The sequence below is a fragment of the Enterobacter sp. fkY84-1 genome (assembly GCF_052974705.1).
The window spans coordinates 2678897-2736567 of sequence record NZ_CP169393.1; the positions used below are offsets into that span (position 1 = coordinate 2678897).

Annotated in this window: 51 protein-coding genes, 2 tRNA genes and 1 other RNA gene (2 of these 54 running past the window's edge); 20 read left to right on the plus strand and 34 right to left on the minus strand. The window is 56.1% G+C overall.

Annotation, left to right across the window (positions count from 1 at the left end):
• Positions 1-2512 carry the 3' portion of a bifunctional acetaldehyde-CoA/alcohol dehydrogenase gene (adhE, locus tag ACEPLT_RS12885; RefSeq protein ID WP_021240331.1) on the plus strand. It extends 167 nt beyond the left edge of the window, so only the last 2512 of its 2679 coding nucleotides appear in the window; the start codon falls outside the window, past its left edge; its stop codon occupies positions 2510-2512.
• Between the two features lie 68 nt (positions 2513-2580).
• Here the strand turns inward: adhE and tdk are convergent, their stop codons facing one another.
• A complete protein-coding gene (gene tdk / locus ACEPLT_RS12890) occupies positions 2581-3195 on the minus strand; it encodes a thymidine kinase (protein WP_008502782.1) in 615 nt (204 codons plus the stop codon).
• A 549-nt stretch (positions 3196-3744) separates the two neighbouring features.
• Between tdk and hns the strand changes: the two genes are divergently transcribed.
• Positions 3745-4158 (plus strand): histone-like nucleoid-structuring protein H-NS, encoded by a 414-nt coding sequence (hns, locus tag ACEPLT_RS12895; RefSeq protein ID WP_008502781.1) that lies wholly within the window; start codon positions 3745-3747, stop codon positions 4156-4158.
• A gap of 201 nt (positions 4159-4359) precedes the next feature.
• Here the strand turns inward: hns and galU are convergent, their stop codons facing one another.
• The 3 genes from galU to rssA form a co-directional block, all read right to left on the minus strand.
• Positions 4360-5268, minus strand: coding sequence for a UTP--glucose-1-phosphate uridylyltransferase GalU (gene galU / locus ACEPLT_RS12900; RefSeq protein WP_008502780.1), 909 nt, complete (start codon positions 5266-5268; stop codon positions 4360-4362).
• Between the two features lie 200 nt (positions 5269-5468).
• A complete protein-coding gene (rssB, locus tag ACEPLT_RS12905) occupies positions 5469-6482 on the minus strand; it encodes a two-component system response regulator RssB (protein WP_021240333.1) in 1014 nt (337 codons plus the stop codon).
• Positions 6483-6573: 91 nt separating this feature from the next.
• Positions 6574-7476, minus strand: coding sequence for a patatin-like phospholipase RssA (rssA, locus tag ACEPLT_RS12910; protein ID WP_032674974.1), 903 nt, complete (start codon positions 7474-7476; stop codon positions 6574-6576).
• 114 nt (positions 7477-7590) lie between these two features.
• On the opposite strand from rssA, the gene ACEPLT_RS12915 reads away from it, so the two are divergent.
• From ACEPLT_RS12915 to ACEPLT_RS12935, 5 genes are all read left to right on the plus strand, one after another.
• A complete protein-coding gene (locus ACEPLT_RS12915; RefSeq protein ID WP_032623056.1) occupies positions 7591-8049 on the plus strand; it encodes a YchJ family protein in 459 nt (152 codons plus the stop codon).
• Between the two features lie 46 nt (positions 8050-8095).
• Entirely contained in the window at positions 8096-8938 is an 843-nt protein-coding gene (gene purU, locus ACEPLT_RS12920) for a formyltetrahydrofolate deformylase (protein WP_021240336.1), read from the plus strand.
• Positions 8939-9096: 158 nt separating this feature from the next.
• A tRNA-Tyr gene (locus tag ACEPLT_RS12925) sits at positions 9097-9181 on the plus strand.
• A gap of 35 nt (positions 9182-9216) precedes the next feature.
• Positions 9217-9301: transfer RNA gene (locus tag ACEPLT_RS12930), tRNA-Tyr, on the plus strand.
• 45 nt (positions 9302-9346) lie between these two features.
• Positions 9347-9477, plus strand: a non-coding RNA gene (locus tag ACEPLT_RS12935) — RtT sRNA.
• Positions 9478-9554: 77 nt separating this feature from the next.
• On the opposite strand, the gene ACEPLT_RS12940 is transcribed toward ACEPLT_RS12935, so the two are convergent.
• A complete protein-coding gene (locus tag ACEPLT_RS12940) occupies positions 9555-9998 on the minus strand; it encodes an Lrp/AsnC family transcriptional regulator (protein ID WP_021240337.1) in 444 nt (147 codons plus the stop codon).
• Between the two features lie 107 nt (positions 9999-10105).
• Between ACEPLT_RS12940 and ACEPLT_RS12945 the strand changes: the two genes are divergently transcribed.
• Positions 10106-11002, plus strand: coding sequence for a DMT family transporter (locus ACEPLT_RS12945; protein ID WP_032674975.1), 897 nt, complete (start codon positions 10106-10108; stop codon positions 11000-11002).
• Here ACEPLT_RS12945 and narI read toward each other — a convergent pair.
• From narI to ACEPLT_RS12970, 5 genes are all read right to left on the minus strand, one after another.
• Positions 10999-11676 carry a respiratory nitrate reductase subunit gamma gene (gene narI, locus ACEPLT_RS12950; protein WP_021240339.1) on the minus strand — a complete coding sequence of 226 codons (678 nt, stop codon included), beginning with the start codon at positions 11674-11676 and terminating at the stop codon, positions 10999-11001. The two genes, ACEPLT_RS12945 and narI, sit on opposite strands and share 4 nt — an antisense overlap.
• Positions 11676-12386 (minus strand): nitrate reductase molybdenum cofactor assembly chaperone, encoded by a 711-nt coding sequence (gene narJ / locus ACEPLT_RS12955; protein ID WP_021240340.1) that lies wholly within the window; start codon positions 12384-12386, stop codon positions 11676-11678. The genes narI and narJ overlap by 1 nt, the downstream gene beginning before the upstream one ends.
• Positions 12383-13918 (minus strand): nitrate reductase subunit beta, encoded by a 1536-nt coding sequence (narH, locus tag ACEPLT_RS12960; RefSeq protein ID WP_021240341.1) that lies wholly within the window; start codon positions 13916-13918, stop codon positions 12383-12385. Before narH ends, narJ begins: the two co-directional genes overlap by 4 nt.
• On the minus strand, positions 13915-17658 hold the full coding sequence (locus ACEPLT_RS12965) for a nitrate reductase subunit alpha (protein WP_032663335.1): 3744 nt from the start codon (positions 17656-17658) through the stop codon (positions 13915-13917). The genes narH and ACEPLT_RS12965 overlap by 4 nt, the downstream gene beginning before the upstream one ends.
• A gap of 380 nt (positions 17659-18038) precedes the next feature.
• Positions 18039-19436 carry a NarK family nitrate/nitrite MFS transporter gene (locus ACEPLT_RS12970; RefSeq protein WP_021240343.1) on the minus strand — a complete coding sequence of 466 codons (1398 nt, stop codon included), beginning with the start codon at positions 19434-19436 and terminating at the stop codon, positions 18039-18041.
• A gap of 309 nt (positions 19437-19745) precedes the next feature.
• Here ACEPLT_RS12970 and narX point away from each other — a divergent pair, with 309 nt between their 5' ends.
• Positions 19746-21542 (plus strand): nitrate/nitrite two-component system sensor histidine kinase NarX, encoded by a 1797-nt coding sequence (narX, locus tag ACEPLT_RS12975; RefSeq protein WP_232927528.1) that lies wholly within the window; start codon positions 19746-19748, stop codon positions 21540-21542.
• The gene (gene narL, locus ACEPLT_RS12980; protein WP_008499531.1) at positions 21535-22185 is read left to right on the plus strand and encodes a two-component system response regulator NarL; all 651 of its coding nucleotides are present in this window, start codon (positions 21535-21537) and stop codon (positions 22183-22185) included. Before narX ends, narL begins: the two co-directional genes overlap by 8 nt.
• 3 nt (positions 22186-22188) lie before the next feature.
• On the opposite strand, the gene ACEPLT_RS12985 is transcribed toward narL, so the two are convergent.
• The 7 genes from ACEPLT_RS12985 to nasR all read right to left on the minus strand — a co-directional run bounded on the left by ACEPLT_RS12985 (position 22189) and on the right by nasR (position 34504).
• A complete protein-coding gene (locus ACEPLT_RS12985) occupies positions 22189-23595 on the minus strand; it encodes a YchO/YchP family invasin (protein ID WP_023292222.1) in 1407 nt (468 codons plus the stop codon).
• Between the two features lie 47 nt (positions 23596-23642).
• Positions 23643-26168, minus strand: coding sequence for a nitrate reductase (locus tag ACEPLT_RS12990; protein ID WP_248213906.1), 2526 nt, complete (start codon positions 26166-26168; stop codon positions 23643-23645).
• Positions 26165-30151: a nitrite reductase large subunit NirB gene (gene nirB, locus ACEPLT_RS12995; protein WP_084832587.1), complete on the minus strand. Its 3987-nt coding sequence runs from the start codon at positions 30149-30151 to the stop codon at positions 26165-26167. Before nirB ends, ACEPLT_RS12990 begins: the two co-directional genes overlap by 4 nt.
• 13 nt (positions 30152-30164) lie before the next feature.
• Entirely contained in the window at positions 30165-30953 is a 789-nt protein-coding gene (locus ACEPLT_RS13000) for an ABC transporter ATP-binding protein (protein WP_021240347.1), read from the minus strand.
• 9 nt (positions 30954-30962) lie between these two features.
• Positions 30963-31841 (minus strand): nitrate ABC transporter permease, encoded by an 879-nt coding sequence (gene ntrB / locus ACEPLT_RS13005; protein WP_032674979.1) that lies wholly within the window; start codon positions 31839-31841, stop codon positions 30963-30965.
• A gap of 2 nt (positions 31842-31843) precedes the next feature.
• Positions 31844-33091, minus strand: coding sequence for a CmpA/NrtA family ABC transporter substrate-binding protein (locus ACEPLT_RS13010; protein ID WP_032674980.1), 1248 nt, complete (start codon positions 33089-33091; stop codon positions 31844-31846).
• Positions 33092-33319: 228 nt separating this feature from the next.
• Positions 33320-34504 carry a nitrate regulatory protein NasR gene (gene nasR, locus ACEPLT_RS13015; protein ID WP_232927524.1) on the minus strand — a complete coding sequence of 395 codons (1185 nt, stop codon included), beginning with the start codon at positions 34502-34504 and terminating at the stop codon, positions 33320-33322.
• 72 nt (positions 34505-34576) lie between these two features.
• Here nasR and ACEPLT_RS13020 point away from each other — a divergent pair, with 72 nt between their 5' ends.
• The 3 genes from ACEPLT_RS13020 (at position 34577) to ACEPLT_RS13030 (ending at position 37272) form a co-directional block, all read left to right on the plus strand.
• On the plus strand, positions 34577-34930 hold the full coding sequence (locus ACEPLT_RS13020; protein WP_008499522.1) for a DsrE/DsrF/TusD sulfur relay family protein: 354 nt from the start codon (positions 34577-34579) through the stop codon (positions 34928-34930).
• A gap of 106 nt (positions 34931-35036) precedes the next feature.
• Positions 35037-36821 carry a methyl-accepting chemotaxis protein gene (locus ACEPLT_RS13025; protein WP_032674982.1) on the plus strand — a complete coding sequence of 595 codons (1785 nt, stop codon included), beginning with the start codon at positions 35037-35039 and terminating at the stop codon, positions 36819-36821.
• A gap of 211 nt (positions 36822-37032) precedes the next feature.
• A complete protein-coding gene (locus ACEPLT_RS13030; protein WP_008499520.1) occupies positions 37033-37272 on the plus strand; it encodes a DUF1883 domain-containing protein in 240 nt (79 codons plus the stop codon).
• A 29-nt stretch (positions 37273-37301) separates the two neighbouring features.
• Here the strand turns inward: ACEPLT_RS13030 and ACEPLT_RS13035 are convergent, their stop codons facing one another.
• On the minus strand, positions 37302-37997 hold the full coding sequence (locus ACEPLT_RS13035; RefSeq protein ID WP_032676027.1) for a gamma-glutamylcyclotransferase: 696 nt from the start codon (positions 37995-37997) through the stop codon (positions 37302-37304).
• A gap of 177 nt (positions 37998-38174) precedes the next feature.
• Positions 38175-38405 carry a putative cation transport regulator ChaB gene (chaB, locus tag ACEPLT_RS13040; RefSeq protein ID WP_008499518.1) on the minus strand — a complete coding sequence of 77 codons (231 nt, stop codon included), beginning with the start codon at positions 38403-38405 and terminating at the stop codon, positions 38175-38177.
• Between the two features lie 270 nt (positions 38406-38675).
• Here chaB and chaA point away from each other — a divergent pair, with 270 nt between their 5' ends.
• Complete coding sequence (gene chaA, locus ACEPLT_RS13045) at positions 38676-39776, plus strand: sodium-potassium/proton antiporter ChaA (protein WP_008499517.1); 1101 nt, start codon at positions 38676-38678, stop codon at positions 39774-39776.
• Positions 39777-39891: 115 nt separating this feature from the next.
• Here the strand turns inward: chaA and kdsA are convergent, their stop codons facing one another.
• The 5 genes from kdsA to hemA form a co-directional block, all read right to left on the minus strand.
• A complete protein-coding gene (gene kdsA, locus ACEPLT_RS13050) occupies positions 39892-40746 on the minus strand; it encodes a 3-deoxy-8-phosphooctulonate synthase (RefSeq protein ID WP_008499516.1) in 855 nt (284 codons plus the stop codon).
• A gap of 36 nt (positions 40747-40782) precedes the next feature.
• Positions 40783-41592, minus strand: a complete 810-nt coding sequence (gene sirB1, locus ACEPLT_RS13055; RefSeq protein WP_023292212.1) for an invasion regulator SirB1 — start codon at positions 41590-41592, stop codon at positions 40783-40785.
• A gap of 121 nt (positions 41593-41713) precedes the next feature.
• Complete coding sequence (prmC, locus tag ACEPLT_RS13060) at positions 41714-42544, minus strand: peptide chain release factor N(5)-glutamine methyltransferase (RefSeq protein WP_044596580.1); 831 nt, start codon at positions 42542-42544, stop codon at positions 41714-41716.
• Positions 42544-43626 (minus strand): peptide chain release factor 1, encoded by a 1083-nt coding sequence (gene prfA / locus ACEPLT_RS13065; RefSeq protein ID WP_021240360.1) that lies wholly within the window; start codon positions 43624-43626, stop codon positions 42544-42546. Before prfA ends, prmC begins: the two co-directional genes overlap by 1 nt.
• Before the next feature lie 41 nt (positions 43627-43667).
• Positions 43668-44924, minus strand: coding sequence for a glutamyl-tRNA reductase (gene hemA / locus ACEPLT_RS13070; RefSeq protein WP_232927523.1), 1257 nt, complete (start codon positions 44922-44924; stop codon positions 43668-43670).
• Positions 44925-45125: 201 nt separating this feature from the next.
• Here hemA and lolB point away from each other — a divergent pair, with 201 nt between their 5' ends.
• From lolB to dauA, 4 genes are all read left to right on the plus strand, one after another.
• Positions 45126-45737, plus strand: a complete 612-nt coding sequence (gene lolB, locus ACEPLT_RS13075) for a lipoprotein insertase outer membrane protein LolB (protein ID WP_232927522.1) — start codon at positions 45126-45128, stop codon at positions 45735-45737.
• Positions 45734-46603, plus strand: coding sequence for a 4-(cytidine 5'-diphospho)-2-C-methyl-D-erythritol kinase (ispE, locus tag ACEPLT_RS13080; RefSeq protein WP_063616069.1), 870 nt, complete (start codon positions 45734-45736; stop codon positions 46601-46603). The genes lolB and ispE overlap by 4 nt, the downstream gene beginning before the upstream one ends.
• A 125-nt stretch (positions 46604-46728) precedes the next feature.
• Positions 46729-47676: a ribose-phosphate diphosphokinase gene (gene prs / locus ACEPLT_RS13085; RefSeq protein WP_003856663.1), complete on the plus strand. Its 948-nt coding sequence runs from the start codon at positions 46729-46731 to the stop codon at positions 47674-47676.
• Positions 47677-47800: 124 nt separating this feature from the next.
• Positions 47801-49480, plus strand: coding sequence for a C4-dicarboxylic acid transporter DauA (gene dauA / locus ACEPLT_RS13090; RefSeq protein WP_024907064.1), 1680 nt, complete (start codon positions 47801-47803; stop codon positions 49478-49480).
• Here dauA and ACEPLT_RS13095 read toward each other — a convergent pair.
• Entirely contained in the window at positions 49466-50524 is a 1059-nt protein-coding gene (locus ACEPLT_RS13095) for a MerR family transcriptional regulator (RefSeq protein ID WP_232927521.1), read from the minus strand. The two genes, dauA and ACEPLT_RS13095, sit on opposite strands and share 15 nt — an antisense overlap.
• Before the next feature lie 120 nt (positions 50525-50644).
• Positions 50645-50920 (minus strand): stress-induced protein YchH, encoded by a 276-nt coding sequence (gene ychH / locus ACEPLT_RS13100; RefSeq protein WP_024907062.1) that lies wholly within the window; start codon positions 50918-50920, stop codon positions 50645-50647.
• Positions 50921-51194: 274 nt separating this feature from the next.
• On the opposite strand from ychH, the gene pth reads away from it, so the two are divergent.
• On the plus strand, positions 51195-51779 hold the full coding sequence (gene pth / locus ACEPLT_RS13105; RefSeq protein ID WP_023336005.1) for an aminoacyl-tRNA hydrolase: 585 nt from the start codon (positions 51195-51197) through the stop codon (positions 51777-51779).
• 126 nt (positions 51780-51905) lie between these two features.
• Positions 51906-53000: a redox-regulated ATPase YchF gene (ychF, locus tag ACEPLT_RS13110; protein ID WP_003856650.1), complete on the plus strand. Its 1095-nt coding sequence runs from the start codon at positions 51906-51908 to the stop codon at positions 52998-53000.
• A gap of 54 nt (positions 53001-53054) precedes the next feature.
• On the opposite strand, the gene ACEPLT_RS13115 is transcribed toward ychF, so the two are convergent.
• The 8 genes from ACEPLT_RS13115 to ACEPLT_RS13150 form a co-directional block, all read right to left on the minus strand.
• Positions 53055-53348, minus strand: coding sequence for a YciI family protein (locus ACEPLT_RS13115; RefSeq protein ID WP_032674984.1), 294 nt, complete (start codon positions 53346-53348; stop codon positions 53055-53057).
• 101 nt (positions 53349-53449) lie between these two features.
• Positions 53450-53815 (minus strand): hypothetical protein, encoded by a 366-nt coding sequence (locus tag ACEPLT_RS13120; RefSeq protein WP_032674986.1) that lies wholly within the window; start codon positions 53813-53815, stop codon positions 53450-53452.
• A 16-nt stretch (positions 53816-53831) separates the two neighbouring features.
• A complete protein-coding gene (locus ACEPLT_RS13125; RefSeq protein WP_032674988.1) occupies positions 53832-54212 on the minus strand; it encodes a hypothetical protein in 381 nt (126 codons plus the stop codon).
• A gap of 81 nt (positions 54213-54293) precedes the next feature.
• A complete protein-coding gene (locus tag ACEPLT_RS13130) occupies positions 54294-54770 on the minus strand; it encodes a hypothetical protein (RefSeq protein WP_032674989.1) in 477 nt (158 codons plus the stop codon).
• A 26-nt stretch (positions 54771-54796) separates the two neighbouring features.
• Positions 54797-55279 carry a hypothetical protein gene (locus ACEPLT_RS13135; protein WP_232927520.1) on the minus strand — a complete coding sequence of 161 codons (483 nt, stop codon included), beginning with the start codon at positions 55277-55279 and terminating at the stop codon, positions 54797-54799.
• A 146-nt stretch (positions 55280-55425) separates the two neighbouring features.
• On the minus strand, positions 55426-55581 hold the full coding sequence (locus ACEPLT_RS13140; protein ID WP_227157058.1) for a hypothetical protein: 156 nt from the start codon (positions 55579-55581) through the stop codon (positions 55426-55428).
• A 654-nt stretch (positions 55582-56235) separates the two neighbouring features.
• The gene (locus ACEPLT_RS13145) at positions 56236-56442 is read right to left on the minus strand and encodes a hypothetical protein (protein WP_032674991.1); all 207 of its coding nucleotides are present in this window, start codon (positions 56440-56442) and stop codon (positions 56236-56238) included.
• Between the two features lie 5 nt (positions 56443-56447).
• Positions 56448-57671 carry the end of an RHS repeat-associated core domain-containing protein gene (locus ACEPLT_RS13150; RefSeq protein WP_232927519.1) on the minus strand. Its footprint extends 3210 nt past the window's final position, so only the last 1224 of its 4434 coding nucleotides appear in the window; its start codon lies beyond the right edge, outside the window; it ends in the stop codon at positions 56448-56450.

Genomic DNA, 57671 nt, shown 5'->3' on the forward strand with positions numbered 1-57671 from the left:
ATCCGGCATGGGTATCGTTGAAGATAAAGTGATCAAAAACCACTTTGCTTCAGAGTATATCTACAACGCCTATAAAGATGAGAAAACCTGTGGCGTGCTGTCAGAAGACGACACCTTCGGTACTATCACCATCGCTGAACCTATCGGCATTATCTGCGGTATCGTTCCGACCACTAACCCAACGTCTACCGCTATCTTCAAATCACTGATTAGCCTGAAGACCCGTAACGCAATCATCTTCTCTCCACACCCACGTGCGAAAGACGCGACCAACAAAGCTGCAGATATCGTCCTGCAGGCCGCTATCGCTGCGGGTGCACCAAAAGACCTGATTGGCTGGATCGACCAACCTTCTGTTGAGCTGTCCAACGCGCTGATGCATCACCCGGACATTAACCTGATTCTGGCGACCGGTGGTCCTGGCATGGTTAAAGCTGCATACAGCTCCGGTAAACCGGCTATCGGTGTGGGCGCGGGTAACACCCCTGTTGTTATCGACGAAACTGCTGACATCAAACGTGCTGTCGCGTCTGTACTGATGTCTAAAACCTTCGATAACGGTGTAATCTGTGCATCTGAACAGTCTGTTGTAGTTGTGGATTCCGTATATGACGCGGTTCGCGAACGTTTCGCCAGCCACGGCGGCTACCTGCTGCAGGGCAAAGAGTTGAAAGCGGTTCAGGACATCATCCTGAAAAATGGCGCGCTGAACGCCGCTATCGTGGGTCAGCCAGCCTACAAAATTGCTGAACTCGCAGGCTTTACCGTTCCGGCAACAACCAAAATCCTGATCGGTGAAGTGAAAGTTGTTGACGAAAGCGAGCCGTTCGCACACGAAAAACTGTCTCCTACGCTTGCCATGTACCGTGCGAAAGATTTCGAAGAGGCGGTAGAGAAAGCGGAGAAGCTGGTTGCCATGGGCGGTATCGGTCACACCTCTTGTCTGTACACTGACCAGGATAACCAGCCAGAGCGTGTTGCTCACTTCGGTCAGATGATGAAAACCGCACGTATCCTGATCAACACCCCTGCTTCTCAGGGTGGTATCGGTGACCTGTACAACTTTAAACTCGCACCTTCCCTGACTCTGGGTTGTGGTTCCTGGGGTGGTAACTCCATCTCTGAAAACGTTGGTCCAAAACACCTGATCAACAAGAAAACCGTTGCTAAGCGAGCTGAAAACATGTTGTGGCACAAACTTCCGAAATCTATCTACTTCCGCCGTGGCTCTCTGCCAATCGCGCTGGATGAAGTGATTACTGATGGCCACAAACGTGCGCTCATCGTGACTGACCGTTTCCTGTTCAACAACGGCTACGCTGACCAGATCACCTCTGTGCTGAAAGCGGCTGGCGTCGAAACTGAAGTGTTCTTCGAAGTTGAAGCTGACCCAACCCTGAGCGTGGTACGTAAAGGTGCTGAACTGGCTAACTCCTTCAAACCAGATGTGATTATCGCACTGGGTGGTGGTTCCCCAATGGACGCCGCGAAAATCATGTGGGTGATGTACGAGCATCCAGAAACTCACTTCGAAGAACTGGCGCTGCGCTTTATGGATATCCGTAAACGTATCTACAAGTTCCCGAAAATGGGCGTAAAAGCGAAAATGATCGCGGTCACCACCACTTCCGGTACCGGTTCAGAAGTCACGCCATTCGCGGTAGTAACAGACGATGCAACCGGTCAGAAATACCCACTGGCTGACTACGCACTGACGCCAGACATGGCTATCGTTGATGCGAACCTGGTTATGGAGATGCCGAAGTCACTGTGTGCGTTCGGTGGTCTGGATGCGGTAACTCACGCCCTGGAAGCTTACGTTTCTGTACTGGCATCTGAGTTCTCTGACGGTCAGGCTCTGCAGGCTCTGAAACTGCTGAAAGAAAACCTGCCAGCGTCCTACAACGAAGGGTCTAAAAACCCTGTAGCACGTGAACGTGTCCACAGTGCCGCAACCATCGCCGGTATCGCGTTTGCCAACGCCTTCCTGGGTGTTTGCCACTCAATGGCGCACAAACTGGGCTCACAGTTCCACATTCCTCACGGTCTGGCGAACGCCCTGCTGATCAGCAACGTTATCCGTTATAACGCTAACGACAACCCAACCAAGCAGACTGCTTTCAGCCAGTACGACCGCCCACAAGCACGTCGTCGCTATGCTGAAATCGCTGACCACCTTGGTCTGAGCGCACCGGGCGACCGCACTGCTGCCAAGATTGAGAAACTGCTGGCATGGCTGGAAAGCCTGAAAGCTGAACTGGGTATTCCTAAGTCAATCCGTGAAGCGGGCGTACAGGAAGCTGACTTCCTTGCTCACGTAGATAAGCTGTCTGAAGATGCATTCGATGACCAGTGTACTGGTGCTAACCCGCGCTACCCACTGATCTCCGAGCTGAAACAGATTCTGCTGGATACCTACTACGGTCGTGAGTTCAAAGAAGGTGACGTTGCCGCTGTGAAAACAGAAGCACCTGTCATCAAAGCTGACAAGAAAGCGAAGAAAAGCGCTTAATTGACATCAGCAGATGAAAAACCCGCCTTTATGGCGGGTTTTTTTATGTGTGAATAATAAGCCAGACGTTATTTTCTGTTGTCGTGCTGAATCGCCGTCAGCGAGCCTACAGACAGCGCTTCTTTATAATGCTTACGGCAGACCGAAACATAGCGTTCATTACCGCCTATCACCACCTGCTCGCCATCTGCATAAGGTTTCCCAGCCTGGTCGAGACGAAGCACCATGCTCGCTTTACGACCGCAGAAGCAGATCGTTTTCAGTTCGACAAGTTTATCCGACCAGGCGAGCAAATACTGGCTCCCTTCAAAAAGCTCGCCGCGGAAATCCGTGCGCAGGCCATAACACAGCACGGGGATATCAAGCTCATCGACTACCTCTGACAGGGCATGGACCTGTTCACGCGTCAGAAACTGGCTTTCATCGACCAGGACACAATGAATGGGCTGCGCAGCATGTTCTGCACGAATGTCTTCAAACAGATCGGTTTTCGGGTTAAACAGCCTTGCAGGCGACGAGAGCCCTATTCTGGAGCTCACCTTCCCCGCGCCAAAGCGATCGTCAATTTCCGCCGTATAAACAACGGTACGCATCCCTCGCTCCTGATAATTGTACGAGGATTGCAGCAGCGCGGTGGATTTCCCGGCATTCATTGCCGAATAGTAGAAATAAAGTTGTGCCATTGGCCGTAAAACCCTAATCAATGTGTAATATTCCCGATGAGTCATTGTACCATATTTTGTCTGGTCATCAGCGATGCAGCGCACAGAGGATGCAGTTCAGTACGGCGTTCAGTACCGTCTGTTTAACAAAATAACCCGTTAAAACATGAAGTAACCGCATTCAGCCAGGCGACGAAGTTATAAGTTAAGCCAAACATAACACTTCTTTTTATAGTGGAATCCGTGTCCTTTAAGATTCACTATTTATTAACTATTTCAGGCTTAGCACCAGGGGTGAGAACTAATACAAAAGGCTGATATTTCTCCGCCGCAACTATAATTCCTGCGGGAAATGTCACAAAAAAAAGATGCAGGCGGCCTGTTTTAGCATGCTCAGCTGATAACAACCGAGACTGCTGGGTGGCGGAATTTAAGTTAGCGTAATTAATAATAGCGGCAATATTTAGTATTTTTTGAATTCCTTACATTCCTGGCTATTGCACAACTGAATTTATGGCTCTATTATTAGCTCAACAAACCACCCCCCATTATAAGTTTGAGATTACTACAATGAGCGAAGCACTTAAAATTCTGAACAACATCCGTACTCTTCGTGCGCAGGCAAGAGAATGCACCCTCGAAACGCTTGAAGAAATGCTGGAAAAATTAGAAGTTGTAGTTAATGAACGTCGCGAAGAAGAAAGCGCTGCTGCGGCTGAAATCGAAGAACGTACTCGTAAACTGCAGCAATATCGTGAAATGCTGATTGCTGATGGTATCGATCCAAATGAATTGCTGAACAGCATGGCTGCCGCTAAAACCGGTACTAAAGCAAAGCGTGCTGCCCGTCCTGCTAAATATAGCTACGTTGATGAGAACGGCGAAACTAAAACCTGGACTGGCCAGGGTCGTACTCCTGCTGTTATCAAGAAAGCGATGGATGAGCAAGGTAAACAGCTGGACGACTTCCTGATCAAGGATTAATCGAGCCTTATTCAGAAAAATCCCGCTTATTGCGGGATTTTTTTTAACCTAAATTTGTCGCAAACATCCTCTTACACTCTGTCATAAAGCATTATTTAGCAATTTCATCGACTGTACTTTAAGACAGGTTTTCGGGAGTGTTACGGGCATAAAAAAACCGGTGGGCAACGCCTCACCGGTTTGAACATTAGCAGCGGTGGCTTATTTCTTAATACCTACGCTCTCTTTGAGCCAGGTTTTAAATTCTTCGCCGAGGGTATTGTGGCGGATACCATATTCAACAAACGCCTGCATATAACCGAGCTTATTACCGCAGTCATGGCTCTTACCTTTCATATGGTAGGCCTCAACGGTCTCTTTCTCGATCAGCATATCGATGGCATCCGTCAGCTGGATCTCATCACCCGCTCCTGGAGGCGTTTTAGCCAGCAGAGGCCAGATTTCAGCACTCAGCACATAGCGACCTACAACGGCAAGGTTTGAAGGCGCTACGTCGGCTTTAGGCTTCTCTACGACGCCAACCATTGGCACACTCTCACCCGGCTCAAGGTTAACGCCTTTGCAGTCAACCACACCGTATGCCGTTACGTCTTCAACAGGCTCAACCATAATCTGGCTGCTGCCGGTTTCGTCGAAACGTTTGATCATTTCAGCCAGGTTATCCTGAGAAAGATCGGATTCGTATTCGTCCAGAATAACGTCAGGCAGAATTACCGCTACAGGCTCATCACCCACGACAGGGTGCGCGCACATAACAGCGTGGCCCAGACCTTTAGCCAGCCCCTGACGAACCTGCATAATGGTGACGTGTGGAGGGCAAATAGACTGAACTTCTTCTAACAGCTGGCGCTTAACACGCTTTTCCAGCATGGCTTCAAGTTCAAAGCTTGTATCGAAATGGTTTTCGATAGAGTTTTTAGATGAATGCGTAACCAGCACAATTTCAGTGATGCCGGCTGCGATACATTCATTCACGACATACTGGATTAATGGCTTATCAACCAGAGGCAGCATCTCTTTAGGAATCGCCTTGGTTGCTGGTAACATCCTGGTCCCCAATCCCGCTACCGGGATAACGGCCTTTCTGACTTTCGAATTTAGGGCAGCCATTCAAATTCTCCTGAGCTGTTCAAGTTTTGAACTTTTATGCAATAAATAACGCGTTGAGTATATCAGCCTCGCCCCGCAGTCCGGGTCTGAAAAGAACGCGTTGCCGATCAATTAGGATAAATACGCATGAAACCGGGCAGCGATAGTAGCACTCCCCGCAAAACACAGGTAAAGCAATCTTAAAATGACGATCCAATTGCTTATTCCGTGGACAACATTAAGCGTAGCCGCCCCCCGGCGCCCCAAATTTGGCACTGCCACGAGGAACAGCGGTGGCTAATTTGATTAAGATACGCCGTTCCCAACGTCCCAAGCGGTACACCGTTACTCACCTGAATATGGTGTTCACCGGTATTCAGTGATGCATTGAGACCGGCTGAAACGAGGATCAGATTTTTTAAACCGCTGTGGTAATAGCCGACCAATAGCGGAAACTGTCCAGGCAAATTGGCCTGACGAAAAAGCTGGTTTACCTGTTTGAGTAAACTGCCTAACTCCGGCAACCGTTGTCCCTGATGGGATAACTGTTCCTGCAACAAACCATTAAATAGCGCACGAAGAAGCAACGCCGCTAATACACCGTTATCCCCCGCCCGGGTGACATCCAGAGAATAAAACGCAAGGTCGGAATCTGACAGTGGCGCAATATCCAGCACCAGTCCAGGCTGGTCAGCGGCCACCAGCTGCCGATAATTTACGCGACAGTGGGAAATAGTTTGCTGGACGGGTGGCTGGAGTTCTTGCAACAGTTTCGCCGCAGCAGGCGGATTACTCACCAGAGCGTCCCAGTCCTGGAAAAGACGTTCCTCTTCCTCTACCCGGGAATTAAACATATTCGGATAAAGGCACGCTAAGACCGTTTCTCGCAGCCGGTTCAAATCTTTAACCGGCTTAAGCAGAATATCCTGTACCCCAAGACGTAATGCTTTTGCGATATCCGCCATGTTTTCGGTGGCAGAGATCACCAGAATCGGCGTCTGATTGCCTTCGTTACGCAGATGCTCAACCAGCTTCAGTCCATTCATGCGCGGCATCGCAATGTCGCAAATCATCAAATCGGGCGTAATGCTGATCATTTTTTCCAGGGCGTCGATGCCATCTTCAGCCAGTGACGTCATTGCGCCCAGCGAGGATAACCACGAATCCAGTAGCGATCGGAAAACGGGCTCGTCTTCAACAATCAAAATGTGTTTTCCGGCCAATGGCTGCGTCATGGTTCCTCCCCTGGCTGACAGTAACTAAATAGTGGCATGCGATCGGCACTATCGCCTGTCAGATTTTGCTGAAGTAGTCAAAAAAAGGTGCTTAACGTGCGGTTTGCACAAAAGGCAACAATTCGTCCATTTTCTTTTCGACGGCTAACGAGCCCGCTGCGATGGCGGCCTCAGCCCGATGGAAATCAAGAGTAGAGATTTGCGGACAGTACGGCTGAATAAGAATATCCGGAGGATCGCCTGCCATACGGTTACGTTTAAGGCGATTCTCGAGTACCTGAATTGACGTGGTCATGATTTCTATCGCCGTCGGCGCAGCAACCGAACGACGTGCGGTCATACGCCCGATTCTTCCGCGCAGGCGCGCGTGCCAGGCCAGTTTCTCGCCCTCAGCATCTTCGCTCTGGAGGTTGACCGGCATGAGATCCTGTTGCATCAGGTGGGCGTCGTGCTGCAGGTCGACGGCAATCACGATGTCAGCACCCATTGCACGCGTCAGAGAGATGGGAACCGGGTTAACGACGCCACCATCGACAAGCCAGTAACCGTTGTGTGGGACAGGCGCCATGAGTCCCGGCATACTGCAGGAGGCACGCACGGCAAGATGGATATCCCCTTCGGTTAGCCAGAGTTCGCGACCTGTACTGAGGTTCGTCGCGACGGCGCCGAAAGGCATCTGACAATCAGTGAAGTCTTCGAGGGGCATAACCTGGCGGAACTGGTTAAAGACGCGTTCGCCGCGCAGCAGTCCACCACGCTGCCAGGAGAGGTCCATCAGACGCAGCACGTCCCAGTAGCTGAAGGAGCGCACCCACGTCTCGAGCTCCGGTAGCTTTCCGCACGCGTAAGCGGAGCCGACAAGCGATCCGATTGAGCACCCTGCAACAATATCGACAGTAATGCCCATCTGATTTAAGGCATTAATCACGCCGATGTGTGACCATCCCCGGGCGGCACCTGAACCCAGCGCCAGCCCAATTTTAACCTTTCTCATTAGTCCTGTTTTACGTCCCCTGGATTCCTGACATGGCATCAACGCAACGCCTCAGTTAACATAGTGCTACCCGAAGCGTTTTACGCCTTTATTTTTTGTTCCAGGAAGAGAATCGTGTCTCAACTCTGCCCTTGTGGTAGCGCTCTGGAGTATAGCCTATGTTGCCAGCGATATCTTTCTGGCGATCAGGTTGCACCAGACCCGTCACACCTTATGCGTTCACGGTACACTGCTTTTGTGATCAAAGACGCAGACTACCTGATTAAAACCTGGCATCCATCCTGCCACGCAGCCGATTTCAAACAGGACATCGAAGCCGGGTTTGCGAACACGCAGTGGCTCGGCCTCACCGTCTATGAATCCTCTCCAGGCAGTCATGAAGATGAAGGTTACGTCAGCTTTGTTGCCCGTTTTACCGAGAACGCTAAGCCTGGCGCCATTATCGAGCGTTCCCGGTTCTTAAAGGAACGCGGGCAATGGTATTATATTGACGGAACGCGTCCACAGTTTGGTCGTAACGATCCCTGCCCGTGTGGTTCAGGTAAAAAATTTAAAAAGTGTTGCGGGCAGTAATGCCTGACAACCCAGACTTCGCAAATACAAACAGGATTTCCCGGCGATGCAATCATTACAACGTAAAGTTCTGCGCACCATCTGTCCCGATCAAAAAGGGCTGATCGCACGAATTACCAACATTTGCTACAAACATGAACTGAATATCGTGCAGAACAACGAGTTCGTTGACCACCGTACCGGCCGCTTCTTCATGCGTACCGAACTGGAAGGTATTTTCAACGACACCACGCTGCTGGCCGATCTGGACAGCGCGCTTCCGGAAGGTTCCGTGCGCGAGCTGACCCCTGCGGGCCGACGCCGCATCGTGATCCTGGTGACCAAAGAAGCACATTGTCTTGGCGACCTGCTGATGAAAGCCAACTACGGCGGTCTGGATGTCGAAATTGCGGCTGTTATTGGTAACCACGAGACGTTGCGCTCGCTGGTCGAGCGCTTTGATATTCCGTTCGAGCTGGTTAGCCATGAAGGCCATACGCGTGAAGAGCACGACGATCTGATGGCGCAGGCCATTGAAGCGCATAACCCGGACTACGTGGTGCTGGCGAAATACATGCGCGTGTTAACGCCGTCTTTCGTGGCGCGTTTCCCGAACAAGATCATCAACATCCACCACTCGTTCCTGCCAGCCTTTATTGGTGCGCGTCCATACCACCAGGCGTACGAGCGCGGCGTGAAGATCATCGGCGCGACAGCCCACTACGTGAATGACAATCTGGACGAAGGTCCCATCATCATGCAGGACGTGATTCATGTGGATCACACTTACACCGCTGAGGACATGATGCGTGCAGGGCGTGACGTTGAGAAGAATGTGTTAAGCCGCGCGCTGTATCAGGTACTGGCCCAGCGTGTCTTCGTTTACGGCAACAGAACCATCATTCTTTAATCTTTCGGAAAATGAATTGATTAGCTTTGCGCCTTTACGGATAAAAAGCAGGCAAACAACTTCATTTCCCTAAAGGAAAGCTTTACAGGGGCGTCTCATTTGATATGATGCGCCCCGCTTCCAGCAGGAAGCAGGCCAGTAAAAAAGCATTACCCCGTGGTGGGGTTCCCGAGCGGCCAAAGGGAGCAGACTGTAAATCTGCCGTCATCGACTTCGAAGGTTCGAATCCTTCCCCCACCACCATCTCTCAGCACGACCTCAAAATTTGAATTACCCCTGGTGAGGTTCCCGAGCGGCCAAAGGGAGCAGACTGTAAATCTGCCGTCATCGACTTCGAAGGTTCGAATCCTTCCCCCACCACCATCACTTTCAAATAACTCCAAATCTTCTGTTCGCACCGGGCATCATGCATTTCGGTAACGGGGAAGGAAGAGAAGCTTCGACTAAGGTTCGATTCGAGCGCAGCGAGAAAGCGTTGCCGAAGGCAACGACCCGAAGGGCGAGGCGCAATGCGCCGGGTCATCCTTCCCCCACCACCATCACTTCCCCAACATAAAAAAACCGAGTCCGCCCTTGTAGGCCGGGTAAGGCGCAGCCGCCACCCGGCGACAGAAACCTACATCGGAGGCAAGCGACGCCTGACCGGCGAACTCTTCACAATCGACGTATTACACTGAGCATGCTCTGCCAGACCGTCCAGCAGCGCATCCAGTTGCTCTATCGATCGCACCACCAGCCTAATCACAAAGCAATCTTCCCCGGTCACTTTGTCGCTCTCAATACACTCCGGCATCGCCTGAATATACTTATCCACCTTATGCAGCAGCCCTGGCAACGGCCGTACGCGCACCAGCGCCTGCAGCGTATACCCCAGCGCCGCCAGATTCACCCGTGCACCATAACCCTGAATCACACCGCGCTCTTCCAGCCGCTTCAGGCGCTCTGCCGTACTGGGGGACGTCAGACCGATGCGGCCGCTGAGCACCTTCAACGACATGCGCGCATCCTCAACCAGGCAGGCTAAAATTTGTCGGTCGATATCATCGATAAGGCATTCCATTCATTTCACCTAATTTTAAAAAGTCATTTACCTTTTCAACCTTATCTCACCCCTGTAAAACCCGACAGCGATTTTCGACAATAGCGTCATTAATCAGGAGGTGGATGATGCGTGATTTCCATAAAGGCGTCTGGCAAATGAGCCTGGCGATGTTAATTTCCGGCTCTATCGGCGCGTTTGTTTTGCTCTCCGGTCTGCCGGTGACGGAAGTGGTGTTCTGGCGCTGTCTTATCGGGGCTATGGCGCTTTTTATTTTTATCCGGGCAAGTCAAAAGCCCTTCAGCCCCCTCACCCGCACCACGCTGCTGCTGGCTATTCTTGGCGGCGTGGCGCTCGTGGTGAACTGGCTGCTGCTCTTCGCGGCCTATGAGCGCATCTCAATTGGTCTTTCAACCGTGGTCTATAACACCCAGCCTTTTATGCTGGTCTTGATGGGGATGTTTCTGGGCGAACGCGTCAGCCTGGTGAAATGGGGCTGGCTATTCCTCGCCTTTGGCGGCGTGGTGATCCTGCTCTCCAGCGAGCTGACCGGCGCGCATGGCAGCGAATGGCTCACCGGAATAGGTTTGGCCATGGCCGCGGCCTTCTTCTACGCGCTGACGGCAATCATTGCGCGCAAACTGAAAACAATCGCACCGCAGCATATTGCCTTTATCCAGGTGCTGACCGGCGTCGTGATGCTTTTGCCGTTTGCCAGACTGCCGTCATTTTCCGGTGATTTCCCCTGGCCGATGCTGCTGACGCTCGGCATTGTCCATACCGGCATTATGTACCAGCTGCTCTACAGCGCAATTCAGAAGCTGCCTACGCCCATCACCGGCTCCCTGTCGTTTATCTATCCGGTGGTGGCAATTGTTGTCGATAATCTGGTGTTCGGACACGCGCTTAACCTGACGCAGCTGGCGGGCGGTGCGCTGATCCTGTTTGCTGCCGCAGGCAACAACCTGGGCTGGGGTGAAAAAAAACCCCGCGAGCGCGGGGTTAGTATCAAAACGGCGAATTAGCGACGGGCGCGTACAATCTGGTATTTGCGCGTCAGGTACTCCACCGGCGCGCTCCAGATGTGGACCAGGCGGGAGAACGGGAACAGCACAAACAGCGTCATCCCCAGCACCAGGTGAACGCGGAAGATAAACGCCACGCCGTCCAGGTGCTCAGATGCTCCGCCGTGGAAGGTCACCACGGACTGCGCCCAGCCGACCAGCTTCATCATTTCGCTTCCGTCCATATGCTGCGCCGAGAACGGAATGGTCAGCAGACCCAGCGCGCACTGTACCATCAGCAGGGAGAGGATCAGGATATCCGCTGCGGTTGTGGTCGCACGCACACGCGGGCTGAACAGACGACGCTTGAGCAGCAGCAGGCCGCCAACAAGGGTCATCACGCCGCAGGCACCGCCCGCGATCATCGCCATCTTCTGCTTCACCTCAATCGGCAGCCACGCTTCATACATCCAGTGCGGCGTCAGCATCCCGAGGAAGTGACCGGCAAAAATGCCCAGAATCCCGATGTGGAACAGGTTAGACGCGACGTGCATCCCCTTGCGGTCCAGCATCTGGCTGGAGGCGGCACGCCAGGTGTACTGGCCATAATCGTAACGCAGCCAGCTTCCCACCAGGAACACGGTGCCCGCGATATACGGGTAAATGTCAAAGAAGAACATATTCAGGAAGTGCATTAGTGCCGTCCTCCGTTAGAGATATTCAAATATTGCGGGGCAACCGCGCCGGCAAAACGGCGCTGGTGAGCAGCGATTTCAGACTCGCCGCAGTTCTGGTCAGCAAAGAATTTGACCTGCTCTTCTTCCCAGACCGCATCCAGCGCCTGTGGCGTATCGTCACGGGCCTCATCGGCGATTTTCTCCGCCACTTTTTCACTGTCGACAGAGGCGTTGGCGAGCTTCACCAGCAGTTCGAACAGCACCGCGTAGCGGCTCTCACGCTGCTGAAGACGCGCGCCGAGCAGCGCCAGGATCGGCGCGATGTCCTGCAGACCGCCCAGCGCCTCTTCTTTTGGCAGCTGCGCCAGATATTCCAGATAGAGCGGCAGGTGATCCGGCAGCTCGCGGCTGTCGAGCTGCAGGCCGTGCTGCTCGTACTGTGCCATCAGGTCAACCATCGCCTGACCGCGGTCGCGGGATTCACCGTGAACGTGTTCGAACAGCAGCAGCGAGGTCGCACGCCCCCGATCAAACAGCTGACTGTAGTCCGCCTGCGCATCAAGAAGATCGCGCGCCAGCAGGTCACGGAGGAAAACGCCCAGCTTCTGGGCATCTTCTTTATCCAGGTTTTCAGATGCCGCAAGCGCATCAAAAAGTTCCTGCTGGTGCTGCGCCAGCGCAGCATCCGGGTACTCGAGCAGACGCGAAACAATGACGAGTTCAATCATGAGTGCGGCTCCGTTTTACTGGTCACATCCATGGCGTCGATGCGGCGGCTGTTGAACAGGTTGAATTTGCTGTCTGACCCGTGGCAGCCGTCGCCAAAGGTAAAGCCACAGCCGTTTTTCTCCGGGAAGGCCTCGCGGGCCAGCTCACGGTGGCTGCTCGGCACCACGAAACGGTCTTCGTAGTTGGCAATCGCCAGATAGCGGTACATTTCCTGCGCCTGCGCTTCGGTCAGACCGACCTCTTCCAGCGCGCGGGTGTCGGTTACGCCGTCCACGGTTTCGGCACGCTTGAAGTGGCGCATCGCCAACATACGCTTCAGCGCCAGCAGTACGGGCTGGGTATCCCCTGCGGTCAGCAGGTTGGCCAGATACTGAACCGGAATACGCAGGCTCTCCACGTCCGGCAGAATGCCGTTGCTGCCCAGCTCACCCGCGTCAGCGGCAGACTGAATCGGCGACAGCGGCGGCACGTACCAGACCATCGGCAGCGTGCGGTATTCCGGATGCAGCGGCAGGGCCAGCTTCCAGTCCATCGCCATTTTGTACACCGGAGACTGCTGCGCGGCGTCGATTACGCTCTGCGGAATGCCGTCCTTCAGCGCCTGCTCAATCACTTTCGGATCGTTCGGGTCGAGGAAGACATCCAGCTGACGCTGATACAGATCCTTCTCGTTCTCGGTGCTCGCGGCGTTTTCAATCGCGTCCGCGTCGTACAGCAGCACGCCGAGGTAGCGAATACGGCCTACGCAGCTTTCGGAACAGACGGTCGGCATACCGGCTTCGATACGCGGGTAGCAGAAGATGCACTTCTCGGACTTGCCGCTCTTCCAGTTGAAGTAGATCTTTTTGTACGGGCAGCCGGTGATGCACATGCGCCAGCCGCGGCACTTGTCCTGGTCGATCAGCACGATGCCGTCTTCTTCACGCTTGTAGATGGCGCCGCTCGGGCAGGTCGCCACGCACGCCGGGTTAAGGCAGTGCTCGCACAGGCGCGGCAGATACATCATGAAGGTATTTTCGAACTGGCCGTACATCGCCTTCTGCATGTTCTCGAAGTTCTGGTCTTTGGCGCGTTTTTCGAACTCGCCGCCCAGAATCTCCTCCCAGTTTGGACCGCTGGTAATTTTGTCCATGCGCTGACCGGTGATCAGCGAGCGGGGACGGGCGATCGGCTGGTGTTTACCTTCCGGCGCGTTGTGCAGATTCTGGTAGTCGTAGTCAAACGGCTCGTAGTAATCCTCGATGCCCGGCAGGTGCGGGTTAGCAAAGATTTTTCCCAGAAGCCAAGCGCGGTTACCCATGCGCGGCTGCAGCTTGCCGTTGATTTTGCGGATCCAGCCGCCCTTCCACTTCTCCTGATTTTCCCAGTCGGTCGGGAAGCCGGTGCCCGGCTTGCTTTCCACGTTGTTGAACCAGGCGTATTCCATACCTTCGCGGCTGGTCCAGACGTTTTTACAGGTGACCGAGCAGGTATGGCAGCCGATGCATTTATCCAGATTCAGCACCATGCCGACTTGTGAACGAATTTTCATTTTACGCTCTCCTGTACCTGGTCATTACCTTCGCCGTCTAACCAGTTAATATTCTTCATCTTACGTACCACCACGAACTCATCGCGGTTCGATCCTACGGTGCCGTAGTAGTTAAAGCCGTAGGCCAGTTGGGCATAGCCACCAATCATGTGGGTCGGCTTCGGCGTAATGCGGGTCACGGAGTTGTGGATCCCGCCGCGCTGCTCGGTGATCTCTGACCCCGGCAGGTTCACGATACGTTCCTGCGCGTGGTACATCATGGTCATCCCGGCCGGTACGCGCTGGCTCACCACCGCACGCGCCGTCAGGGCACCGTTGCTGTTGAACACTTCGATCCAGTCGTTATCTTCAATACCCAGATCTTTGGCATCCGTTTCGCTCATCCAGACAATCGGACCGCCGCGCGACAGGGTCAGCATCAGCAGGTTGTCGCTGTAGGTGGAGTGGATCCCCCACTTCTGGTGCGGCGTCAGGAAGTTCAGCGCCTTCTCCGGGTTACCGTTGGATTTTGCGCCCATTACCGCTTTCACGGAGCGGGTGTCGATAGGCGGACGGTACACCAGCAGGCTTTCACCGAAGTCGCGCATCCACTGGTGGTCCTGATACAGCGACTGGCGGCCTGACAGGGTGCGCCATGGGATCAGCTCGTGAACGTTGGTGTAGCCCGCGTTATAGGACACATGCTCGTCTTCCAGGCCAGACCAGGTCGGGCTGGAGATAATCTTGCGCGGCTGGGCCTGAATATCGCGGAAGCGGATTTTCTCTTCCTCTTTATTCGTCGCCAGGTGCGTATGGTCGCGACCGGTGAACTCGCTCAGCGCCGCCCAGGCCTTCACCGCGACGTGACCGTTGGTTTCCGGTGCCAGGGTCAGGATCATCTCTGCCGCATCAATCGCCGTGTTCAGCATGGGCTGGCCTTTCGCCGGGCCGTCCGCTTTGGTGTAGTTGAGCTTGCGCAGCAGGTCCATTTCGCTCTGGGTGTTCCAGGCGATCCCTTTCCCGCCGTTACCGATCTTCTCCATCAGCGGGCCGATAGAGGTAAAGCGCTCGTAGGTTGCCGGGTAGTCACGTTCAACCGGAATGATGTGCGGTGCGGTCACGCCCGGGATCAGATCGCATTCGCCTTTTTTCCAGTCCTTCACGTCCAGCGGCTGCGCCAGTTCGGCGGCAGAGTCGTGCTGGATAGGCAGCGTTACCACGTCGGTCTCTTTGCCGAGGTGCCCCACGCAGACTTCGGAGAAGGTCTTCGCGATGTCTTTGTAGATTTCCCAGTCGCTTTTTGATTCCCACGCCGGGTCAACGGCCGCAGACAGCGGATGAATAAACGGATGCATATCCGAGGTATTCATGTCGTCTTTTTCGTACCAGGTTGCGGTAGGCAGCACGATGTCGGAGTAAAGGCAGGTGCTGGACAGACGGAAGTCGAGGGTCACCACCAGATCCAGCTTGCCGTCGAGACCGTTGTCTTTCCACTCCACCTCTTCCGGCTTCACGCCGCCCTGCTTGCCGAGATCTTTCCCCTGGATACCGTTTTCGGTACCGAGCAGGTACTTCAGCATGTACTCGTGGCCTTTACCGGACGAGCCCAGCAGGTTGGAGCGCCAGATGAACAGGTTGCGCGGGTGGTTTTTACCGTTTTCCGGCTGTTCCGCCGCGAAGCGGATTGAGCCATCCTTCAGGGATTGCACGGTGTAATCCACCGGTGACATGCCCGCTTTCTTCGCCGCTTCCGCAATGCGCAGCGGGTTCGTGCCCAGCTGCGGCGCCGACGGCAGCCAGCCCATGCGCTCGGCGCGGACGTTGAAGTCAATCAGATGGCCGCTGTAGCGGGATTTATCCGCCATCGGCGACAGCAGCTCCTGTGCGGTGACCGTCTCGTAACGCCACTGGCTGGAGTGGTTATAGAAGTAGGAGGTGCTGTTCATGTGGCGTGCCGGACGCTGCCAGTCAAGGGCAAACGCCAGCGGCTGCCAGCCGGTCTGCGGACGCAGTTTTTCCTGACCCACGTAGTGCGCCCAGCCGCCGCCGCTCTGGCCGACGCAGCCGCAGAAGATCAGCATGTTGATCAGACCACGGTAGTTCATATCGAGGTGATACCAGTGGTTAAGACCCGCACCGACGATGATCATGGAACGACCGTGGGTCTTATCGGCGTTTTCCGCAAACTCGCGGGCGATACGCACGATCTGCGCGCGTGGAACGCCGGTGATCTGCTCCGCCCATGCCGGGGTATAAGCCTTCACGTCGTCATAGCCGGTGGCGCAGTTTTCATCACCCAGACCGCGTTCCAGGCCGTAGTTCGCCATGGTCAGGTCATAGACGGTGGTGACCAGCGCGGTAGTCCCGTCGGCCAGCTGCAGGCGTTTCACCGGCAGCTTGTGCATCAGCACGTTTTTCAGCTCAACCTTGTTGAAGTGCTCGGAACCTTCGCCGCCAAAGTACGGGAAGCCCACATCAGCAATCTCGTCCTGGCTACCCAGCATGCTCAGACGCAGTTCCGTCTCCTCACCGGTCGTGCCGTTACGCTGCTCAAGGTTCCACTTGCCCTTCTCGCCCCAGCGGAAGCCGATAGAGCCGTTTGGCGCCACCAGCTCACCGTTGCTGTTATAGGCGACGGTTTTCCACTCTGGGTTATTTTCCTGGCCCAGCGCGTCCACCAGATCGGCGGCGCGCAGCGTACGGCCTGCGGCGTAGTAGCCGTCACGCTCTTCGAGCATCACCAGCATCGGCATGTCGGTGTAGCGACGGACGTAGTCGGTGAAGTACTGGCTTGGTTTATCCAGGTGGAACTCGCGCAGCATGACGTGGCCCATCGCCATCGCCATCGCGGCATCGGTCCCCTGTTTCGGTGCCAGCCACAGATCGCACAGCTTGGCGATTTCGGCGTAGTCCGGGGTCACCGCCACGGTTTTGGTGCCTTTGTAACGCACCTCGGTAAAGAAGTGCGCGTCCGGCGTACGGGTCTGCGGCACGTTTGAGCCCCAGGCGATGATGTAGCTGGAGTTGTACCAGTCGGCGGACTCCGGCACGTCGGTCTGTTCGCCCCAGGTCTGTGGAGACGCCGGCGGCAGGTCGCAGTACCAGTCGTAGAAGCTCAGGCAGGTACCGCCGATTAAGGAGAGATAGCGCGCGCCGGAAGCGTAAGAGACCATCGACATCGCCGGGATTGGCGAGAAGCCTGCCACGCGGTCAGGACCGTAGGTTTTCACGGTGTAGACGTTGGAGGCGGCAATCAGCTCGTTCACCTCTTTCCAGGAAGAGCGAACGAAACCACCGCGACCGCGCGCCTGCTTGAAGCTTTTCGCTTTGTCGGCGTCCTCGATGATGGATGCCCACGCATCAACCGGATCGCTGTGCTGCACTTTCGCTTCACGCCACATTTTCATCAGGCGTTTACGCATCAGCGGATATTTGAGACGGTTGGCGCTGTAGAGATACCAGGAGTAGCTGGCGCCACGCGGGCAGCCGCGCGGTTCATGGTTCGGCATATCCGGACGGGTACGCGGATAGTCGGTCTGCTGCATTTCCCAGGTCACCAGACCGTTTTTAACGAAAATCTTCCAGCTACATGAGCCAGTGCAGTTTACGCCGTGGGTAGAACGGACGACTTTGTCATGCTGCCAGCGCTGGCGGTAACCGTCTTCCCAGTCCCGGTTGGTATCCAGAACCTGGCCGTGCCCATCGGCAAACGTTTCGCCCTTCTGCTTGAAGTAGCGAAACCGGTCCAAAAACTTGCTCATCGGGTATCTCCTGTATGGAGCCTGTGGCTCTCTAAATCGACATTGCTGATTTGCAGCGAAGGTAACGCCCTGAAAGAGAGGGAGAATTGATAACGATCAAGACGACGAGGGACTTTCAGGCGAGGGATTACACCAAATACCACCAAAGCGGTATCTTTATAAATTTCATATCTATATGAAATATAAGGTTATTTCAATTTCATCCTACAAAAGACCAGGCAAAATTTAACATCTCAGGTATTAAGGGGTAGAGCGCCCTGGAAAGCGATGGCGATCACAGTGTTGCCTGCGGAGTTCCTCAGCTGGGCTTTCAGTATGTTGTAACTATTTTGGCCCCAAAAAAAACGCGGCCCGAAGGCCGCGTAAACGGATAATCACACTTACTTATTTTTTTTGGTATTACGGCCATATACCAGCCACGTAATCACAACGCAGGCGATATAGAAGATGAGGAAGACCTTCATTGCACCCGCCGGAGAGCCGGTCAGATCCAGCGAGATGCCGAACGCTTTCGGAATAAAGAAGCCGCCAATTGCGCCAATCGCAGAGATAAAGCCCAGTGCTGCAGCCGTATCCGTTGCCGCTTCACGCATCGCCTGCTCTTCGCTTCCGCCCTGCGCCTTCACGCGGTCCATCGTCAGCTTACGGAAGATCACGGAGATCATCTGGAAGGTAGACGCACTCCCCAGCCCGGCCGTCAGGAACAGCACCATAAATACGCCGAAGAAGGCGATGAAGCTCCCGCCCTGTCCGTCAGCAGGCAGCGTCAGGAACAGCAGCGCACAGAAGACTGCCATCACGACGAAGTTAACCAGCGTCACGCGGGTCCCGCCCAGACGGTCGGATACCATGCCGCCCAGCGAACGCGCCAGGGCGCCAATAAACGGACCGAAGAAGGCGAATTGCAGGATCTGCACGTCCGGGAACTGCGTTTTCGACAGCATCGCGAAGCCCGCCGAGAAGCCGATAAACGAACCGAAGGTCGCCAGATACAGCAGCGCCATCACCCAGAGGTGTCCACGCTTCAGCACCGGCAGCTGTTCGCTCAGCGACGCCTTCGACGCGGACAGGTCATTCATAAAGAACCAGGCTGCAAGGGTGAAGACCACGAGGAACGGCACCCAGATCCAGGCTGCGTTTTGCAGATAGAGGGAAGAACCATCCGCCTGCTCAACGCCACCGCCGCCAAAGGCTGCAAAAATGGAGACCGAGATCGCCAGGGGAGCGATCAGCTGCATCACGCTCACGCCCATATTGCCCAGACCGCCGTTAATCCCCAGCGCGCCGCCCTGCTTCGCTTTCGGGAAGAAGAAGCTGATGTTCGCCATGCTGGAGGCGAAGTTCGCCCCGGCAAAGCCGCACAGCAGGGAGATAATCACGAACACGCTGAACGGCGTTGAGGTATCCTGCACCGCGAAGCCGAGCCACACGCAAGGGACGATCATGATGCCCGTACTGAACGCCGTCCAGCGACGGCCGCCGAAGACCGGCACCATAAACGCGTAAGGGACGCGCAGCAGAGCGCCTGACAGCGACGGCAGCGCGGTCAGCATAAACAGCTGATCGGTTGTGAACGTAAACCCGACTTTGGGCAGGTTTACCGCCACCGCGCTAAACAACATCCAGACGCAAAACGCTAACAACAAGCACGGCACGGAAATCCACAGATTCCGGCTTGCTACACGATGGCCGCGCTGTTGCCAGAACGCCGGATCCTCTGGACGCCAGTCAGTAATAACGGCACCATTTTCCCTTTCGGGAGCGGATGAGTGACTCATAGACACCTCTGATTCTCGAATGATGCTGCAAACATTAGGGTTTTAGGGCGGCGGTAAGTTGATATAAATCAAAGGAAAAGTGGGAGGATTTGCGGCGTAAAATAAGGCCTCACCCTTAGTGAGTAGGCTAATTCGGTAAAAAAGACGTGGTTTTTCACGGTACTGACGGTTCCCTGCAGCGCCCACCTCTTCCCCCCTACTCCGTTGGCAATTTAGGGGTAATCCTTTATTGGTATGGGTATACTCCAGGGTATGCACCAGAATAGCGCCATTCCTGCAAGCAGGCCACGTCAGGAGCACGCCCACTCTATGTTAAAAAGATGCTTATCTCCGCTAACGCTCGTGAATCAGCTCGCCCTGATTGTTTTGCTGTCCACCGCCATCGGCGTGACCGGCATGGCGATCTCCGGCTGGCTGGTACAAGGGGTACAGGGTAATGCGCATGCCATCAACGAGGCAGGCTCGCTACGCATGCAGAGTTACCGTCTGCTGGCGGCGGTTCCGCTGACGCAGGACGATCGGCCTTTAATCGATGAAATGGAGCGCACGGCGTTCAGCCCCGAGCTGGAAAATGCCGCCATCCGTGCCGGTCAGCAATCCCAGTTGAACGCCCTTCAGGGGTACTGGCACACCCAGCTGCAGCCGGGCCTGAAACAGGCGCGCAGTACAGAAGCCGTTGCCCAGGACGTGGCGGGGTTTGTCTCCCGCATTGACGCGCTGGTCTCCGCGTTCGACCAGACGACCGAATTACGCATCGACCGGGTGGTGATGGTGCACCGGGCCATGGCGCTGTTTATGGGGCTGCTGCTGATCTTCACCATCGTCTGGCTCCGCGCGCGTCTGCTGAATCCCTGGAAACAGCTGCTGGCGATGGCCCGCGCGGTCACCGCACGCGATTTTACCCAGCGCACGCACATTAGCGGGCGCAACGAGATGGCCATGCTCGGCCAGGCACTCAATACCATGTCGGCCGAGCTCTCCGAGAGCTACGCGGTGCTGGAGCAGCGCGTACAGGAAAAAACGGCCGGGCTGGAGCAGAAAAACGAGATCCTCTCTTTCCTCTGGCAGGCCAACCGTCGCTTGCACATGCAGGTGCCGCTATGTGAACGTCTCTCACCGGTGCTGAATGGCCTGCAAAAGCTGACCCTGCTGCGCGATCTGGAGCTGCGGGTCTACGATGTGGAAGACGAAGAGAACCACCAGGAATTTACCTGTCAGTCCGATATGTCCTGCGATGACAAAGGCTGCCATCTTTGCCCTCGAGGCCTGCCGCCGCTGACCTCCGGCGGCACGACGCTGAAGTGGCGCCTGACGGACAGCCACACTCAGTACGGCATTCTGCTGGCCACCCTGCCAACCGGACGCCACCTGAGCCACGACCAGCAGCAGTTGGTGGATACGCTGGTTGAACAGCTGACGGCCACGCTGGCGCTCGACAGGCATCAGGAAAAACAGCAGCAGCTGATCGTCATGGAAGAGCGCGCGACCATCGCCCGCGAGCTGCACGACTCCATCGCCCAGTCGCTTTCCTGTATGAAAATGCAGGTGAGCTGCCTGCAGATGCAGGATGCGGAGATGCCCGACAGCAACAAGCAGCTGCTCAGCCAGATCCGCAACGAGCTGAACACCTCCTGGGTGCAGCTGCGCGAGCTGCTGACCACCTTCCGTCTGCAGCTGACCGAGCCGGGCCTGCGCCCGGCGCTGGAATCCAGCTGTCACGAATTTAGCGCCCGGCTGGGGTTCCCGGTGAAGCTGGATTACCAGCTGCCGCCGCGCTTTGTCCCCTCCCATCAGGCCATACATTTACTGCAGATCGCCCGCGAAGCGCTGAGCAACGTGCTTAAACACGCTGAAGCAACGGCGGTCACAGTCACCGTCAGCCAGCACGACAATCAGGTGAGACTGACGGTTCACGATAACGGCCGCGGCGTGCCGGAAAATGCCGAACGCACTAACCACTATGGTTTAATCATTATGCGAGACCGCGCCCAAAGCCTGCGCGGTGATTGCCAGGTTCGCCGGAGAGAGACGGGCGGCACGGAAGTTGTCGTCACCTTTATTCCCGAGAAACCGCTTACAACTGCTCAAGGAGATACCCATGACTAATCAGGAACCGGCATCCATCCTGTTGATCGACGACCATCCGATGCTGCGTACTGGCGTGAAACAGCTGGTCAGCATGGCGCCCGATATCACCGTGGTGGGCGAAGCCAGCAACGGCGAACAGGGCATTGAGCTTGCCGAATCCCTCGATCCCGATCTGATCCTGCTCGATCTGAATATGCCGGGCATGAACGGACTGGAGACCCTCGACAAGCTGCGGGAAAAATCGCTTTCCGGACGCATCGTCGTCTTTAGCGTGTCGAACCATGAAGAGGATGTGGTCACGGCGCTGAAGCGCGGGGCGGATGGCTATCTGCTGAAAGACATGGAGCCGGAAGATCTGCTTAAGGCGCTGCAGCAGGCGGCGGCGGGCGAGATGGTATTGAGCGAAGCCTTAACGCCGGTGCTGGCCGCCAGCCTGCGGGCAAACCGCGCCACCTCTGACCGTGACGTCAGCCAGCTCACGCCGCGCGAGCGCGACATTCTCAAGCTCATTGCCCAGGGCCTGCCGAACAAGATGATCGCTCGCCGCCTGGACATCACCGAAAGCACGGTCAAAGTGCACGTGAAGCATATGCTGAAGAAAATGAAGTTAAAATCTCGCGTTGAAGCCGCCGTGTGGGTGCATCAGGAACGCATTTTCTAAGGATTACTCCTCCGGCAGCAGCTTCCAGCGCGGGTCGTCATCAGGCAATGCGACCAGCGGCTGCACCACAGCAAGCGTGATCTCATTGGACGAGACGCGCTGGCCTTTCTCATCTTCTACCACCGCCGAGAGGTGCCAGCGGTTTGTCGCACCTTCCTGTTCATTCCAGGCAGGTATAATCACGCTCCAGCCGTCTGCGCTGTTACTTTTGGCCGGCGACGTCAGGCTCAATGCCTGCGTATCCCCCAGCCAGTGGATCTGACGGATGCCGTGCGTGCTGCGAACCTGCAGCTTCAGCATAACGGTCTCGCCCCCTTTCAGATCCCACGGCGGCGTGGCCAGCCAGACGGACAGCGTTTTACGCTGGCGGAACTCCATCACCGGCAGGCTAGTGCGCTCCGGTGAATCGTAGCGGCTGCCGCGCAGGGATCGCGTCGCGGCGACCTCATCGGCGGAAAGCTGCTTAGCCAGCGGCACGCCAAAGCGGTAGTTGAGCTTCAGCCCAAGGTTATTCTGGCTCTCGCCGCTTTCGCCCTGCTTGTGCCCGGCGGTCAACGTGACCAGCGGAACGGGGGTATAGTTAAGCCCCAGATTGACCGCAACCGGGTTGTGGTACCCGGTTCCACTGTTGAACAGGTCAACGTTATCGCCAAAGTACTGCTCAACGCTAACGCTGGTGTTCAGGTGATGAAACCACGGCAACCAGGCTTTAGCGGTCACGTCATATCCGCGCGCCATGCGCTGCTCCTGAACGTCAGATCGCGCGCGCCATCCGGCAAAGGGCTGATAGTAGTTCGCTGAGAGGCGCAGATTTTCCCCCCACGCTTCCGCTCCCAGCCCGGCACGCTGCAGGTTTTCATCCAGAAGATTATCGTAAAAGGTGTTGTAGCCCAGCAGCCATTTCCCGGCGACCCAGCGCTGACCGATTCCGGCGTTACTGACCAGGCCATCCGTCTGCTGCGTCAGGCCAAGCTGGCTCCAGCTGAGGTAACGGTTAGTATCATTCCACGGGATGAACCAGCTCCCGCTGCTGCCGTTAAATTTGCCGTCATTATCCACCAGCACGTTCACGCTGGCGTTTCCCCAGGGCGACAGCCAGGACTCAATCTGCTGGTTCACTTCCCCGCTTACCGCGTCGCGCACCTGACCAAAGGCAAACTGACGCGCCTGCTCGCCGGTCGTCAGCCCGTTGTCGGTCATGCTGGCTTCACCGAAGGCTTTCGCCATTTCGGCGAGGTGTTTCTCCCCTTCGCCCGTTGGCGCCGCCAGGCCGAGATCGGGCAGACTATCCCCATTATTATCAAAGGGGTGCTGCGCCTGATGCATAAAGGAATTCGGCGCACCGTGAACGGCTCCGGCCGTAAGAAGGGGGAGTAAAAACAGCAAACGAATGCGGGACGATACAGCCATCAACGTCGTCAATAAGAACCTGTGTTTATGAATAAACTCTTATTATGTTAACGCGATAAGCCCTGAAATGCAGTTCTGGCGGACATTTCAGGATTATCCTGAAACAGCCCTTTCAGCTCCGGCACGCAGGAACCACAGTTCGTACCACAGCGCAGCTTCGCCCCCAGCGCGGTGACGGAATCACACCCTCCGGCAATCGCCTCCCGTATCGCCTCTTCCCCGACGCTGAAACAGCTGCAGATAATGCGTCCCGGATCCATCGCCTTCCCGACGCTCTGCCCGTTCAACAGGGCGTGGCGTTCTGCGGGCAGCACGGGGGGTGAATGAAAAGTGGCTTCAATCACCGTATGCGCCAGCGCCGGTAACGCGGTACCTTCCCAGAAACCCAGCATAAGCTGGCCTTCATGCCAGGCCAGCACGCTGCTGCGTTCACCGGTCTGCGCAACCTGCAGCTGCCAGCCCCGGCCGCTGGCGTATTCCATTACCCACGACAGCAGCGGTTTATCGCACGCCACCGTCAGGCGTGAAGCTTTACGCCACCAGTAAACCGAAGAGGGCATTTCCAGCCCTTCGCGGGCATAGAGTTCTCCCTGCCAGACGGGCTGCCAGGGCTGGATTCTGACGGCGGTTTGTTTACTCTCCGGCTGGCCCGAAACCGGATCGCAGCGCCCTTCCACCAGCGCATTCACCTTCCCCTGGCGGGCAAACTCAGCGTTCCAGTGCATCGGGGCAAAAGCGTTCCCTTCACGCTGGGCGTCGCTGATGCGCACTCTTGCTACCATGACGCCGCGCGGCGAACTGATGCGCGCCAGCTGGCCGTCGCACAGGGAAAACCGAATGGCGTCTGCGGGGCAAACCTCAACAAAGGGTTCGGCGATATGCTGCATCAGTCTGGCCACATATCCTGTTCGCGTCATGGTATGCCACTGATCGCGAATGCGCCCCGAGTTGAGAATCAGCGGGTACAACGCGCTGACCGTTGCACCGTGCGACTGTGGGTCAACGGGAACAATGTTTCGGCACGGGAAATCCCCCCCAGGCCACTGCCAGGGCTCAAGCCGCTCCCACTCCTCACGGGTTAACGTAGCCAGGTCGTGAAGGTTTAACGCCCGCGCGCCGTCATTTTCAAAAGCCGTCAGCGCCGCATGCTCGCAAAAAATCTCGTGGGGATGCAGCCAGGCAAAGGCGTCACCGTGCCCCAGCCGTTTCGCCACCTGCGCGACGATCCACCAGTCCGGCTTTGCCTCACCGGGCGCGGGCAGGAACGCGCGCTGGCGCGAAATGCGTCGCTCGGAATTGGTTACCGTGCCGTCCTTCTCTCCCCATGCCAGCGCCGGAAAGCGAATATGGGCAAACCGGCTGGTGTCGGTATCATTCATCACCTCAGAGACAATGACCAGCGGGCAGCGCCCCAGCGCCTGACACACCGCGTGGCTGTCCGGCAGCGACACGGCGGGGTTAGTGCCCATGATCCACACTGCCTTCACCTCGCCGCGGGCAATGGCGTCAAACAGCTCCACCGCCATCAAGCCCGGCGTCTGCGCCAGCCGTTCCGTTCCCCAGAAACGCGCCACCCGCGAGAGATCGTCCGGCTCAAAGTTCATGTGCGCCGCCAGCTGGTTTGCCAGCCCGCCCACCTCTCTTCCGCCCATCGCGTTTGGCTGTCCGGTCAGCGAAAACGGGCCGCAGCCCGGACGGTTAAATTTTCCGCTGGCAAGGTGCACGTTAATGATGGCGCTGCATTTGTCGCTGCCGCTGGAGGACTGGTTGATTCCCATGGTGTAGAGCGTGATGGCCCGGGGCGCCGTCACAAACCAGTCGTAAAACGTACCAATATCCTGCGGCGAGAGGCCGCAAAACGCCGCCACGCGGGATATCGGCCACGCGTCCGTTCCCTGAATGACATTAAGCAGACCGACGAACAGCCCGGCGTCGCTGCCGGGAGTGAGCGTCAGATGCAGGTCAGCAATATCACAGGATGCGGTTCTGCGCGGATCGATGACCACCACTTTCATCTCCGGATTGTTGTGCTTTGCCTGTACCAGGCGCTGATAGAGCACCGGATGCGTCCAGGCCGCGTTTGAGCCCACCAGCACCACCAGATCGCTGTTTTCCACATCCTCGTAGCTGCACGGCACGACGTCTTCACCAAAGGCGCGCTTGTAGCCAACGACCGCCGATGACATGCAGAGCCGGGAGTTGGTATCAATGTTCGCCGCGCCGATAAACCCTTTCATCAGCTTATTGGCGGCGTAATAATCCTCGGTAAGCAATTGCCCGGACGCGTAAAACGCCACCGCCTGCGGCCCCCATTTGTCGATAATGTCCTGGAGGCGCTCGCCTGCGGCTCCCAGCGCCTGCGCCCAGGCCACCTCAGCACCGTCAACAACGGGGCGCAGCAATCGCCCCTGTAACCCCATTGTTTCCCCCAGGGCCGATCCTTTCACGCACAAGCGGCCAAAGTTCGCAGGGTGGGTTTCATCCCCCCGAACGCTGACCGTTTCACCGTCCACGCGGGCGACCACGCCGCAGCCGACCCCGCAGTAGGGACACGTTGTCCGGGTTTCCGTCATGAGGCCTCCGCACGCATTACCAGGGCATCATTACCGACCCACACCTTGCCGTTCTCAATTTTGACCGGCCAGGCGCGCACCGCGGGTTCGCCGTTCTCCACCTGACAGCCGTCGCGCAGACGGATACGCTGCTTGTAGAGCGGGGAGATCACCACCGGCTCCCCCGCCGCATCGCCAAGAATGCCGCGGGAAAGCACGTTCGCGCTGCTGCCAGGCTCCCGATCGTCGAGGGCGTAAACGGTTTTGCCAAAGCGGAACAGCGCGATCGGCTTACGCCCAAGCCGCGCGCCGATTCCCGCCTGCTCGGGGATATCGTCGATGCCGCAGATTTCCTGCCAGCGCTTGCTTTCATCAGACGGCGCGACGTTCACCGCGGTGCGGAACAGCGCCAGACGGTTTGGATCGTTAAGCGTGGTTTGCCATTCGCACTGGTAGGTTTCCACCACCCGGGCCATCTCCTGCTCCAGCTCGTGGGCGATGCCCAGGCTGTCGTTGAGGATGACCTCCCGCAGGTAGTCGAGACCGCCTTTCAGGTTGTCCATCCAGGTGCTGGTGCGCTGCAGGCGATCCGCCGTGCGGATGTAGAACATCAGGAAGCGATCGACGGTGCGGATCAGCGTTTCGTCGTCGAGATCGCTGGCGAGGAGATCCGCATGGCGCGGCTTCATGCCGCCGTTGCCGCACAGGTAGAGGTTCCACCCCTTATCGGTGGCAATCACCCCCACGTCTTTACTCTGCGCCTCGGCGCATTCGCGGGTACACCCTGAGACCGCCATTTTGATTTTGTGCGGGGCGCGCAGGCCTTTGTAGCGGTGCTCGAGCCTGACCGCGAGGCCGGTGGAGTCCTGCACGCCGTAGCGACACCAGGTCGACCCGACGCAGGATTTCACCGTGCGCAGGGATTTGCCGTAGGCGTGCCCGGTTTCAAATCCGGCTTCCACCAGCGCCTGCCAGATCTCCGGCAGCTGTTCCAGCGTGGCGCCAAACAGGTCGATACGCTGGCCGCCGGTGATTTTGCTGTACAGGCTGTAGCGTTTTGCAATCTGGCCGATGGCGATCAGCCCGTCTGCAGTCACTTCCCCCGCAGGCATGCGCGGCACGATGGAGTAAGTACCGTCCTTCTGGATATTGGCGAAGTAGCGGTCGTTGGTGTCCTGCAGCGGCAGGTGTGCCGGTTTCAGCAGATACTCGTTCCAGCAGGAGGCGAGCACTGACCCCACCAGTGGCTTACAAATTTCGCACCCGTGTCCCTGACCGTAGCGGCTAATGAGCTGGTCAAAGGTGCGGATATGGTTGACGCGCACGAGGTGGTAAATCTCCTGACGCGAGTACGGGAAGTGTTCGCAGATGTCCTTTTTCACCTCCACGCCCTGCGCCGCCAGCTGGAACTCCATCACCTGCTTCACCAGTGCGCTACATCCTCCGCAGCCGGTCGCCGCTTTGGTGCACTGCTTAATTGCGCCGATATCCGTTGCGCCCGCACTTACCGCCTGACAGATATCGCCTTTGCTGACGTTATGACACGAACAGATTTGTGCGCTTTCCGGCAGCGCTGCCACGCCGAGCGCTTTTGGCGCACTGCCTGACGACGCGGGTAATATCAGCGTTTCCGGCTCTTTTGGCAGGGCTATCCCGTTGAGCATCATCTGTACCAGCGTGGCGTATTCGCTGGCATCACCCACCAGCACGCCGCCGAGCAGCGTTTTGCCGTCGTGGCTGACCACGATTTTCTTGTAGATTTGCTGCGGGCCGTGCGTCCACTGGTAGCTCAGCGCCCCCGGCGTGCGGCCGTGAGCATCGCCGAACGAGGCCACGTCCACGCCCAGCAGCTTGAGTTTGGTGCTCATATCCGCGCCGGCGAAGGTTTTCTCCTCTCCCGCCAGCGCGGCGGCGGCCACCCGCGCCATCTGGTAACCGGGCGCAACCAGCCCGAAGATTTTCCCTTCCCACAGGGCGCATTCACCAATGGCCAGCACGTCCGGATCGGAGGTCTGACAGCGGTCGTCAATGCCGATCCCGCCGCGTTCGCCGATAGCCAACCCGCTGCTGCGCGCCAGCGCGTCCTGCGGACGAATGCCGGCAGAAAACACCACCATGTCCGTTTCCAGCTGTTCGCCATCGGCAAAGCGCAGCACCAGCCCGCCGTCCGCCGTGGCGATCTCCGTTGTCGCTTTACTGGTGTGAACGCCGACGCCCAGCGCCTCGATTTTCTTGCGCAGCATCGCCGCGCCGTCGTTGTCGAGCTGGACCGCCATCAGATTGGGCGCAAACTCCGCCACGTGAGTTTCCAGCCCGAGCTGCTTCAGGGCATTCGCCGCCTCCAGCCCCAGCAGCCCGCCGCCAATCACCACGCCGCGGCGTGAGCCCGCCGCGTGCGCCGCAATGTTGTCCAGGTCGTCAAGGGTGCGGTAGACAAAACAGCCCGGCAGATCGTTGCCCGGCACGGGCGGCACGAACGGGTATGAGCCGGTCGCCAGCACCAGCTTGTCCCAGTGGGTTTCGTGCCCGCTGGCGCTACGCACCACGCGCGCGTCGCGATCGATAGCGACAATCTGCTGCGACAGGCGCAGCTCAATGCCGTTGTCGGCAAAGAAATCCCCCTCCACCAGCGAAAGCGACGCCGCGCTGCGGCCGCCAAAATATTCCGACAGATGCACGCGGTCGTAGGCGGCATAGCGCTCCTCGCCAAAGACAACGATCTGATACTGCTGATGCAAATTGCGGTTAACGCAGTCTTCGAGGAAATGATGGCCGACCATACCGTGCCCAACCACCACCAGAGTAGGTTTTGTCATAGCGTTCTGTCCTGCAACCTGCGGTTGCGTAGTGAAACGATCGAACAGCCAGTCCGCGTGCGCGGGCGCAGCCGTTGCCAGTAAATCGGTAAATGTTGCCGCGCTGCGGCAGTCCCCCATCAGCAGCACGCCAGCCAGCGCCCCCTGATGGATCAGTAAGCGACGATAGTGACGGGTCAGCGGATCCCATGCGCTCCAGACCACATCGCCCTCCTGCTCTGCCGCGCGACCGAGGCTGAACAGCTCCACGCCGGTCACCTTGAGGCGCATGCCGTTGTCGGTCAGGGCAAATGGCGCGGTAACGTCTCCGGCCAGCCGTGCGGCGAGGATATCCGCCTGCGCCAGACAGGGGGCGACCAGGCCAAACGTCTGGCCGTCAATTTCACAGCATTCGCCAATGGCGTAGACGTCCGGCGCGGAGGTTTGCATCTGGTGATCCACCACGATGCCGCGCGCGCAGCGAATGCCGCTGGCCTGCGCCAGCACGACGTTGGGCTGCACGCCCGTCGCCAGCACCACGCGCGCGGCGGTGACGCTGCGTCCGTTCAGCAGCGTCACGCTATTCCCGTCAATCGCCGCGATGCCTGAGGCGAGCTCACAGCGCACGCCCCGCGCCGCCAGCGCCTCTTCCAGCAGCACGCCCGCCTTCTCATCCAGCTGCTGCTCCATCAGCCACGGACCGCGATGAACAAGGGTGACGTTGTCCCCTGAGCGCGCCAGCGCTGCCGCCGTCTCAACCCCGAGCACGCCGCCGCCCAGCACTACCGCCGGACCGGCGATCGCCCGAATGGCCCGGATATCCTCCAGGGTACGGAACGTGAAGACATGCGGCGCATTGCAGCCAGGAATTGGCGGAACAAAGGGCGTTGATCCGGTGGCAAACACCAGCGCATCCCAGCCCAGCGTGCGGGCGGTGGTTTGCACTTCCCGCGTGTCCACATTCACGGCGAGCGCCTTTTCGCCCCGCAGCACCGTCACGCCCCGTTCCTGGTACCAGTCGTCATTCTGAAGACAGATGCCCGCCGCCGTTTTTTCACCGCCCAGCACCGGTGAAAGCTGGATGCGGTTATAGGCATGCTCCGGCTCGTCACCGATGACGGTAATAGTGAAACGATCGGCAGCACGCCCGGTGAGCGAGGCAATCAGCCGCGTGGCCGCCATGCCATTTCCGATAATGACCAGTCGCATCAAAGCCCCCTCGCTACGCCGCTTTCGGCTGCTTTTCATAGAGGAAATGCAGGATCTGCTGGCGCATGTGGTGATAGCGGCTGTCGTCGGCCAGCTGCACCCGGTTACGCGGGCGCGGCAGGTCAACGTGCAGGATCTCCCCGACGGTCGCCGCCGGGCCGTTGGTCATCATCAGCACGCGATCGGAGAGCAGCACCGCCTCGTCCACGTCGTGGGTAATCAGCACGATGGTGGTGTTCAGCGCCTGCTGGATCTGCATCACCGAGTCCTGCAGATGGGCGCGCGTCAGCGCATCCAGCGCGCCGAAGGGTTCATCCATCAGCAGGACTTTCGGCTTCATCGCCAGCGCGCGGGCAATCCCGACGCGCTGCTTCATGCCGCCGGAGATCTCCCCCGGGCGCTTGTGCAGGGCGTGCCCCATCTGCACGCGGTCGAGGTTGTGCTCAATCCACTCCCGGCGCTCCGCCTTGCTCATGCTGTGGCGAAACACGTGATCTACCGCCAGGGCCACGTTGTCGAAGCAGGTGAGCCACGGCAGCAGCGAATGGTTCTGGAATACCACCGCGCGCTCCGGACCCGGCCCGGCAATTTCGCGGTTGTCGCAAATCAGCCCGCCTTCCGTCGGCAGCGTGATCCCAGCGATAAGGTTAAGCAGCGTCGATTTACCGCAGCCGGAGTGCCCAATCAGGCTGACGGTTTCGCCCTCATGGATATCAAAAGAGACGTTCTGCAGCGCCAGAAATTCGCCGCTGGCGGTGGAAAAACGCTGGCTCACGGCCTGGACCTGGATTAATGGTTTCATGTTCGCTCCTTATTTTTCCTGCCAGCTAAAGCGACGGGCGATCAGCATCAGCCCCTGCTCCAGCAGCAGCCCGACCACGCCAATGATGACGATGGCGATGAGAATGTTGTCGACGTTGAGGTTGTTCCACTCGTTCCAGATCCAGAAACCGATCCCTAAACCGCCGGTCAGCATCTCGGCGGCGACAATCACCAGCCAGGCGATGCCGATGGAGAGGCGCACCCCGGTCAGCACCGCGGGCAGCACCGCCGGGAAGAGAATGCGGCGCATGATGGTCCACTCGGAAAGCTGCAGCACCCGGGCCACGTTGAGGTAGTCCTGCGGAATACGGCGCACGCCTTCGGCGGTGTTGATCACCATCGGCCAGATGGAGCAGATAAAAATGGTCCAGCTCGACGCGGGCTCCGCTTTCTGGAACAGCAGCAGGCCGATGGGCAGCCAGGCCAGCGGGCTAACCGGGCGTAACAGCGCGATCAGCGGGCCGAACATGCGCGAAAAAAAGGTGAAGCGGCCAATCAGGAAACCGAGCGGGATCCCGGCGAACGCGGCCAGGCCAAAGCCCACCGCCACGCGCTGTAATGAGGCGAGCACGTTCCAGCCGATGCCCATGTCGTTTGGCCCGTCGCGATAAAACGGATCGGCAAACAGGGTAATAGCGGAATCGAGCGTGCTGAGCGGCGTCGGGAAACCTTTGCTGTTAATCGCCGCCAGCTGCCAGAGCACCACCAGCAGTCCCAGCCCCAGAAAAGCCGGAATGATGCGCTGAAGGATCGCGTTAATCCGACGCGCAAACGTCGGCGTACGGCGGCGAACCTGCACCGGAGGCAGGACAATCACCTCTCCACTCTCCGGCGTCTCGTGTGATTTTGTCTTTTGCAGATGCTGCATAATCAGGCCCCTTTACGGTGAATGGCGAAACGGCTGGCGTATCCTTCCGGGTCGGTACCGTTCCAGACGGTGCCGTCCATCAATGTGCTGCTGCGTAGTGGTGAAGTCGGTGTGGTAATGCCCCCCACCGCCGTGGCGGCATCCTGCCAGACCGCCGTCTGGTTAATGCGTTGTGCGATGCCCGCATAGTCCGGGGCGGCTTTGAGCAAGCCCCAGCGGCGGAACTGGGTTAAGAACCACATGCCGTCGGAGTGATACGGGTAGCTGACGGCCCCCTCGTTGAAGAAGCGGATCGGGTGCGCGTCCTGCCAGCGCTGGCCCAGGCCGTTGTCGTACTCGCCGAGCATGCGTCCGGTGAGATACTGCTCTTTGCAGTTGAGCCACGCCCGGCGGGAGAGGATCTGCGCGGTTTCGCGTTTGTTTTCCGGAGAGGCCTCAATCCAGCGCGCCGCCTCCAGCACTGCGCTCACCAGCGCCCGGGCGGTGTGCGGGTTTCTCTCCACCCAGTCGCGACGCGTCCCGAGGATTTTTTCCGGATGGTCGGCCCAGACAGACTGCGACGTGGCGGCGGTAAAACCGATGCGGTCGTTGATGGCACGCGCGTTCCACGGCTCGCCGACGCAAAAGCCGACCATGTTGCCAATGCGCATGTTCATCACCATCTGCGGCGGCGGCACCACCACCGTGCGCACGTCGTCAAAAGGGTGAATGCCCGCGCTGGCCAGCCAGTAGTAGAGCCACATGGCGTGCGTCCCGGTCGGGAAGGTGTGCGCGAAGGTATAGGTGCCAGGCGCCTGCTGCCCAATCCGCTTTTTCAGCCCGTCAAGGTCACGAACGCCCTTCTCTGCCAGATCGCTGGAGAGCGTAATCGCCTGGCCGTTCTGGTTGAGGGTCATCAGGTTAGCCATCTGCTGTGGCTTGCCGGCGATGCCCAGCTCCAGTCCGTACAGCAGGCCGTAGAGAATGTGCGCGGCATCGAGTTCGCCCGCCACCAGCTTGTCGCGCACCGCCGCCCAGCTCGCCTCTTTGGTGGGCACGATGGTAATACCGTATTTTTTATCAAACCCTTTCAGCGCCGCGATAACCACCGGGGCACAGTCGGTCAGCGGGATAAACCCGATGCGCACTGTTTCCTGCTCCGGTTTATCCGAGCCTGCCGCCCATGCGGCCTGCATGACACCCGGCAACAGCATTGCACCACTCGCCAGCATGCTGGCCTGCAAAAAACGCCGTCTCGACAAATCCGCCATGACCACTCCTGAAAAAAAAACAAAAAAAAGCGCCCACGGTGCCGAAGCACCAGTGGACGCCTTTATCCCGAAGACGGATGCACCGCCGTTGGCGCATCGTCAAAAATGGTTAATCTGATAATGCAAAGTGAATGCCAGGTTTTAACACACTGTTTCTTGCGGCGCTTACCGTTTTTCCCTCGCCTTTACGCACCGCAAACAGGCATAAAATGCCCACCGACCGTGCAGCTACTCCTTTGGTGTTACCTGCCATACACTCTTCACCATGAGCAGCGCGCGGGCGATATCCACCATCCTTTGGTTCTTGTCCATCGCCATTTTGCGCAGCGCCGTCCAGGCCTGTTCCTCACTCATATTCTGGTGGGTCATCAGCACGCTCTTCGCTTTATCAATGATTTTGCGCTCTTCAAGCGTATCGCGCAGCGATGCAAGCTGACGTGAGAGCTGCTCTATCTCGCGCGCCTGCTGGCGAACCAGGGTAAGCAACGGTTTTTCCGGATAGCGGATCGGCGGGTCATCCTGTTCATCGCCGGGGAGCGCGTACTCATCGTCACGGTGAATGCATTCGTCCACCGCGACCATCAGATCGGCGATGATCGTCTCCTCCAGCGTGCGCAGATGCTCAAGGCGCGCGGTTTGCAGAGCAAACCAGGCCAGCGCGGTAAGGCCGTTATCGGCGGCGGGCTGGCGGGTACAGGCCACGCGCCGGAGCTGCTCCGTTTCACGATCGGGCTGACAGTGCATTGAAAAGGTGGTCTGAACGTCAGCGGAGCTGTGTGAGAGAAAGATCTCAAAGCAGGCCTGCTGCCCGTCAATACGGTCAACCAGCCTCTGACGAGTCACATCATCGAAAAAACCCTGCGTGAAGCCAATCGCCCCCAGCGCCCGCTCCTGTCCCGCCAGCTCTTTGCCCTGCATCAGGCTATATAGCGCGACAAAACGTCCTGCGATTTGCGGATCGTCAATGCTGTCATTAAGCTGCGGCACGATACTGAGCAGATGGCGAAGCATGCGGGAGTAGTGTTCCATCGCCTGGGGTGCCGTTACCGTCTGCTGAATCACACCGTCACGCAGCGCGGGAAGCGTATCCAGGCTCAGGAGCGCGCCGCCGATGCGTTCACAGACGGCACTTCCCGGAATCGGCGACTGTGTTTCAAGAATGCCGTAAAGGGCTGCGAGGTTTTCATCCACCAGCGCCCGGCTGGCTTTGCATTCGGGAGCGTACAGCTTGCCCTGTGAGCAGAGCCAGACGTTGGACGCCCCGCGCTCGCACTGTAACATGTGCACCAGTTGGCTAATGCCGTGCACAAGCACGCCCAGCTGTGCCAGCTTGCTGAACTGCTCCTGGCGCATCATTTTTGCGCGCGTGAGCCATTCGGCAGCGCCTGGCGAAATGCCTGCCATTAATGTCATGCTTACTCTCCCGGACAGCGAAACTCCGGGGAATTAAGCAATATTCGTGCCTTTATAAGAACAGGAGTCAACATGCAGAAGATTGTGATCGTCGCCAACGGTGCGGCCTACGGCAGCGAATCCCTTTTCAACAGCCTGCGCCTGGCGATCGCGCTACGTGAAAAAGAGAGCGATCTGGCGTTACGCCTCTTTTTAATGTCGGACGCCGTCACCGCCGGGCTGAAGGGACAAAAGCCGGCCGAGGGCTATAACATTCAGCAGATGCTGGAGATCCTGACCGCACAAAACGTGCCGGTGAAGCTGTGCAAAACCTGCACCGACGGGCGCGGTATCACCGGACTGCCGCTGATTGATGGCGTAGAAATTGGTACGCTGGTTGAACTGGCCGAGTGGACGTTGTCCGCTGATAAAGTATTAACTTTTTAATAATAAACCCGTAAAAATATTATTTTCTTATGGACGCGGTTTCAGCATCAAGTTTACCTGCGGGGTTGCCGATAGGCATGGAAACAACACAGCAGGTATTTCACTTATGTTCAGATCGATTCGTGCACGCATCATCGCGGCGACGGCAGGCTGTCTGGTCGTCGCCCTTCTCCTCAACACCGTTATTAACTTCCAGGTCACACGCCAGGATAACCAGCAGTCACAGCGCGATATCCTGACCAGCACCAGCGCCAGCCATAACATGGCGATTGCCGACTGGGTAAAAAGCAAGATGACGGTTATCGCCTCTGCCCAGACCGTTGCGCTGAGTGACGACCCGGTTCCGGTGTTTAAACAGCTTGCGCAGGCGGGTGGATTCACCAACGTTTATGTCGGCTACGCCAGCAAAACGGCGAAATTCTCTGAGCCCGCGGGCGTACCTGCGGATTATGACCCGACAATTCGCCCGTGGTATCAGCAGGTGGTCAGCACGGACGGCCCGGTCGTCACCGCGCCTTACGTTGATGCCGGTACCGGTAAACTGGTGGTGACTTTCGCCGTGCCGGTGAAAGAGAATGGCGCCCTGAAAGCGGTGGTGGCGGGCGATGTGGCCATGGACAGCGTGGTGGCGAACGTGCGCGGGATCCATCCAACTCCGTCCAGCAGCGGCTTGCTTCTGAACAGTGACGGCAGCGTGATTGCGGCTAACGATCCGGCTCTGACGCTTAAACCGTTTGCTGAGACCATCAAAGGCATCGATTTTGCTGCGCTGAAAAGCGGTAACCTTGTCGACGGTACGCTGAACGACGTCGAAAAAACCTTCGTGGCGACAGCCGTGCCGGGCACAAACTGGCTGCTGGTCGTCGCCCTCGACAGCGGTGACGCCACCTCAGGCATGCGTTCCCTGCTTAAAGCCTCGGCGATTTCGCTGGTGATCCTGGCGCTGCTGAGCGCGGCCATTGTTCACCTCCTGATTGCCCGTCTGCTGAAGCGCCTGTCGGACATTCGCGACGCGATGCACAACATTGCCAACGGGACTAACGACCTGTCGCAGCGTCTGCCGGACAGCGGCGAGGACGAGGTGGCGCAGATTGCCCAGGCCTTTAACGCCTTCAGCGATAAGCTGTCGGTGGTGATGGTGCAGCTCCGTGATGCCAGCGAGTCGGTGAAAAACGCCGCTCAGGAGATTGCGGCGGGTAACCAGGATCTCTCCGGACGTACCGAGCAGGCGGCGTCCAGCCTGCGCGAGACGGCCAGCGCCGTGGAGCAGATCACCGCCTCCGTGACCCAGTCGAACGAGTCGGCGGCGGAAGCAAATGACCAGGCGAGCAAGGCATCCGCGGCCGCGGCGCGCGGCGGCGAGGTGGTATCCCAGGCGATCAGCACCATGCAGTCCATCGAAGTCGCGTCGGCTAAAATTGGCGATATCACCAGCGTGATTGACGGCATCGCGTTCCAGACCAACATTCTGGCGCTGAACGCCTCCGTCGAGGCGGCCCGTGCCGGGGAGCAGGGGCGCGGGTTTGCCGTGGTGGCGGGCGAAGTGCGTAACCTGGCGAGCCGCAGCGCCCAGGCGGCGAAAGAGATCAAATCGCTGATTGATTCCACCACCGACAGCGTGGCCACCGGCTCCCGCTACGTGCATCTGGCCGGGGAAAGCATGGATGAGATCCGCTCCAGCATCGGCAGCGTCTCCGGCATCATGCGCGAAATCTCCACCGCCACCAGCGAGCAGATGAAGGGTATTCACGAGATCAACCACGCGGTGACCCATCTCGACCGCATGGTCCAGCAGAACGCCGAGCTGGTGGTGCAATCCGCCGCCGCTGCGGGCGCCCTGCAGAGCCAGGCGGGCGACCTTGCTGAAACCGCCGGCCATTTCCGCATTTAATTTTCTACTGGCGCGCGTTTAGCGGGTAAAACGCGCGTCAGCTGAAATTTTGAGGAATTTTGTCATTTTTGTTTAATCGTTATGCCATTTTTTGATCAAAATCAGCATCCCTCCCCCTCCCCTTTGGTGTTATGCCATGAGTGAATTGTGAACAACATCACGCTCGGATATGGCTGCAGGGAGAGCGTTGTTTAAGACTACGGGGTAAAAAATGGCACTGGTAAAAACAAGTTTGAAACTGTTTGGCGGGGATACGGTAGTGGTGCGTTGCTCAGAGCGCTGCCGTATTCATCTGATGAGTGCGAAAGCACAAAAACAATCCCAGGCGGATATTCTCACCGTGCAGGATGATAACGCCTGGCTTACCGTGCCGTATACCGGCACCTGGGATGTGCTGATCGATAGCCACAGCCAGTCTCTGGAGCACTCTGTCAGTTACGTAGCAGCTTAAATTATGCGCCCGGCGAGCCGGGCGTATTATCAGGCAAAACCCGGTCGCAGCTTGCCGTTGAGCGGGTTTCCTTCCAGCAGCGCCTTCACCTTCACCACCAGCTCATTCAGACAATCGTCCTTCATGCCGAGGCGGGTAAGCTCCTGATCGAGAGAGAAGAGATACTGCGCGTTGGTACCCAGCGGCCCGCTGGCGGCGGCAATTAACGGGGCAATCACCTGCGTGCGGGTGTCCGCTTCATACAGCGGATGGCGCGGGTCCATGATAAACACCAGCGCATTGACGGTGCGACCGTCGTCCAGCTCCAGCTTACACCAGCTCGGCATATAGCAGCCGGTGATCATCTCACGCTTCCAGAGCAGCGTAAGCTCCTCTTCCAGGGTGGCATCCGGGAGGCGATACGCCACGCCCGTGGTGCGTCCGCCCTCTTTCAGTGCAAGCATACGCCCGGGCTGGCACGCGCTGCCGCGTCCGGCCGTCAGGCGCAGGCAAAATGCGCGGTGCCAGCCGGGCAACGTGCCCGTTGCCGATTCGACAAATTCGAGCGCCGGGTTCCACATCAGGGAGCCGTAGCCAAAAATCCATACCGGGCCATCATCCGGGCGGCAGGCAAGCGTGGCAGCGAGCGACGCCGCACGTTGTTCAGCTGACCAGAGAAGCGATTCCTCAATAGCACCAAATGCCGTCTTACAATCTGCCTTCATTAAGAAATCACGCGTTAACACTTTCCACCTCCGCCACTGCATGCTTCCTTGCGACATCTGTAATTCGCCTTCCCGGCCTTAGGTGCTGGTCATTTTGCCAGCAGTTGAATAACGATAAGCAATTAGCGGACCAGTTGCAATACAACGGCAGTTCAACCGCCTGAAAAGTCAAAATGAAGGCAGCGAATTATTTCAGGGCTATTTCTTTTTATGCCATTTATCGTCGTCTCCTTTTTCATATTCATGTTTTACGGCGGCCCAGGCGACTTTGTGTGCCGTCTCTTCACGGCTGGCATCATCCCGGCGATCGTCCTTATCTTTGTACTGATCCCAGGCACTGTTAAACGCCTCTTTGTAGATATCCTGCGCGTGAGCGGGCAGCACGTTTTGCACATTATCGGGTAATTCGCGTTTCGTTTTATAAGGCATCACTCACCTCTCTTTTGGTTAAAGAGATAAGTGTGGACGACGATATGGCAGCGTGCCACCCACACTTCATTTATGAATGATCGAAAACATTAACTTATTGTTATTAAACAAATATTAGGAGAATATGGTGAATTACAGGAATCAGGCGTGATAATTATTAAAAAAGGTAAAATTAAGTAAAAAATAAAGGGCATTTAACAGAGATCTGTTAATTTAATGACCTCAAAAATCTATCTATAATTACAAGCACCTGCATTGATGGAGAAGCACATGACAGCAACACACGAGGCGGTAAAGACCCGCCACAAGGAGACGTCTCTCATTTTCCCGGTTCTGGCACTGGCTGTGCTGCTCTTCTGGGGAAGCAGTCAGTCACTGCCAGTGGTGGTTGGTATCAATATTCTTGCCCTGGTCGGTATCTTAACCAGCGCCTTTAGCGTCGTTCGCCATGCGGACGTATTGGCCCACCGTCTGGGCGAACCCTACGGATCGTTAATTCTCAGCCTTTCCGTTGTTATTCTCGAAGTCAGCCTGATTTCCGCGCTTATGGCGACCGGCGATGCCGCGCCGACGCTGATGCGCGACACGCTCTACTCGATCATTATGATTGTGACGGGTGGCCTGGTGGGCTTCTCTCTGCTGCTGGGCGGGCGTAAATTCGCGACCCAGTATATGAACCTGTTCGGCATTAAACAGTATCTGATTGCCCTCTTCCCGCTGGCGATTATCGTGCTGGTCTTCCCGATGGCGCTGCCGGGTGCCAACTTCTCCACCGGTCAGGCGCTGCTGGTTGCGCTGATTTCCGCAGCCATGTACGGCGTGTTTCTGTTGATTCAGACCAAAACGCACCAGAGCCTGTTTGTGTATGAGCATGAAGACGACAGCGACGACGATGACCCGCACCACGGTAAGCCGTCGGCCCACAGCAGCGCGTGGCATACGGTTTGGCTGATCGTGCATCTGATTGCGGTGATTGCCGTCACCAAGATGAACGCCAATCCGCTGGAAACGCTGTTAACCGAACTGAACGCGCCGGTCGCGTTTACCGGTTTCCTGGTGGCGCTGCTGATCCTGTCCCCGGAAGGGCTGGGGGCGCTGAAAGCCGTCTTAAACAATCAGGTGCAGCGCGCCATGAACCTGTTCTTCGGCTCCGTGCTGGCGACCATTTCACTCACCGTGCCGGTGGTGACGCTAATTGCCTTTATGACCGGTAACGAACTGCAGTTCGCGCTGGGCGCGCCAGAGATGATTGTGATGGTAGCCTCGTTGCTGCTGTGCCAGATTTCGTTCTCAACCGGACGCACCAACGTGCTGAACGGGGCGGCGCATATGGCGCTGTTTGTGGCTTACTTGATGACAATTTTTGCGTAGCCTTTTTGCCCAGCGGCGCTTCACTTGCAGGACCTACGGGTTTTGTAGGCCGGGTAAGCAAAGCGCCACCCGGCAATATGCCCCATAAAAAAACCCGCCGAAGCGGGTTTTTTTATTATTTGCTGGTATCCAGCTCATCGAAGCTCTTGACCAGATCGTCAATTGCTTTGATCTGTTTCAGGAACGGCTCCAGCTTATCCAGCGGCAGCGCAGATGGGCCGTCGCATTTTGCGTTATCCGGATCCGGGTGCGCTTCAATGAACAGTCCAGCCAGGCCGGTTGCCATACCGGCGCGCGCCAGTTCGGTCACCTGAGCACGACGGCCGCCGGACGCAGCGCCAAACGGGTCGCGGCACTGCAGCGCGTGGGTCACGTCGAAAATCACCGGAGACTGATTAGAGACGTTTTTCATCACGCTGAAGCCCAGCATATCCACAACCAGATTGTCATAACCGAAGTTGGAACCACGGTCGCACAGGATAACCTTGTCGTTGCCACCTTCGATAAACTTATCGACGATGTTGCCCATCTGACCCGGGCTCACGAACTGTGGTTTTTTCACGTTGATCACGGCACCGGTTTTCGCCATCGCGGCAACCAGGTCGGTCTGGCGAGCCAGGAACGCCGGGAGCTGAATCACGTCAACCACGTCTGCCACCGGCTGCGCCTGAGCGGCTTCATGCACGTCGGTGATCACTTTCACGCCAAAGGTCTGCTTCAGCTCCTGGAAAATCTTCATCCCTTCTTCCAGGCCCGGGCCACGGTAAGAGTTGATGGAGGAGCGGTTGGCTTTGTCAAAAGAGGCTTTAAACACGTACGGGATGCCCAGCTTCTGGGTCACGGTCACGTAGTGCTCGCAGATACGCATGGCGAGGTCGCGGGATTCCAGCACGTTCATGCCGCCAAACAGCACGAACGGCAGGTCGTTTGCTACCTTGATATCACCAATGCTAACCACTTTTTGTTTCATAGGATCGCCTTATTCAGGTGTGAATCGGAATTAAGATTAATGCAGTGTAATTTGCTTGTGCGAGATCGCGTTGATCTGCGCACGAATCATTTCGCTAATAGGATCTTCCGGACACTGCTCGACGAAATAGCTCAGATCGTTCAGCGCCACGTGCTCACAATCGAGCTGGGCATAGATCAACCCACGGTCGCGAATTTCGTACGGGTCTTCCGGATTAAACTGCAGCAGCACTTCGCTGGCGCGCAGGGCCAGCTCCATCTGACGCTCTTCCATTAACGCAGACTTCAGCGTATCCAGCAGCTTGCGGATCACTTCTGCGTTATCCGCCTCGTCGAGATCTTCGTTGAAGAGCTCAGCCACCGGGCTGATATTGCCTTTCAGCCACACGTCCAGCGTATGTTCATCCAGCGTATCGCCGTTGAAGGGATTAATGAGCCACATCTCACCGTCCAGCCACTCCGCACGCAGGATCATCTGCGTCGGAAAAATGACCGGCACCAGTGGAATATCCAGGCGATGCGCAACCCAAAGCAAAATAGAACCCAGCGCAACGGCGCTCCCCTGACGATTTTTTAAGACCTGGTCCAGCCATAATGCGTCAGACAGGCGATACACGCCCCGCGTGTCGCAGAAACCCCATTCGCCGTAGAAAAGCTCGAGCAGCTTCTCTAATTGCCAGTCCTGCGGGCGCGCCTGATTGATCTCTTCACGCGCCAGGCAGACCAGATTCTCCAGCTCATCGTAGACGTACTGCGACGTAAAATCGTCGCGGATCATCTCAGAAATCAGGATCATGCCATCGCAAAGCGGCACTTTATTAAATTCGAAATCGGCTAAGGACTTCATGACTTACCCCAGTAACGACCGAGCGTACAGCGACGCCCGGGCGAGATAAAACTCAAAACGATGTAGATGATAACGCCAAACCGCCTTTCAGTCAGCCTTACGCCTTTATCAGTACCTGCGCTCATAACCACTGCCCCAGCGTCAGGCGTTCGTTGCCGCCGTAGTCGCGGCAGGTTTTGACATCGGCGTAGCCCGCCTGGGTAAAGAGCGCCCGCACGGCTTCCCCCTGCGTCCAGCCATGCTCCACCAGCAGCCAGCCGCCGGAAAGCAAATGTTGTCGTGACGTTGTCACAATGTGATCAAGGTCGGCTAAACCCTCCCTGGCGGCGACCAGCGCCGTCAGCGGTTCGAAGCGCACATCCCCCTGCGCAAGGTGCGGGTCATGCTCGTCAATATAGGGCGGGTTACTGACAATCACTCCGAACGTCTGCTTCTCCAGCGCGCTGAACCAGCTGCTTTGCAGCACCGTCACGTTGGTCAGGCCAAGACGTTCCACGTTACGCTGCGCCAGCGCCACCGCGTCGGGCATCACATCTACCGCCGTGATCGCGCAGTCGGGCCGTTCGGTAGCGAGCGCCAGGGCAATGGCCCCGGTCCCCGTTCCGAGATCGAGAATGCGGCAGGACGATGCGGGTAAGCGCGCCAGCGCCTGTTCAACAAGACACTCGGTGTCTGGACGCGGGATCAGCGTCGCCGCCGAGACGTAAAGCGGTAACGACCAGAACTCGCGCTCGCCGACCAGGTGTGCCACCGGCTCGCCGGTTTTACGGCGGGCAAGCAGCGCGGCGAGCCGGGCTTCCTGTTCAGCAGTCAGTTCGGTTTCGCCGAAGGCCAGCAGGTACGTGCGGGCTTTACCCGTCACATGCTCAAGCAAAATTTCGGCATCGCGTTTCGGGCTTTCGCTTTCGGAAAGCTCACCGGCAGCCTCACGTAACCAGCGCTGAAAATCCATTATTCCTGCTCGGACAGTGCCGCCAGCTGGTCGGCCTGGTATTCCTGCACGATAGGCTCAATCAGCATATCCAGCTTGCCTTCCATTACTTCGTCCAGACGGTACAGCGTCAGGTTGATGCGGTGGTCGGTCACGCGCCCCTGCGGGAAGTTGTAGGTGCGGTTACGGTCGCTGCGATCGCCGCTGCCCAGCAGGTTACGACGCGTAGACGCTTCCGCCTGCTGGCGTTTCGCCATTTCGGCCGCGTGGATACGCGCGCCCAGCACGGAGAGCGCTTTGGCTTTGTTTTTGTGCTGGGAACGCTCGTCCTGACACTCCACCACGATGCCGGTCGGCAGGTGGGTAATACGGATGGCGGAGTCGGTGGTGTTAACGTGCTGACCACCCGCCCCGGAGGAGCGGAAGGTATCAATACGCAGGTCAGCAGGGTTGATGTCCGGCAGCTCCGCTTCCGGCAGCTCCGGCATCACCGCCACCGTACAGGCGGAGGTGTGGATTCGGCCCTGAGATTCGGTGGCCGGTACGCGCTGCACGCGGTGACCGCCGGATTCAAACTTGAGACGACCGTACACGCCGTCGCCGCTGATCTTGGCGATAACCTCTTTGTAGCCACCGTGTTCGCCTTCGTTGGCGCTCATGATCTCCACGCGCCAGCGACGCGATTCGGCGTAGCGGCTGTACATGCGGAACAGATCCCCGGCAAACAGCGCCGCTTCGTCCCCGCCGGTCCCGGCGCGGACTTCCACGAACGCGTTGCGCTCGTCGTCCGGATCTTTTGGCAGCAACAGCACCTGAAGCTGCTGCTCCATCTCCTCAGAACGCGCTTTCGCATCCTGCAACTCTTCCTGCGCCATCTCGCGCATTTCAGGATCGTCGAGCATCATCTGCGCGGTTTCGATATCTTCCTGAACCTGTCGCCAGTCGGTAAAGCATTTAGAAACATCACTTAACTGCGCGTATTCACGTGAAAGTGCGCGAAAACGTTCCTGGTCCGCAATGGTCCCGGCATCCCCGAGCAGCGCCTGGACTTCTTCATGGCGCTCGTGCAGAGCTTCCAGTTTAGCGACGATAGAAGGCTTCATAGGCGTAAGTGCACCTTGTCTTAGAAAATGGGTATAGGGCGCTATTCCAGCCCGAGGCTGTTGCGCAGAATAGTCAGGCGTTCATCATCCCCGTCACGGGCAGCCTGCTGAAGAGATTTGGTTGGGGCATGGATCAGGCGGTTGGTCAGTTTCCACGCCAGATCCTGCATAATAGCCTGCGCGTCGCCGCCCTGCTCCAGGGCCGCTAACGCTTTGGCAGTCAGGTCATCACGCACCTGCTCCGCCTGCCCGCGGTACTCGCGGATGGTCTCGCTGACGCTTTGCGCGCGCAGCCAGGCCATAAACTCACTGGTTTCCTGCTCGACAATGGTTTCCGCCTGCACCGCCGCCGCTTTACGCTGCGCGAGGTTGTGCGAAATGATGCTTTGCAGGTCATCTACGCTGTAAAGATAGGCGTTAGCCAGCTTGCCGACTTCTGGCTCCACATCGCGCGGGACGGCGATATCCACCAGCAGCATCGGCTGATTACGGCGGGACTTCAGCGCACGCTCCACCATCCCTTTGCCGATAATCGGCAGCGGGCTGGCGGTCGAACTGATAATAATGTCCGCCTCCTTCAGACGTTCATCGATGTCGCTCAGGGCAACCACCTCTGCGCCCACTTCATCCGCCAGCACCTGCGCGCGTTCGCGGGTGCGGTTAGCGATAATCATCTTTTTCACTTTATGCTCGCGCAGATGGCGCGCCACAAGTTCGATGGTTTCGCCCGCGCCCACCAGCATCACGGTGACGGCGGAGAGGGATTCAAAGATTTGGCGTGCAAGGGTGCAGGCCGCGAAAGCAACAGAAACCGCACTGGCACCAATGTCGGTTTCGGTTCGCACACGCTTCGCCACGGAGAACGACTTCTGGAACATGCGCTCCAGCTCACTGGCCTTAAGATGCCCTTTTTGCGAATCCGCAAAGGCTTTTTTCACCTGACCCAGAATTTGCGGCTCGCCCAGCACCAGCGAATCCAGCCCGCTGGCCACGCGCATCAGATGGCTGACGGCATCGTTGTCCTGATGCCAGTACAGGCTGTTGCGCAGCTCGTCTTCATTGAGATTGTGGTAGTCGCATAACCAGCGGATCAGCGCTTCGTGCAGGTTGTCCTGCTCTTCCACGCTTAAATAGAGCTCGGTACGGTTGCACGTCGAGAGCACCACGCCACCCTGCACCATCGGCTGTGCAAGCAGGCTGTCCAGCGCCAGGTCGAGCGTATCTGGCGAAAACGTTACGCGTTCTCGCAGCGAAACCGGGGCCGTTTTGTGGTTGATGCCGAGTGCTAATAGGGTCATGTTGAGCGGGAGTAGTACCAGCGTTAATAAGGTTAGCAGAACGCATCATACAGGATGCGCGAGATCAATAAAAGAGACAGCCCCCTTTCGGAGTAATAGGTTACACAACGCTTTGAGATAATTTGAACGTAGACGGTAGCCCCCTTCGACGCTAGCATTAACAGTTATAACTGCAACGTATCTCAAGGATTTGTCCTCATTATGACCCGACTGATTCGCCTGCTGCCCCTGGCGGCACTGGTTCTGACCGCCTGTACTGTCACCCAACCAAAAGGCCCGGGCAAAAGCCCTGATTCACCGCAGTGGCGTCAGCACCAGCAGGACGTCCTTAATTTGAAGCAGTACCAGACGCGGGGCGCCTTCGCCTATCTCTCTGACGAACAAAAGGTTTATGCCCGCTTCTTCTGGCAGCAAACGGGGCAGGACAACTATCGCCTGCTGCTGCTGAACCCGCTGGGCAGCACCGAGCTGGAGCTTATCGCGAAACCGGGCGAAGCGCAGATCACCGATAACAAAGGCCAGCACTACACCGCAACCGATGCCGAAGAGATGATTGGCAAGCTGACCGGAATGCCTATCCCGCTAAACAGCCTGCGCCAGTGGATCCTTGGCCTGCCGGGTGACGCCACCGACTACACGCTTGACGATCAGTACCGTCTGAGCCAGTTGAACTACACCCAGAACGGCAAGACCTGGAAAGTGGTGTACAGCGCCTATGACAGCAAGAGTAAACCGTCGCTGCCATCCAACATGGAACTGACCCAGGGCAGCCAGCGCATCAAGCTGAAAATGGACAACTGGATCGTTAAATGATGACCCACTGGCCCTCTCCGGCAAAACTGAATCTGTTTTTATACATTACCGGCCAGCGCGCTGACGGCTATCACACCCTGCAGACGCTGTTTCAGTTTATTGACTATGGCGACACAATTTCTATCGAACTGCGCCAGGACGGGCAGATTTGCCTCCTGACGCCGGTCGACGGCGTGGCGCATGAGGACAACCTGATTGTGCGCGCTGCGCGTCTGCTGATGAACGCTGCAGCGGAATCGGGTCGTCTGCCTGCGGGAAGCGGTGCGGACATCCGTATCGAGAAACGTCTGCCGATGGGCGGCGGCCTAGGCGGCGGCTCATCCAACGCCGCTACCGTGCTGGTTGCGCTGAACCACCTTTGGGGCTGCGGGCTGTCGCAGGACGAACTGGCCGTCTTAGGCTTGAAGCTGGGTGCGGATGTCCCGGTGTTTGTTCGCGGTCATGCGGCCTTTGCTGAGGGCGTGGGCGAAATCCTCTCCCCGGTCAACCCGCCGGAAAAATGGTATCTGGTTGCTCACCCCGGCGTGAGCATTCCGACCCCGGTCATCTTTAAAGATCCTGACCTGAAAAGAAATACCCCGATTCGGTCAATAGAAACGTTATTAAATTGTGAATTCAGCAACGATTGCGAGGATATCGCAAGAAAACGTTTTCGCGAGGTTGATGCGGTGCTTTCCTGGCTGTTAGAATACGCGCCGTCGCGCCTGACTGGTACAGGGGCCTGTGTCTTTGCTGAATTTGACACCGAATCCGCCGCTCGTCAGGTGCTTGAGCAAGCGCCGGTTTGGCTGCATGGTTTTGTAGCGCGTGGGATGAACATTTCCCCCCTACAGCAGGCCATTCTGGCGCAGACTGAGTTTCGGTGACAACGTCACCCTGTTCCAGACGTTGCATCGCGCTCTTTAATACACCGCCTGGATAGCCTTTGCCTGGCCCGCACAGTTTACGGCGAACGCTATCCACCACTGGACGCATGCCTGAGGTTCTTCTCGTGCCTGATATGAAGCTTTTTGCTGGTAACGCCACCCCGGAACTAGCACAACGTATTGCCAACCGCCTGTACACTTCCCTCGGCGACGCCGCTGTAGGTCGCTTTAGCGACGGCGAAGTCAGCGTACAAATTAACGAAAATGTACGCGGTGGTGATATTTTCATCATCCAGTCCACCTGTGCTCCAACGAACGACAACCTGATGGAACTGGTTGTTATGGTCGACGCCCTGCGTCGCGCTTCCGCAGGCCGTATCACTGCTGTTATTCCTTACTTCGGCTATGCCCGCCAGGACCGTCGCGTCCGTTCCGCGCGTGTGCCAATTACCGCGAAAGTTGTCGCTGACTTCCTGTCCAGCGTTGGCGTTGACCGCGTACTGACCGTTGACCTGCACGCAGAGCAGATCCAGGGCTTCTTCGACGTCCCGGTTGATAACGTATTCGGCAGCCCAATCCTGCTGGAAGACATGCTGCAGCTGAACCTGGATAACCCAATCGTGGTTTCTCCGGACATCGGCGGCGTGGTGCGTGCCCGTGCTATCGCTAAGCTGCTGAACGATACCGACATGGCGATCATCGACAAACGTCGTCCGCGCGCTAACGTTTCTCAGGTGATGCACATCATCGGTGACGTAGCTGGCCGCGACTGCGTGCTGGTTGACGACATGATCGATACCGGCGGTACGCTGTGTAAAGCGGCTGAAGCGCTGAAAGAGCGTGGTGCCAAGCGCGTATTCGCTTACGCGACCCACCCGATCTTCTCCGGCAATGCCGTAAACAACCTGCGCAACTCCGTCATTGACGAAGTTGTAGTATGCGATACCATCCCACTGAGCGACGAGATCAAGGCACTGCCAAACGTGCGTACCCTGACCCTGTCCGGGATGCTGGCCGAAGCGATTCGTCGTATCAGCAACGAAGAATCCATCTCTGCAATGTTCGAACACTAATCGAACACGGCCGAAAAACCCGCTGCGGCGGGTTTTTTTGTCTCTGGGTTTTATTTGTATGATTAATGCCTCCTTCACCTGCCATTCACATGACAGATGATGCGCATACGGATGATAGATAATTGTGAAAAACGTAACCTCCTCACATGTTCTGCCCTTTCGCGCCCTCATCGACGCCTGCTGGAAAGAGAAGTACACCTCCTCACGCTTTGTGCGTGACCTGATTGCCGGGATCACCGTCGGCATTATTGCCATCCCGCTGGCGATGGCGCTGGCGATTGGCAGCGGCGTTGCGCCGCAGTACGGCCTGTACACCTCAGCCGTGGCCGGGATCGTCATCGCTCTGACCGGCGGCTCACGCTTCAGCGTCTCCGGCCCGACCGCCGCCTTTGTGGTGATCCTCTACCCCGTTTCGCAGCAGTTTGGTCTGGCAGGCCTGCTGGTCGCCACCCTGATGTCCGGCGTCTTTTTGATTCTGTTTGGTCTGGCACGCTTTGGGCGGCTGATTGAGTACATCCCCCTTTCCGTCACGCTAGGGTTCACCTCGGGGATTGGGATCACCATCGGAACCATGCAGATCAAGGATTTCCTCGGCCTGCAAATGCCCCATGTTCCGGAGCACTATTTACAGAAAGTGGGTGCGCTGTTTATGGCGCTACCGACGGCCAACCTGGGCGACGCCGCCATTGGGATTGTGACGCTCGGAACACTGATCGTCTGGCCTCGTCTGGGGATCCGTCTGCCCGGCCATCTTCCCGCGCTGCTGCTGGGCTGCGCGGTGATGGCTATCGTGAATATGTTCGGTGGTCATGTCGCGACTATCGGCTCACAGTTCCACTATGTTCTGGCGGACGGATCACAGGGCAGCGGCATTCCTCAACTGTTGCCGCAGCTGGTGCTGCCGTGGGATATGCCCGGCTCCAGCTTTACCTTAAGCTGGGACTCCCTACGCGCCCTGCTTCCCGCCGCGTTCTCGATGGCGATGCTGGGGGCGATTGAATCCCTGCTCTGCGCCGTCGTTCTGGACGGGATGACCGGCACCAAGCACAAAGCTAACAGCGAACTGGTCGGTCAGGGATTGGGGAACCTCGTTGCGCCGTTCTTTGGCGGTATTACCGCAACGGCAGCCATCGCCCGTTCCGCAGCTAACGTGCGCGCGGGGGCAACGTCACCCGTTTCGGCAGTTATCCATTCCGTACTGGTGATCCTCGCCCTGCTGATCCTCGCCCCGCTGCTCTCCTGGCTACCACTTTCCGCCATGGCCGCCCTGCTGCTGATGGTGGCCTGGAACATGAGTGAGGCGCACAAGGTGGTAAACCTGCTGCGTCGTGCGCCGAAAGACGACATCATCGTGATGCTGATCTGTATGTCGCTGACCGTGCTGTTCGATATGGTCATCGCTATCAGCGTCGGGATCGTGCTGGCGTCCCTGCTGTTTATGCGCCGTATCGCGCAGATGACGCGCCTCTCCCCGGTCAACGTAGAGGTGCCTGACGATGTGCTGGTTCTGCGCGTGATTGGCCCGCTGTTCTTCGCCGCGGCGGAAGGTTTGTTCAGCGATCTGGAGTCCCGCATCGCGGGCAAGCGGATTGTGGTGCTGAAATGGGATGCCGTGCCGGTGCTGGACGCTGGCGGCCTGGATGCCTTCCAGCGCTTTGTTGCGCGTCTGCCGGAAGGCTGCGAGCTGCGGGTGAGTAACCTGGAGTTTCAGCCCCTGCGCACCATGGCGCGCGCGGGCGTGCAGCCGATCCCTGGCCGCCTTGCCTTTTATCCTAACCGTGAAGCCGCATTAGCGGATCTGTGAATTGCCTGATGCAGAGGAACGTCTCTGCATCATTACCCCAATCGCCTGCTGAAGCCACCCAAGCACGGCAGGCGTCATCCATGTTCCCTTCATCAGATGCGGCTCCTGCTGCATGGCCGTGCGAAACTTTTGCTGGGTCTCCGGACGGGTGCCCGCGTACGACTGGAATAACGCCAGCCAGTTTTCAGCCAGCTTTTGCGCCTCCTCCGAGGCAGGATCGATATTCTCCCGCTGCGCCTGATGCAGTTTTGCCACCAGCGGTGGCCACTCCATCATGCGGTCAAAGTAGTGCTTCCGGGTAAAGGCCATCTCCTCGGCGGAAAGATATTTTTCCCAGATAATCAACTTCGACTCGGCGAACGCTCGCGTAATGTAATCGGTCATTCCCGGCGTGATGCCGGTCTGCACCTGCATCTGTGGCTCCACGCTGTGCATCTCGTTCAGCCGGGTGAGAAACTCCGGCTTGCCCGCCGTGTCCTGCTCCAGGCGTTCCATCCAGCGCGTCGCCAGGTCCATCGCCCGCGGGTCCGAGACGGGTATGTGCTGTTTCAACAGCGTGTTTGCCTCCGCAACCAGCCCTGACCAGATGGCCGCCAGCGCATCCTTCTGCACCGCAAACGGCAGCTGCTGTAACTCTTCTTTGCTAAACCAGCGATCGTACATATTCATTAACTCCAGAGTCTGTAGCCAGGATTCCAGATCCGGCGTCGCATCGTTGAGCAGCCCGGTGCGCAGTTCGACCAGCCGGTCGCGCAGCGTATGTATGCTGCGCAGCTGTTTATCCAGCAGCGTGATTTGCGCATCGAGTAACTCGGTTAACGACAGCGACTCCTGTTCCAGGAAATCCCTGATTTCAGCAAGTTCCAGCCCCGCTTTTGCCAGCGCCTGGATCATATGCAGACGCTGAACATCCGCCAGGTTGTAGAGCCGGTAACCTGCTGCGCTTCTGGCAGAAGGCAGCAACAACCCTGTTTGCTCATAGTGATGCAATGTGCGTACGGTGATCCCGGCCCGTTTTGCCAGCTCACCCACCTGAATCAACATAACTGCTCCTTTTACTTTGCCAGTGCCGCTACTCTGGAGCCTTACGTTACGTGAGGGTCAACCCTTGATGCAAAAAAAACGACTCCCTGAGGAGCCGTTTCGGTATTCTTTAACGTAGCGTCAGCTGTGCTTATGCTGATCGCGACGACAGCGTTTGTCGTAGTGGCGCACCCACCAGTATTTGTCACACACTTCCTCATGGCCGCTCACGCGAGCTCCCGCCAGCCACAACACTGCACCAATGAAGATGCTCAATATCGCGCCATGCGCAAAGTATTGCGGGAGATCAAGCTGCGGCAGCTGGTTTAAAATTGAATAACCCACGCCGGCAACCATCACGAACAGCCCCAACCCCATCAGCACGTTACCGAGTAACGAAGCGTTTTTGCGTTTCATGTGTCACCTCCGGAACTTTGGGTTGTCAGGGGAAAAGCCCCTAATCCTTGTGTGTAAAGTATAGACAACGCCCCTTTTATGAGTTGCGTGAATGATCACAATTACAGATAACTCCCAAACAAAAATTTACAAATAACACGTTGAACAGCTTGAAATTCTAATTGTTCAGAGAAGTAATTATTCGTATTTCGCTGCGACGATCGCAGAATTTTGTCAAGCGGCGCGCCAGACAGTAAACTACGCGCCAGATCTGGAACCCATTAGGAATTGAATCGTGACGATTAAACTGATTGTCGGCCTCGCCAACCCGGGCGCAGAATATGCGGCTACCCGCCACAATGCCGGGGCATGGTACGTCGATCTGCTGGCCGAGCGGTTACGTGCTCCCCTGCGTGAAGAACCTAAATTCTTCGGGTATACCTCACGTATCAACCTTGCTGGCGCGGATGTTCGCCTGCTGGTCCCCACCACGTTTATGAATCTGAGTGGTAAAGCCGTGGCGGCGATGGCAACGTTTTATCGCATTAATCCGGATGAAATTCTGGTCGCCCACGATGAGCTGGATCTTCCCCCTGGCGTGGCAAAATTCAAGCTGGGCGGCGGGCACGGTGGTCACAACGGTCTTAAAGACATCATCAGCAAGCTGGGCAATAACCCGAATTTCCACCGTTTGCGCGTGGGAATCGGCCATCCGGGCGATAAAAACAAAGTTGTCGGTTTCGTGCTCGGTAAGCCCCCGGTTTCCGAACAGAAACTGATTGACGAGGCGGTAGACGAAGCGGCGCGCTGCACGGAAATCTGGCTGAAAGACGGCTTAACCAAAGCGACAAACCGCTTACACGCTTTCAAAGCGCAATAATCCGCCCAATACGGCTTTTTTACCGCGCGTCATGCGGGTTACGTGTATAATAGGCGTAGTTATTTACTTTTCATCAATCGGTTATCCTTAACGGATTGATTATCAAGATATTAAGGTGATTTAGAAATGGGATTCAAATGCGGTATCGTCGGTCTGCCAAACGTGGGCAAATCCACCCTGTTTAACGCGCTTACCAAAGCGGGTATCGAAGCGGCGAACTTCCCGTTCTGTACCATCGAACCGAACACCGGCGTTGTGCCAATGCCTGATCCGCGTCTGGACCAGCTCGCGGAAATCGTGAAGCCGCAGCGCATTCTGCCAACCACCATGGAATTCGTGGACATCGCGGGCCTGGTAAAAGGCGCATCCAAAGGTGAAGGTCTGGGTAACCAGTTCCTGACCAACATTCGTGAAACCGAAGCGATCGGCCACGTTGTGCGCTGCTTCGAGAACGACAACATCATCCACGTCAACAACAAAGTGGATCCGGCTGACGACATCGACGTCATCAACACCGAGCTGGCGCTCTCTGACCTCGACACCTGCGAACGTGCAATTCACCGCGTGCAGAAGAAAGCCAAAGGCGGTGACAAGGACGCGAAAGCGGAACTGGCTGCGCTGGAAAAATGTCTGCCACAGCTGGAAAACGCCGGCATGCTGCGCGCGCTGAAAAACCTGACTGACGAAGACAAGGCGGCGATCAAATACCTGAGCTTCCTGACCCTGAAGCCAACCATGTACATCGCCAACGTTAACGAAGACGGTTTCGAGAACAACCCGTACCTCGACAAAGTGCGTGAAATCGCGGCGGCAGAAGGTTCTGTGGTTGTTGCCGTGTGCGCGGCCGTTGAATCCGATATCGCCGAGCTGGACGATGCCGACCGTGAAGAGTTCATGGCCGAGCTGGGTCTGGAAGAGCCGGGCCTGAACCGCGTGATCCGCGCAGGCTATGAGCTGCTGAACCTGCAGACCTACTTCACCGCTGGCGTGAAGGAAGTGCGTGCGTGGACCATCCCTGTGGGTGCAACTGCACCTCAGGCGGCGGGTAAAATCCACACCGACTTCGAGAAAGGCTTTATTCGTGCGCAGACCATCGCGTTTGAAGACTTCATCACCTACAAGGGTGAGCAAGGCGCGAAAGAAGCAGGCAAGATGCGTGCGGAAGGGAAAGATTATATCGTTAAAGATGGCGACGTAATGAACTTCCTTTTTAACGTCTGATTCGTCTTGAGTAAAAAAAATCCACGCCCTGGCGTGGATTTTTTTATTGCGGCGTCAAAACACATTGTCTAAGAGATCTGTCTTCATGCTGGGTTCAAAGGGAATGATTTCGGCAGTCGCAAGCTTTAACGCCTGAAAAGGATCCTCGCGCAAGCGCTCTTCAAGAGCGGCAAGACTCTCAGATTTGGCGAGAATGACTCCACCGGTTCTTGGGATCCGTCTTCCGGAAGCCAGAAATATCCCCTCAGCATACCCTTTTTTTAGCCACTCAACATGAGCGGGAATCGCTGCGTCAATCTCTTCAAGGGGTTTTATATAGGTCAATATGACAATGTAAACCGTGCTCATCCTTTGCCTCTTAGCTCTGCTTTTAAACCGCTTGTTGGAACTGCTGATACAGTCCCTCTTTTGCCACCGTTTATTGTTATCGTTTTTTGGCGCTTTTGATGTTAATACGCAGGGCCCAATTGAGACAAAGCATTACGCTTCATATCCCAGGAATAAAACCAATCATGCCAGCCGTTTTGCTTTTCCGCATAGCTACAGACTACAACCACTTCCTTTGACAGGTTGAAAGTTAAGTAATAGAAAAATGCGCCTTCAGGGGGTGCAGACCAAAATAGTTGTTCACCCTGCGCATTGAAGATGGTCAAAACGGTTGGTAGTGGCTTTGGCTCGCTTAACGTAAAGACTAACTGGCGAGTTGAGTCGACCATTGCATAGTCTAAAAATGGCATACTAACCATTATGTTACTTTCACCACACGCCCATTGAACCAGGTCATTTTCTTTAATGCAAATGAGATTTGTAATCATTGGTAAACCTCAATTTTTAAAGTTTGATCTGTTTCAAGTCACCTTCAAAAAGCCCCATAAGATATACCCGGTATCGGGCTGGCTGTACCTCTTTATACGTTAATACAATAGAAAATTCTTTTAAACAATTTGAACATGCTTTTTTCGAAACATGTAATTGGCTTTCATCATAGCTAAATTCATTATGTTCGCTAACAAGCTTCACTCCTCTCATTTTCTTAACCAAAAAATATTTTACCTCTTCAGAGAGCGAGTCAAACTCATATGAGTTTACGATGGAATAGACTATTACACCCTCGCATTCAGGGCATGCTATTTTTGCGCCATAATCTATAAAGTCATTATCAATGCCATCCAGGACTAATATCTTCTTTTTCAGTCGATTAGTTATTTTCATTTTTTTATATTTTAACTTTATTAATAAAAAAGTAAGGCGAGAAGAAAATGAGGGGTTTTATTAATTAATAACATTGTTTAGTCAAACATTCCATTCGATATAAATACCACAATCGAAGCTTTTTTCATTAGACTGTACAACAATACTTCCCCATTCATGCTCCCATTGAATTCCATATGGGGGGGTTGTAATTTTAAGCTTAGGCTTTGAGGTTATTTCACTCTCAACCCATGCTGTCAAACGCTGCTGCTCATCCGATAAATTACTCAGGCTAGCCCTTTTATCCCAATCCTCTAGCGTTTTATAAAAATTTCCATCCTTACTAGTAAGGAATAATGATGGAGTAAAAGAAAATATTGAAGGCCTCAGTTCCAAAATGAAAATTTGATCTTTCCATTTAATATTATCGATAGCGAAATAAAAAGGACCTATTTTAGTCAATGGCGAGAAGAACTTGTAAAATGCGGAATTTTTAAAAGTATCAACATCTTTTAATTCGATTGGGTAGTTGTTAATTGCTACAAATCCAGTATGAACATCAAGTTTCATTTCTAACATATCTAAACAACCTTGTCTGGAAGTAACTACGTTATATTCCAAACTATATATATCCCATGATTAAACGACTTTGTCTCATATGAGACTGAAACCCGCCCCCACGCAAAGTTCCACCTAATGATGTCCGTTTCCGTGGTATCAGGCGTGTCCAGGTTAAGTGATTCTTTCAGCCAATCAGACAAGCTTTTTACTGATTCATTTAGCATGTGAATATTAGTTCGAGCATTCCAATCATTTAATGCTTTATAGTATTGACTGTTTTTATCAACAAGATGAAGCATAAAAGGAAAACCATAGCACACTGGGCGTATAGTAACTTGAAATTCTTTATCGGAAAAAATTGCTGAGTCAACAAGGAAGTGATTTGGCATGGTTTTCTTAACAGCTTTGTGCTTTACTAATTCGCGGTATAAATCACACTTACAAAAACCTTCTTCAGTATCAATTTCCAAAGGCAGATCATCAAGATTTAGTTCACCTGTAATCGGTTTAAATTTTAATTCAATCATGTTGCCCTGCTTTACTTTTGATCGTGTGACAAGATCTTAATGATATAATTGACTCAACATGAGAACATCCATATGAGGAACATTTTCCGTGTACAAATTATATTTATTATAACCATTTACAATGACGCCCGCACAACAATAAAGTCTTATTGCCAATGGTGCAATAAGTCAATCCACATTTCTTTTTCCTCAGCGTTAATTTTTATGCCATCTTTATTTTGTTTTACATACTGCATGTACGTTTCATAAATTGCTCTTATTATCACCGTTTTTTCAGTGCGAGATCCTTCAATCAAAGTCATTAGTTTTTCTAAATAAATTGATGAGTCCACTCTTACGTTGAAAAAAACCTGAGATAATCGAGTACTTCATTATATGAATCGTAATTCATGATAGGCATTCCTGATTTCATACACTGGTTTGTTTGGCACATCCAATTCTGGAGATACCCGGATATCTGCGTCTCGCTTTCCAGCAGTAGCTTACGCAGGCTCCGTTCGCCCCTTCCCAGCGCATCTGCCCTTCGATATCCATTATCCGCTCTGGCGTGCCGTTGGGCTGGCAGTGGAACCAGAAGATCTCTGGGGCATTAACGTCGTCAGCATGTGCCAACGGGTCATCACTGTCTGGTCGCAGTATACTTAGATCATCGGCACGTCCCCGTGCACCTCCTGCAGCAGGCGGTTATGGGTAATTTTCTCAATCGCGCTTCGAACGGATTATCATCAGCGGCGAAAAGGGTTTGAATAAAGTTAAAAGAAGGAAATCAGCGTAATGCGTGATATATAAAATAAAATTTGTAATTAATATATTTCTAATATCCCTCATAGTGGAGGGTAAGGATTGGGACGAGTCAAGAGTCATTTACCCTTCCCCATGCATCAATCTACTCACCCCCATAAAAAAACAAACATAATAAACAACCTGAAAATATCAACTCCCCGTATAACTATTAGTTAGCAAAAATAAAAGTAAATATCACGTATCAAATCTCCATCCGCTTCATCAACGGTTCTTGTTTTGACTTTATTAAAGTCAGCTAAAATACCTTTCACTGGCACATCAGGCTTTGATATGTCATCATAAAATGCTTCCTGTTGACTTTCCCGAACATATTTTTTTATTAAAAAAACAAGATTCTTTCGTAACTCTTCTTCTGTCATCGCTTTTACTCCGGAATTATAGTGACACGGTCAAAAACAACAGGGTAATTACGTTCGACTGGTAGCAACTGTAATGCCCCACCTTTACCATACTCAGGATATGCACTGGTGAAAAGCTCATAACCTGGCCCTCTGCCACCATTGGCAAGAGGGACTTGCACCTGAGGTACACCATTTTTATAAAGTTGTAATGTATCAAACTCACCCAGTAAACGTGCATCACTCCATGAATCAGGGTTACCTTTCTCATAAAATATTTGATAGGCATCCCTGGCTTCATGTGCAGATTTATATTTCGTATATCCAAAATAACTTAATGGTGCTGATTTATTTTCCATTGTCTGTGCAGCATATTTGCTATCCATATAACGATATGCTGTAGAAGGCATAGTTGAACTAGGGCCACTTGGACCGACATAAAAATCAGGTTTGGTTTTACCGCTACAATCACGGCTCAACCCCCACGGATCCACCCACCCCAGCGCATTCGGCGCATACTGGTAAAGGTTTATCCCCCCCGCCAGCCCTATCGGGTCCTGCTGCGTAAATCTTCCGCAGTCCGGGTCATAATACCGGAACAGATTGTAGTGCAGCCCTGTCTCACGGTCCAGGTATTGCCCCTGCATGCGCAGGTTCTGAGAATATCCTGATACCTGCGTCTCGCTTTCCCGCAGCAGCTTGCCCCAGGCGCTGTTCACTCCTTCCCAGCGCACCTGCCCTTCGATATCCGTCATCCGCTCCGGCGTGCCGTTCGGCTGGCAGTGGAACCAGAAAATCTCCGGGGCATCAACACCGTCAATACGCGCCAGCGGATCGTAGCTGTCCTGATCGCTGTAGACGTAGGTGAGCGGCACATCCCCGTGCACCTCCTGCAGCAGGCGGAACCCTTCCCAGACAAACCGGGTGGTGACCGGCTTGCCGGTTGGCTGTCCGCCCAGCATCTGGCGTCGCGTTTTGCTGATGCGGCGACCGAGCGGATCGTAGCGGAAGCTGACCTGCGTCTGCGGCCTGTTGCGATCCCGAGGCTGGCTGATGACTTCCGTCAGGCGATGCTCGCCGTCATAGCGGTAGTGCCAGCGGGTCTGGCCGTTATCCTTCTCCACGGTACGGCCGTGGATGTCATAGCGCCAGCGAATGCCGTTCAGCTGCGTCAGGCGGTTGTGCGTGACCTTCTCAGCAGAGCCTTCAAGCGGGTTACCGGCAGCATCCCAGCGCCACTGCTCCTGGCC

Excerpts from the sequence above, each read along its gene's own strand:
- tdk (WP_008502782.1), bottom strand. The coding sequence starts at position 3,195 with ATGGCACAACTTTATTTCTACTATTCGGCAATGAATGCCGGGAAATCC.
- hns (WP_008502781.1), top strand. The coding sequence starts at position 3,745 with ATGAGCGAAGCACTTAAAATTCTGAACAACATCCGTACTCTTCGTGCG.
- galU (WP_008502780.1), bottom strand. The coding sequence starts at position 5,268 with ATGGCTGCCCTAAATTCGAAAGTCAGAAAGGCCGTTATCCCGGTAGCG.
- rssB (WP_021240333.1), bottom strand. The coding sequence starts at position 6,482 with ATGACGCAGCCATTGGCCGGAAAACACATTTTGATTGTTGAAGACGAG.
- rssA (WP_032674974.1), bottom strand. The coding sequence starts at position 7,476 with ATGAGAAAGGTTAAAATTGGGCTGGCGCTGGGTTCAGGTGCCGCCCGG.
- purU (WP_021240336.1), top strand. The coding sequence starts at position 8,096 with ATGCAATCATTACAACGTAAAGTTCTGCGCACCATCTGTCCCGATCAA.
- ACEPLT_RS12940 (WP_021240337.1), bottom strand. The coding sequence starts at position 9,998 with ATGGAATGCCTTATCGATGATATCGACCGACAAATTTTAGCCTGCCTG.
- ACEPLT_RS12945 (WP_032674975.1), top strand. The coding sequence starts at position 10,106 with ATGCGTGATTTCCATAAAGGCGTCTGGCAAATGAGCCTGGCGATGTTA.
- narI (WP_021240339.1), bottom strand. The coding sequence starts at position 11,676 with ATGCACTTCCTGAATATGTTCTTCTTTGACATTTACCCGTATATCGCG.
- narJ (WP_021240340.1), bottom strand. The coding sequence starts at position 12,386 with ATGATTGAACTCGTCATTGTTTCGCGTCTGCTCGAGTACCCGGATGCT.
- narH (WP_021240341.1), bottom strand. The coding sequence starts at position 13,918 with ATGAAAATTCGTTCACAAGTCGGCATGGTGCTGAATCTGGATAAATGC.
- ACEPLT_RS12965 (WP_032663335.1), bottom strand. The coding sequence starts at position 17,658 with ATGAGCAAGTTTTTGGACCGGTTTCGCTACTTCAAGCAGAAGGGCGAA.
- ACEPLT_RS12970 (WP_021240343.1), bottom strand. The coding sequence starts at position 19,436 with ATGAGTCACTCATCCGCTCCCGAAAGGGAAAATGGTGCCGTTATTACT.
- narX (WP_232927528.1), top strand. The coding sequence starts at position 19,746 with ATGTTAAAAAGATGCTTATCTCCGCTAACGCTCGTGAATCAGCTCGCC.
- narL (WP_008499531.1), top strand. The coding sequence starts at position 21,535 with ATGACTAATCAGGAACCGGCATCCATCCTGTTGATCGACGACCATCCG.
- ACEPLT_RS12985 (WP_023292222.1), bottom strand. The coding sequence starts at position 23,595 with ATGGCTGTATCGTCCCGCATTCGTTTGCTGTTTTTACTCCCCCTTCTT.
- ACEPLT_RS12990 (WP_248213906.1), bottom strand. The coding sequence starts at position 26,168 with ATGACGGAAACCCGGACAACGTGTCCCTACTGCGGGGTCGGCTGCGGC.
- nirB (WP_084832587.1), bottom strand. The coding sequence starts at position 30,151 with ATGCGACTGGTCATTATCGGAAATGGCATGGCGGCCACGCGGCTGATT.
- ACEPLT_RS13000 (WP_021240347.1), bottom strand. The coding sequence starts at position 30,953 with ATGAAACCATTAATCCAGGTCCAGGCCGTGAGCCAGCGTTTTTCCACC.
- ntrB (WP_032674979.1), bottom strand. The coding sequence starts at position 31,841 with ATGCAGCATCTGCAAAAGACAAAATCACACGAGACGCCGGAGAGTGGA.
- ACEPLT_RS13010 (WP_032674980.1), bottom strand. The coding sequence starts at position 33,091 with ATGGCGGATTTGTCGAGACGGCGTTTTTTGCAGGCCAGCATGCTGGCG.
- nasR (WP_232927524.1), bottom strand. The coding sequence starts at position 34,504 with ATGACATTAATGGCAGGCATTTCGCCAGGCGCTGCCGAATGGCTCACG.
- ACEPLT_RS13020 (WP_008499522.1), top strand. The coding sequence starts at position 34,577 with ATGCAGAAGATTGTGATCGTCGCCAACGGTGCGGCCTACGGCAGCGAA.
- ACEPLT_RS13025 (WP_032674982.1), top strand. The coding sequence starts at position 35,037 with ATGTTCAGATCGATTCGTGCACGCATCATCGCGGCGACGGCAGGCTGT.
- ACEPLT_RS13030 (WP_008499520.1), top strand. The coding sequence starts at position 37,033 with ATGGCACTGGTAAAAACAAGTTTGAAACTGTTTGGCGGGGATACGGTA.
- chaB (WP_008499518.1), bottom strand. The coding sequence starts at position 38,405 with ATGCCTTATAAAACGAAACGCGAATTACCCGATAATGTGCAAAACGTG.
- chaA (WP_008499517.1), top strand. The coding sequence starts at position 38,676 with ATGACAGCAACACACGAGGCGGTAAAGACCCGCCACAAGGAGACGTCT.
- kdsA (WP_008499516.1), bottom strand. The coding sequence starts at position 40,746 with ATGAAACAAAAAGTGGTTAGCATTGGTGATATCAAGGTAGCAAACGAC.
- sirB1 (WP_023292212.1), bottom strand. The coding sequence starts at position 41,592 with ATGAAGTCCTTAGCCGATTTCGAATTTAATAAAGTGCCGCTTTGCGAT.
- prmC (WP_044596580.1), bottom strand. The coding sequence starts at position 42,544 with ATGGATTTTCAGCGCTGGTTACGTGAGGCTGCCGGTGAGCTTTCCGAA.
- prfA (WP_021240360.1), bottom strand. The coding sequence starts at position 43,626 with ATGAAGCCTTCTATCGTCGCTAAACTGGAAGCTCTGCACGAGCGCCAT.
- hemA (WP_232927523.1), bottom strand. The coding sequence starts at position 44,924 with ATGACCCTATTAGCACTCGGCATCAACCACAAAACGGCCCCGGTTTCG.
- lolB (WP_232927522.1), top strand. The coding sequence starts at position 45,126 with ATGACCCGACTGATTCGCCTGCTGCCCCTGGCGGCACTGGTTCTGACC.
- ispE (WP_063616069.1), top strand. The coding sequence starts at position 45,734 with ATGATGACCCACTGGCCCTCTCCGGCAAAACTGAATCTGTTTTTATAC.
- ACEPLT_RS13095 (WP_232927521.1), bottom strand. The coding sequence starts at position 50,524 with ATGTTGATTCAGGTGGGTGAGCTGGCAAAACGGGCCGGGATCACCGTA.
- ychH (WP_024907062.1), bottom strand. The coding sequence starts at position 50,920 with ATGAAACGCAAAAACGCTTCGTTACTCGGTAACGTGCTGATGGGGTTG.
- ychF (WP_003856650.1), top strand. The coding sequence starts at position 51,906 with ATGGGATTCAAATGCGGTATCGTCGGTCTGCCAAACGTGGGCAAATCC.
- ACEPLT_RS13115 (WP_032674984.1), bottom strand. The coding sequence starts at position 53,348 with ATGAGCACGGTTTACATTGTCATATTGACCTATATAAAACCCCTTGAA.
- ACEPLT_RS13120 (WP_032674986.1), bottom strand. The coding sequence starts at position 53,815 with ATGATTACAAATCTCATTTGCATTAAAGAAAATGACCTGGTTCAATGG.
- ACEPLT_RS13125 (WP_032674988.1), bottom strand. The coding sequence starts at position 54,212 with ATGAAAATAACTAATCGACTGAAAAAGAAGATATTAGTCCTGGATGGC.
- ACEPLT_RS13130 (WP_032674989.1), bottom strand. The coding sequence starts at position 54,770 with ATGTTAGAAATGAAACTTGATGTTCATACTGGATTTGTAGCAATTAAC.
- ACEPLT_RS13135 (WP_232927520.1), bottom strand. The coding sequence starts at position 55,279 with ATGATTGAATTAAAATTTAAACCGATTACAGGTGAACTAAATCTTGAT.
- ACEPLT_RS13140 (WP_227157058.1), bottom strand. The coding sequence starts at position 55,581 with ATGACTTTGATTGAAGGATCTCGCACTGAAAAAACGGTGATAATAAGA.
- ACEPLT_RS13145 (WP_032674991.1), bottom strand. The coding sequence starts at position 56,442 with ATGACAGAAGAAGAGTTACGAAAGAATCTTGTTTTTTTAATAAAAAAA.